We start from the raw sequence: 54,948 nt of genomic DNA, 5'->3' as shown, positions 1-54,948 counted from the left end.
GGCCAGCAGGCCGTTCCACATTTCTGCGTCGTAATCGGGCAGGCCGACTTCAGCAAAGGTGGGCACGTCGGGCAATTGCGGCAGGCGCGATTTGGCGGCCACCACGATCGGGCGCAGACTGCCCGACTGGATGTGCGCCATGGACGACGCCGCCGTATCCCACAGGATGGGCACCTGACCGGCGATCACGTCGTTCAGTGCGGGTCCGGTGCCGCGATACGGCACGTGCATCATGTCCAGGCCGGACAGCGACTTGTAGTATTCCATCGCCATGTGCGTGGCGCCGCCATTGCCCGACGAGGCATAGGAATACTTGCCGGGCGCGCCCTTGATCAAGGCGGTGAACGACGCATAGTCCTTGGCGGGAAAGTTCTTGTTCACCACGATCACGCCCGGCACGCGGATGATCTGCGTGACCGGCGTGAAGTCCTTCACCGCGTCGTAGGGCAGGTTCTTGTACACGGCGGGGTTGGTGCCGTTGGTGCTGGACGTGCCCAGCAGAAGCGTATAACCGTCCGGCGCGGCCGAGGCCACGGCGCGGCTGCCGACGGTGCCGCCCGCGCCACCCCGGTTCTCCACCACGACCGGCTGGCCGATCTGCTTGGCCAGCGCCTCGGCAAAGATGCGGCCGACCACGTCGGACGTGCCGCCGGGCGGGAAGGGCACGATCAGGCGGATGGGGCGGTCGGGGTAGGTGGCCTGCGCCGCGGCGGCGCCCGCCAGCGACAGCGTTGCAGCGGCGGCCGCCAGCTTGATCCAGGTTCTGCGCTTCATGATGGGTTGTCTCCTTGCTTGATTTTGTTGTGTCTTGAACCGGGCGTTGCACGCCGCCGTCAGGCGATGCGGTCACCCGGCTTGATCTTGGCCGCCCGGCTGTCCACGCCCGGCAGCATGTGCGCGGGGTCGCGCGTGACCACCACGTCCAGGATGGTGGGACGGTCCTTGCAGGCATACGCCTCTGCCAGCGCGGCCGGCAGCTCTGCGGGGTCTTCGACGCGGATGCCATGGCAGCCCAGCGCGCGCGCCACATTGGCGTAATTGGTGTCGACCAGGTCCGAAGACTGGTAGCTGCCTTCGCCGTACATCAGATGCTGCAGCGCCTTGATGTACCCGGAGGCCGCGTTGTTGACCACCACGAGCGTAAAGGCGAGCTTCATGCGCACCGCGGTTTCCAGTTCGCCCAGCGACATGTTGCAGCCGCCGTCGCCGGTCAGGCTGACCACCTGGCGTCCCGGCGCCGCCGCGGCTGCGCCGATGGCGCCGGGGATGCCGTAGCCGATAGAAGCAAAGCCGCGATCCGGCACGAAGCCGCGGCCCGCGCGCTTGGTGTCGAACAGCAGGCCGCCCCAGTGCGCCGCGAAGCCGCCGTCCGCGACCAGGATGCCGTCTTCCGGCAGCGAGGCGTTGATCTCGTGCAGCAGCCGCGCCATGCCGACGGGCCGGTCGGCCGACGTCAGCTTGGCGTTCACGGATTCGCGCCATGCGTGCATGGCCTGGCCGACCTCGTCCACGTAGTTTTGGCGTGCGTGCTCGCCGTGGGCGGCCAGGCGCGTGTCCAGATCTTCCAGCGTGGCGCGCACGTCGCCCCACAGCCGCAGGGCAGGCGTGGTGGTGCGGTCGAATTCCTCGGCCACGATGTCCAGATGAATGATCGGCGCGCCGGCGGCCAGCAGGTCGTAGCGGCGCGTCGCCACCTCGCCCAGTTTGCAGCCGACGACGAACAGGCAATCGGACTTGGCGATCAGGTCGTTGGCAATGCGGCTGTAGCGGCCGAACAGCCCCGCGTTCAGCGGGTCGTTGCAGGCGATCGCGCCCTTGCCGCTCATGGTATGGGCGACGGGGATGCCGAACTTGCGGGCGAAGGCCTGGACCGTCTCGGCCGCATCGCTGATGTGTACGCCGCCGCCGCACAGCATCAGCGGGCGGTCGGCGCCGGCCAGCATGCTGGCGGCTTGCGCCACGTCCTCGGCCGATGGCCGGCAGCGCAGCGCGGGCGAGCGCCGGTAGTTGGGGCTGGAATAAAAGTCGTCGGCGTCAAAGGCATGGACGGCGTGTGCGATGTCCTCGGGCACGTCCAGCACCACGGGGCCGGGCCGTCCGCTGGTCGCCACGGCAAACGCGCGCCGCACCAGTTCAGGAATGCGCTCGACCATCTCCACGCGCAGTACGTCTTTCACGACTGGGCGCAGCACTTCCAGTTGCCGGGCTTCCTGCGTCATGTTCTTCCACGCGTGCATCCGGTGCGCGTCGCCGACCAGCGCGACCAGCGCGGTGCCGGCGTTGTAGGCTTCGGCCAGGCCGGTAACCAGATTGGTCGCGCCCGGACCCAGCGTCGCGTCGCACACGCCGGGACGGCCGCTGACCTTGGTATAGGCGTCGGCCGCAAACACCGCGCAGCGCTCGTCGTTGATCAGGTTGTGATTCAGCTTCAGGCGGCGCGCCGCGTCATAGAAAGGCAGCAGTTGAAAGCCGCCCATGCCGAACATCAGGCCGACGTCGTGCGCCGCGAACATGCGGGCGATGGCTTCGCCGCCGGTGATTTCCAGTTTTTCGGACATGCGGGTGATGCTCCTAGTTGGGGTCGCGCCCGGTCAGCAGGGCGTCGATGAAGGTTTTGAGCGGCGTGCCGACGCGGCAGCCCAGGTTTCGGGCGCGGGCGTTGGCAGAAGAAATGGTCCCTTCCTCGTAGCAGGAACGGGCGTCGCCGATGCGGGCGGTTTGCGCGGACACGGTCAAGGCGGCAATGCCGCGTTGGTCCAGCAAAGGCAGGCGGCCGATGCCGGCGCTGTCCTTGCCGATGCCCGCGTCGTTGAACGTGACGAGGCGCGGAGACGCGCGGACACCGTCCGATTGCAGGCCCGCCAGCCGCTCCCCGTGCGAGGCCGTGATGGCGATGAGACCGTCGTCGCGGGAGTCGACCAGCGAGACGGAGTCAGCGCCGATCACCAGCGGAGCGCCGTCCGGGCCTGTCTTGAATACAGTGCGGGATTCCTTGACGTCGGCGGGCGGACGGGCGCTGCGCGACGCGCGCGCCAGCCGCGAGGCGGCCTCGGCCACTGGCATACCCGGTTTGCAGCCCAGGTCTTGCGCCAGCGCGTTCACGAAGCTGAGGACGCCGTGCCGCGCCATGTCCGCGCCATCGCCGATGCGGCAGCTTTGATAGCTTGCGGTGGCGGCGGGCACGCCCCACCGTTGCAGGTCGTCCAGGCCTGCAATGCCGGCACGCATCCAGCCCACGCCGGCGTCGTTCAAGACGACGGCCAGCACGCCACCGCGCGCCGCGCAGTAGGCGGCATAGCTGCCGCCATGCGACCCGGCAATCACGACGCGCCCGGCATCCTGCGGCGTGAGCTTGGTGATGCTGTCCAGCACGCGCGCGTCGCCGGCGCTTGCAGGTTGTTCCATATTATGAATTGTCCCCGTCCTTGAGTATCGCGTTGGCATGGCCGGCGCGATGCCGTCGAATCGTCTGATGTAGTTATTGGCTTGAGACGATTCTAGGGGCGGGGGTTTGGGGAGATCAATGTCATCCCCATAATATGGAAATCAATTTTTGGCGGGCTACTTCTCCCAGCCGCCTCCCAGCGCCAGGAACAAGGCAATCTGGTCGCTGCTCAGATCCGCCTGCGATGCGGCGAGCGCGCTTTCATTGCTGGCCAGCGTGCGCTCGGCGTCCAGCACGGTCAGGTAATCCGTCTTGCCGTACTGGAACAGGCGGCGCGCCTGCGAGGCCGCTTCGGCGCTTTGATCGCGGGCAGCGCGCAGGGCGGTGTCGCGGTCCAGCTGGCGGGCATAGACGACCAGCGCGCTTTCGGTTTCGCGCAAGGCGTTCAGCACGGCCGCGTCGAAACGCGCGGCCGCGGCCTTGGTGTTGGCTTCGGCTTCGGCGATGCGGGCCTGCGCGGCGCCGGTGTTGGGAACGGTCCACGAGATCAGCGGGCCTACGCTCCAGCTGAACGTGCCGCGATCGCCGAACATGGCGGCCGGGCCGCCCGACGCGGCGGACAGGCCCAGCGTGATCTTCGGGTACAGATCGGCCGTGGCCACGCCGATGCGGGCGGTGGAGGCGGCCAGCGTCCGTTCGGCCTGACGGATGTCGGGACGGCGGCGCAGCAGTTCGGCGCCGTCGCCGACGGGGATGGTTTCGGTCAGCTTGGGGGCGCTGGCGCATTGCAGCAGGGCTTGCGGAATCTGGCCCGGCGTCTGGCCGGTCAATGCAGCCAGACGGTACAGCGCGGTGCGTTGCTGCGCCTGGAACGGCGGCAGATTGGCCTGCAATTGTTCGAGCTGGCTGCGCGCCCGTGTGACGTCCAGCGCCGTGCCGCGTCCCGCGCGTTGCAGGCGGCTGACGGCGTCGACCGACTCCTTCTGCACCTGCACGGAATGCTGCGCCGAGGCAAGCTGCATGCCCGCCGCGCACATGTTGGCGTAGGCGCGCGCGGTCTCGGCCGCGACGGTGACGCGGGTGGCGTCATAGGCGGCCTGGGCGGCCTGCGCGTCGCCGGTGGACGCTTCCACGGCGCGGCGGATCTGGCCGAAAAGGTCCAGCTGATACGACACGCTGGCGCCGGTGGAGTACGACCAGCGATTGGGCGGATCGATGCCGGGTTGCAGTTCCTGCAAGCCGGAAACGTGGCCGAACGTGGGCGAAGCATTGACGCCGATCGTCGGCTGTTGTTGCGCCTTCGTTTCCTGCACCGCGGCCTGCGCGCGTTCCAGATTGGCGCTGGCCACGCGCAGGTCGGTGTTTGCGGCCAGGGCCTTTTCCACCAGCCCGTCCAGCACGGGGTCGTTGTACAGGCGCCACCAGTGGCCGGGGACTTCCTCTTGCCGATACACGCCGGCCTGCGCCTCCATAAAGGAGGATTGCGCGCTCGGCCGCTGGGAGACGGCCTCCGGCGGCACCTTGTAGTCGGGGCCCACGGAGGCGCATCCGGCCAGCGCGAGGGCCAGCGTCAGCGGAAGGAGGAGTCTGGTTTTCATGGCAGGTACGGCTTGGCGTCGATAAGAAATTGCGGAGTTTCCGGAGAAAAGTGGTTCTGCGTCCCGTCAGGACGCGTGGGGCGCGGCGGTGGCGGTCTGGGCCGGGCGGTCGTCCACCGAAACCGTGGCGGTCTGGCCGGCGACCAGGCGTACGCCTTCGGGCACCTCGTCGATCTTCACGCGCACCGGGATGCGCTGCGCAAGACGGACCCAGTTGAAGGTCGGGTTCACGTTGGGAAGCAGGTTGGCGCCGGTGCTGCGGTCGCGGTCCGCGATACCCAGAGCGATGCTTTCGACGTGGCCGCGGATGTGACGCGGTTCGCCCATCAGCGTCACGGTGACCGGGTCGCCTTCGTGGATGCCGGGCAGCTTGGTTTCTTCAAAGTAGCCTTCGACGTAGAACGAACCGGCGTCCACCAGCGCCATCACGCCGTGGCCGGCGGTGGCGTAGGAGCCCGCGCGCAGGTCCAGGTTGGTGATGCGGCCATCGCTGGCGGCCACGACGCGGCTGCGTTCCAGATTGAGGCGGGCGGTGTTCAGTTGCACCTGCGCCTGCGCTAGCGCGGCTTCGGTCTGCTGCACCTTGGTCTGGCTCTGTTCCACCGCTTCGGCCGCGACAAGCTGGCCCAGCGAGCGGTTGCGCTTGGCGTCGCGCAGCGCCTGGTCGTGCGCCACCTGCTGCGAACGGACCGAGGCCTGCGCCTGGTCGAACGCCAACTGGAAGCGGGCGCGATCGATTTCGAACAGCAGGTCGCCGGCCTTCACGTCCTGGTTATCGTGCACGGGCACGCTGGTCACCAGGCCGGAGACGTCGGGCGCCACCTGCACGACATAGGCCTTGACGCGGCCATCGCGCGTCCAGGGTTCGACTTCATAGTGATCCCAAAGCTGCCAGCCGGCGTAAACGGCGGCGGCGACGACGACAGCCGTCACAGCGAACTTGCCGATAGCAGCAGGGCGAAGGGCATTGGGGAGTTTCATACCTATCTCTGAAGAAAATAAGGGGAAATGAGGGAGACGCCGTACAGCAGCACCACGAACAGCGCCAGGTCAAACAGCGCGGGGTGCCACACCAGGCGATACAGCCCGGCGCGCGCCAGCACGCGGCGCACGCCCCAGGCCACGGCCAGGGTGACGACGCCCAGCACGAGCAGCCAGGGGAAATAAATGCCGTAGAGATTGAATTCGCCAATCATGATGCTTGGCCCTCCAGGGTCGGATGGGCGGGTTGATAGTCGGGCGCGTCGGGAAAGAAGGCGCGGCGGATGCCGACCAGCGCCACCACGGCGCGGTCGCGCGCATGCGGGCCTTGCGGGGTGGCGGCCACACTGCTCAGCGCGCGATCGATCTGCGCCAGGAACTCCGGCGTCTTGTCCTGCATGCGGCCCGACGAACGGATCTTGAAGAACTGCGCCAGGCTGTTCAGCACCGGCTGGATCGTGGCCTCGGCCATCGGCAGATGGCGGCGGGCCCGCTGCAGCTCGGTGATGTCGCGGCCCACGCGCAGGTCCTTCAACGCATCGGCGGCCACCAGGTCGTCGGGCCGCTTGGCCAGCGCCAGGCGCGGCTGCAACAGGCCGATGCGGTCCAGCATGCGGGCGGTGTAGGTATGGCGCGAAGGCGCGCGGGGCGAGCTGGCCAGCGTCGCCAGTTCCTTCCAGTTGGCGGCCTGGATGCGGCGCGCGCTCCAATCGACGCTGACGGTGCGGAAGATGGCGGCAATGATCGCGGCCGTGGCCACGCCCATGCACTGCGCAACCTGCGTGTCGATGAACGACACGACGTCGGCGGTGTTGGTGTCCTGCAGCGCCATGGTGCCCAGGAACCCGAACAGCATGGCCATGGCCTTGCCGGTGCTGGCCGGGCGGGCAATAAACACGCCCAGCACGAAGGCGGTCGGTAGCATGGACAGCGCCAGCATCTCGAACGAATGGATGGCCGGCATGATGCCGAGCAGATACAGCGCCGACAGCGGAATGGAATACACCGTGTAGGTCAGGAACTGCATGATGCCCGGCACGGGATTGTCCTGCGACGCAAAGAAGCAGCTGAAGATCGCGGCCATCAGCGCGGCGGTGGCGCCGTTGCTCCAGGCCGTGCCGATCCAGAAGAGGCAGCAGACCGAAATCGCCAGCGCCGCGGCCAGCGCCGACAGCAGCGCCATGCCGTGGTCGCGGTGCAGCGCCGAGTTCGGATCGCGTGTCGTGCGCGGGGCGCGAACCGGCGCGCCCTGCAGCCCGGCCCGGATGTCACGGCGCAGCGCCAGGCATTCGTCATAGGTGTCGATCAGTTCGCGCAGGCGCGCCATCAGGCTGGCCAGCAGCGCGTCGCGCCACGTGGAGCGGCTGTCGATGCCGGGCGTCAGCCGCGTCACGGCGGCGCGCAACTGGACGGCGGTTTCGTGCGAGGCCTGCGGGCCGGCGTTGATCCATTCCGAGATATCGGCAAGCAGCGACTGCACGGGTTCGGACAGCGGCTGGCCATTGGCCTGCAAGGCGCGCATGCGGTCTTCGACGGCGGACACGGCCGGCGTCAGCGCCGCGATTTGGTCCTGCATGGCGCGCACGGCGCCCGCGGTCCAGCGCAGGTTGCTGGTGTCGAAGGGAACGTGCGTGGATAAGAGGCGCAGTTGCGTGATGTCGTTGGCCAGCTCGCGGCGGTCCTTGTCGCGCTGTTCGGCCGTCTTGCCGCTGAGCGTGTCGTGCATCCAGTTGCGCGCATCGCGCACGGCTTTGTCCAATTGCAGCGTCAGCGCGGGTGCCAGGCCGCGCGGCAGCACGATGCTGTGGATCAGCGTGGCGCACACGATGCCCAGGCTGATTTCCTCGACACGCGCCAGCGCCGTGTCGAACACCAGGGAAGGGTCGGTGACGCTGGGAAAGCCGATCATCGCGGCGGTGTAGCCGGCCAGCATGAACAGATAGGACCGCGGCGTGCGGTCCAGCACCGACATGTACAGGCAGGCGCCCACCCACAGCACCATCGCGCCGGTCATGACGACGGGCGAGTTCGACAGCCGCGGCACCATGTACACGGTGGCCGCCGACCCGAAGAAGGTGCCGACCAGACGGTACAGCGCCTTGGAACGCACCGCGCCGGACCAGGGCTGCGCCACGACGTAGGCGGTGGTCATGGCCCAGAACGGACGCGGCAAACCAATGCTGTAAGCCAGATAGAGCGCCATGATGGCGCTCAGGTAGCTCTTGAGCGAGAAGATGGTTTCGCGGACGTTGGGCAGTTTCATGGCCGGGCGTCCTCTTGCGCACCGGCGCCGCTGCGGCCCAGCGACACCTTCATGGCGTCGAACACGCGCAGGCAGGCTTGCAGATCGGATTCGCTGACGTCGTGAAAGATGCGGCGGCGCAGTTCAACCAGCACGTCTTCGACCTGCGCGCGCAGCGCGTGGCCGGCTTCGGTCAGGTGCAGGGTGCGTGCGCGGCGATCGTGGGGGTCTTCGCGCCGTTCCATCAGGCCGGCGGCCACCAGTTGATCCAGCACGCGCACAAGGGAGGGGCCTTCGACGCCCAAAGCTTCGGCCAGCGCGCCTTGGCGAACTCCGTCGCCAAGACGGCCGGCCAGAATGACGGGCCACGCAGTCGCTTGAGAAAGGCCGTAGTCGGCGAGCGCTTTATCGGCGGCGCCGCGGTAGGCGCGCGACAGCACCATCAGGTTGGCGGTGGTGGCCATGAGCTGGGAGTCGGATGGAGTAAGCATGAATTCGATTGTATCCTATCTATTAGCTTACTAATGATTGAAAATGGCGACTATCGCGATAGATTCTTTCAATTGGGAAGATGGCGGTGCGGTTTTCCGTGGGTGGAAAACTGAAGGCGGGCCCGAAGCCCGCCTTCATGCGCTATCGGGGATCAACCGTTGCAGTCGGCCCAGCAGTTCGGCGTTTCGTACAGACGCACGCGCGTCAGGCGCAGTTCGGCGCCGTAATGGCCGTGGTATTGCGGCGCCAGCGTCTCGAAAACGATGGTGGCCAGGTTTTCAGCGGTGGGAATCCGGTCCAGCACGACGGTCTTGTGGCCGGGCAGGGTATCCAGAAAGCCGCGCACGGCGTCGTCGCCTTCGTAGACCAGGAACGCATGGTCCCAGACGTCCACGATGTGGGTCTTGGCGATTTGCTTGATCTCGGAGAAGTCCATGACCATGCCGTTGTCGGACTCGCCGGGCGCCTGCACGATGTCACCCGTCAGCGTGATTTCCAGCACATAGCGGTGGCCGTGCAGATTGCGGCACTGGCTGCGGTGGTCGGGGATGCGGTGGCCGGCGTCGAACTCGAGCCTGCGGGTCACGGAAATCATCGCGTGCTCCGCAAGGCGTGGGGGTAAATCATGGAATGCCTATGTATTTGTGGGTTTGCAAGCTGAGCCGCCATTGCGGATGCTGCATGCAGTATTGAACGGCCTGCTCGGTGTTGGCTGCGCGCGCCGGTCCGTCCATGGGTTGCAGGAAGAAATGCTCGAAATCCAGATGTGCGAAAGCGTCGGGCAGGGCGTTGAGCTGCGGATAGACCAGCTTGAGCTCATTGCCGCGTTCGATCACGACCGGGGCCGTACCCTTGGGGCTGACGCAGATCCAGTCGATGCCGGCAGGCGGCTTGATCGTGCCGTTGGTTTCGATGGCGACGGTAAAGCCGCGGGCGTGGATCGCGTCGAGCAGCGGCGCGTCCAGTTGCAGCAGCGGCTCGCCGCCCGTAAAGACTACGTAGCGGTTGCCGGCGTCTGGGCCCCAGGCCTCGGCAATGGCGTCGGCCAGCAATTCGGCCGTGGCGAACTTGCCGCCGCCGTCGCCGTCGGTGCCGATGAAATCGGTGTCACAGAAGGTGCAGGCGGCGCTGGCGCGGTCGCTCTCGCGGCCGGTCCACAGATTACAGCCCGCAAACCGGCAGAATACCGCCGCGCGGCCTGCGTGGGCGCCTTCGCCTTGCAGGGTCTTGAAGATTTCTTTGGCGGAGTAAGTCATAGGAGATGCGGGCGGCAGGGCGCCACGGAATTCGAGCAAAAGCGCACTATTTTACTTGGCGCGGCCGATATCCGCCGAAAGACCCTGCAAGACGGGTCCGCCGCCGGGCGGCGCATGGCCGCTGTGTGGCGCCAAACCGCGGATCCAGCGGTTTCAACCGCCGGGTGCAGGAAGACGGCCGGCCCTGTAGACTTCCCGCCTATGTTTCACGTCCAAGATTCGCTTTTCATCGACGAGCGCGACCTGACCTTCACCATGATTCGCGCCCAGGGCGCGGGCGGGCAGAACGTCAACAAGGTGTCCAGCGCCGTCCACCTGCGCTTCGATGTGCGCGCTTCCCGCCTGCCGCCCGAGGTGCAGGATGCGTTGTGCGCCGTCAACGACCACCGCATCTCGAAAGAGGGCGTGATCGTCATCAAGTCGCAATCCTTCCGCAGCCAGGAAAAGAACCGTGCCGAGGCCATCGAACGGCTGGTGGGCATGGTGCGGTCAGCCATCCAGGTCGACAAGCCGCGCCGCCCCACCAAGCCGACGCGCTCGTCGCAACGCCGCCGCGTGCAGCGCAAGGTGCTGCATGGCGAGGTCAAGCGGCTGCGCGGCCGGGTGCAGGGCGACTAGGACGCACCATGGCCGACGCGCGCCGCCGCTATCTGGTCACGCTGGCCGGCGTGTTTGCCGTCATCTGGGTGGCGCTGGCCATCAATCCGCATGACCGCTCGGCCTGGGCGCTGGAGAACGCGCTGGTGCTGGGATTGGGCGCCGTGCTGTTTGCCACGCGGCGGGCGTTCGTGTTTTCGCGGGTGTCATACACGCTGATCTTTCTGTTCCTGTGCTTGCACACGGTGGGCGCGCACTACACGTATTCGCTCGTGCCGTACGACGACTGGTGGCGCGCCTTGACCGGCCGCACCCTGAACAGCGTGCTCGGGTGGGAACGCAACAATTTCGACCGCGTCGTGCATTTTTCGTATGGGCTGCTGCTGGCCTATCCGATCCGCGAGATCTTCCTGAGGGTGGCCGAGGTGCGCGGCTTTTGGGCGTACTTCCTGCCGATGGACGTGACGCTGTCGACCTCGGCGCTCTACGAACTGATCGAGTGGGGCGCCGCGGAGTTCTTTGGCGGTGACCTGGGGGCGGCCTACCTGGGCACGCAGGGCGACATCTGGGACGCGCAGAAGGACATGGCGCTGGCGGCGCTGGGCGCGGTGATTGCCATGGCCATCACGGCCCTGGTCAACTGGAAGGCGCAGCGCGACCTTGCCCGTGACTGGGCCGATAGCCTGAAGCCGGAGGGCCGCCGGCCAGATAGCCTGCCGCAGGACCGCACGACCGGCGCCCGAAATCCTTGATTGCAACAGGGGCATGACGATATATCGGATAAACCCGATATATGATTCGATAAATTGCGATATACCAATATGACCGCAACTTCCTCACCCTCCGACCAGAACGCCGCGCAACCCGCGATCGACGCCGACGCCATCCTCAAGGCGCTGGCCAATCCGGTTCGCCGCGACATCCTGGCCTGGCTGAAGACGCCGCACGCGTATTTCGAGGAGCGCCCGGGCCACACCTTCGAACACGGGGTGTGCGCGGGCCACATCGATGATCGCTGCGGTCTGTCCCAGTCGACGGTCTCGTCGCATCTGGCCGTGTTGCAGCGCGCCGGCCTGATTTCGGCGACCAAGGTGGGGCAGTGGGTCTTTTTCCGTCGCAATGAACCCGTGATTGCCGCATTTCTGCGGCAATTGAATCTGGATATGTAGCCCGTCTGCCATACCCGCAAGCGCCCCATTGCCGGGACGAAAGGATTTTGCATGAACCCCCTGTTTGAACCGCTGAAAGTCGGCGACCTGACCCTGCGCAACCGCGTCGTGATGGCGCCGCTGACGCGCCAACGCGCCAGCGCCGGCCGCGTGCCGAATGACCTGATGGTCGAGTATTACACCCAGCGTTCGGGCGCCGGCCTGATCCTGACGGAAGCCACGGCGGTCACGCCGCAGGGCGTGGGCTATGCCGACACGCCTGGGCTCTGGTCGCCGGAGCAGGTCAAGGGGTGGCGCAAGGTGGTTGACGCCGTGCACGGCAAGGGCAGCCTGATCGTCGCGCAGCTCTGGCACGTGGGCCGCATTTCCGACCCGATGTTCCTGGACGGCGAACTGCCGGTCGCGCCCAGCGCCATCGCCGCCAAGGGCCACGTCAGCCACGTCCGCCCCAAGCGCGAATACGTGACGCCGCGCGCGCTGGAAACCGAAGAGATCCCCGGCGTGGTCGAAGCCTACCGCCACGGGGCGAAGATGGCGAAGGAAGCGGGTTTTGACGGCGTCGAGGTGCATGCCGCCAACGGCTACCTGCTGGACCAGTTCCTGCAGGACAGCACCAACCACCGCACGGACCAATACGGCGGTTCCATCGAAAACCGCGCGCGGCTGCTGCTGGAAGTGGTCGACGCCTGCGTGGCGGTGTGGGGCGCGGGCCGCGTCGGCGTACATCTGTCGCCGCGCGCCGATGCCCACGACATGGGTGATTCGGATCTGCCGGGTCTGTTCGGCTACGTGGCGCGTGAATTGGGCAAGCGCGGCATCGCCTTCATTTGCGCCCGCGAACACGAAGCGCCCGACAGCCTGGCGCCGATGATCAAGGCCGAGTTCGGCGGCGTTTATATCGGCAACGAAGGCTACACGCGCGACACCGCCGAGGCCGCCATTGCGGCCGGCAAGGTGGACGCCGTGGCGTTTGGCGTGCCGTACATCGCCACGCCCGACCTGGCCGAGCGCCTGGCGCGCAAGGCCCCGCTGAATACGCCGAATCCGGCTACCTTCTACGCCTCGGGACCTGAAGGGTATACGGACTATCCGGCGCTGGCGGCCTGAAGCGGCGGCCTTTCAGAACGCGGCGCGCATCGGATAGGTGAACAATCCGAAGTGCGCCGCGTTCAAGCCCAGATGCGCCAGCACGGCGGCGCCCAAACCGCCGTAACGATAGGCCGCGCCATACGCCGTACCCGCCAGACCAGCCAGCAGCATCCACTGCCAACCGCCCGCGTAATGGGCCAATCCGAACAGCAAGGCCGCCACGGCCATCGCCGCCCACGCGCCCCATGCGCGATGGCGCCACCACTGCGCCAGGCGTTGCTGCACATAACCTCGGAACAGCGCCTCTTCCGCCAGCGTCACCAGCAAGGCGTTGTTGATCAGCCAGATCCAGCCTGACGCCGGCCATTTTGGCGCCCATGCCACCACGCCCAGCGCCAGCGCCAATCCCAGGCAGACCGCCACCGCGGCTGCGCAGGCGAGGATCGCCGCCTGCATGGTCAGACGCGCATGGGCCGCGGCCATGGGCGGCGCCAGCGCCAGCACCACCCAGAAGCCCACGAGCGGTTTGTCCAGATTCAGGTACATGCTGAAAGGAACTGCATCCGGACTGAGCGGCGCGGGATCAATCACGCGCAGGTTGTGAAACCCGGGCAGCAGATGTGCAAAGAGCAGCACGGCCAGGATCACGAAGAGTCCGTGCCCGGCCATGCGCGCGGCCGGCCCCGCGTGGGATCGCACCAGCGCCGCGGCAATCAGCAGCAACGCGGGCCATGCGAGCGCAACGAGGTCGACCGATCCGTCGGCCAATGCCCAGGCCCATGTCACCGCCAGCGGGGCAAGCGCCCAGCGGCGCGTGCAGGGCGGCCATAGCAAGGCGGCGGCCAGGAACAGGGCAAACCAAGGCATGACAGGCGGCATCGACAGGCGGGCGGCAATCGCAAAGGACCGAGTGTAAGCGCGGTCTTCGCCAACCTTGGCGCTTTCGACGCCGGCGAGGTTGATGCGGCCAACGCCAACGCCAACTTCAGCTCCAACGCCGGCGGTGCCACTCGTGCCGCCCGAGCCCCCATAGCGCCTTTGCCTTCCCCCGCTTTTCAGGCGACCATGCGGCAGCGGCGGCACACGCCCCGCGCGTCCGGCGGACATCAAGCCGCCAGCAATGGAGTCAGGAATGAAGACAATCGCGTGGTTGATGTTGGCGGCGGCGCTGCTGCCGTTCGTGTCCACGATCATCGCCAAGGCAGGCGGCAAGAAATTCGACAACAACGATCCGCGGGCCTGGCTGGCCCGGCAGGAGGGGTGGCGCGCGCGGGCCAACGCCGCGCAGGTCAACACCTTCGAGGCGCTGCCGTTCTTCTACGCCGCCGTGCTGTTTGCGCTGTATAACCAGGCGTCCCCCGCGCACGTCGCGACGCTGATGGCGTGCTGGCTGGGCACGCGGCTGGGCTATCTGGCGATGTACCTGGCGAACTGGGGCGCGCTGCGCTCGCTGGTCTGGACGGCGGGCGTGGGCTTTGTCATTGCGATCCTGTTCGCGGGCGTCTGACGCGTCCGGCGCCTTTGAACAGGATAGGGGGCGCGGCCGTATCAGCCGCGCCTCAGCGCCATCACTTCCACTCGAACATGGCGCGCGCGGTGCCCGAGCCTTGCACGGTGACCTCGCGCTCCTGCGCCTTGCCATCAAACGTGGCCGAGATGCGGTAGTTGCCCGCCGGCAGCTTCACCAGCATGTAGGGCCCCTGCGCGGTCGTCTGCAACACGGCCTTGCCCTGCGCATCCCGGATCGCGACGGTCACGTCGGCGACATAATCGGCCTTGCCGCCGCGTTGCGCAGCAAAGGTCAATGCCAGCGGATAACTGCTGGACGCGGCTTTCATGGATTCGGATTCGTCAATGCCGATGCCGCCGCTGACATATTCGATAGCGCCCTGGTGCTGCACGGGCGGCATGGCTGCTTGGGCGGTGGACAGGACACCCGCTAAAGCAAAGGTGCCCAGGGTCATGGCGGCGGCGATCGTGCAGCGTTCAAAACGTTTGTTCATGGAGTTCTCCTGCAGAAAAACCGGCGTGGCAGCGCGTTGTGGCTGCCTCCGCCGGTAGCTTGCAACCATTCGACGTGCGCGCGCAAGGCGAGTTCGCGTCCGTCCGCCTCGGAAATCAACCGTTTGTATCAAGCGCCGCGCATCAAACGCCGCCGCCGACCGTTTGCCAGGAAAACGTCAGGTGGCTGACGCCGCTGACCGAGCCGTCCGGGGCGGACCGCCGTTCCTCCAGTTCGCCGGCGCCGTCGCTGTGCAGCGCCATGACGCTGGAACTGCGCGTGCCATATTCCGGGCTGACAATGAACGGGCTGCTCAAGAGGCGTTCGCGCGCCAAGGGCAGGCCGGTGGCCGGCAGGTCGGCGTCGTCCGCCGGGCTGCGGTCGCCAAGCGCGGTAAACAGCGCGGGCAGGTCGGGCTGCGACGGATGTTCCAGCACGGCCGAGAACGCCGCCTTCGTGCGCGCCAGTTTGGGCCAGGGCGTGTCCAGCAGATGGTTGGACAGGGCGTAGATGCCGGGGTCCAACGCACGCGGTCCGCCGTCGCGATTGCTCAGATACCACGCCTGCCGCGTGTCGCCCACGATCAGATTGAAGCCGTTGTACGCCTGGTCCATGGCGTGCACCGTCTCAAGATAGGCCTGCGGCGTCATTTCGCCGCGCAGAAAGTCCTCGACCAGCGCGCCGCGCGAAGGGGCGTTGTCCAGATGCCGGCCGGGCTCGCGGAAGTTGGTGACCAACGCATAGCGCCCCTGAACGGTTGCGCCCATCCAGGTGCCGCCCGCCTGACCATCGCGCCCGGCGTAGATGGCTGGCGCGTCGGGCCATTGCGCCGCGGGAAGGGTGGGGCGCGCATGAAATTCGTCGCGGTTCGCGGCGATCAGCACAGGGATGCCGGGCAGCGTATGCAGAGCCAGTACGGCAAGACACATGATTCAGACCTGATGAAGGGGGGAAGGGGCGGCGGGGCGGCCGGGCGTTGCCGTGAAGTCGGGGCCGGCCAGCGTGACGCGCAGGGATTCGATTTCGGCGGCGACGTCCCGCAGCGCCGGTGATGGCGCCACGATGGGGGCGGCGGGCACGGGCAGGCCTTGTTCGACGGCGGCCGCAATGCTGTCCAGCGCGGCGGCCAATTGGGCGACCTGCGCGGCGGCGGGCGCGTCCTGTCCGGCGGGCAGCGACCAGGCCGTGTCCGAAATCGCGTTGGCCACGCGTTCCAGTGCGACTTCCACCGGCCACCAGGCCAGTGCGCGGCGGCTGACCAGCCGGGGTTCGGACAGCCCGCGCTGCAGGGCGATGCGCAGGTCCGACAGGCGCGCGTAGGCGCGGGCGCGCAGGTCATGCCGGTTGCCGGGGTCGGTCTGGAAGACGGTGTTCAGGTAGGCCGCCAGCGTGGACGTGGCGGCGGAAACGGCATGGTCCAGGTTGCTGCGTTCGATGCGGATCCACGGCAGGTAGCCCACCAGCAGCACGATGGCCGCCGCAACGCCCACATCGATCAGCCGCGCCAGCGCAATGGCCCAGCTTCCCGGCTGCAGCGCCCCGATCAGCAGCATGAGGATCGGCACCAGAATCGCCGAGAACAGCCCGTAGTTGCGCCGTATCGACCATGGCAGCAATGCGGCCAGCGCAGCAACGGTGAGCAGGCTGGCCAGACCGCCGCGATCCAGCGCAAGCACGGTGGCGCTGATCGCCACGCCGACCACGCTGCCCGCGCAGCTTTGCAGCGCGCGCGCGAACACCGAGCCGAAGTTGGGCTTGAACACCACCACGACGATCAGCGGCACCCAGTAGGACCGCGGCAGCGCGGCCGCCAGGGCGACGGCCTCGGCGGCGACGAGGCACAGGCCCAACCGGACCAGGTAACGGACCGTCGTCGGCCCGGGCCGGTACGTGCGGATCAGCACCCGCCACGGCGTGCGCGCCGGTGCGGGCTGCAGGGTGGCGAAGGCGTCGGCCTCGGTGGCCGGGTTGGCTTCCGTGGCCCCGGCGCCCTGGTTGGCCTGGCTGGCCCGGGCGCCGTGCAGCAGCGGCTGCACCTGTTCCAGCGCCTCGGCCAACTGCGGCATGCCGGCGCGGTGCAGCGCGGCGATGTCGTCGCGGGCGTCCGGTGGCGCGTCGTTTTCGACCCGGTCGGCCAGATGGTTCATGACCCGGGCACATTCGTCCGGCAACACGCGGCCGGCGCGCGCCAGCTCCAGCGCGGCGTTGGTGAGCGGCGTGCAGGCCTGCAACTGTGCGGCCAGCCGCGCCAGTCTGGGCGACGGACCCGCCGACCGGCCCCGCGCGGCCAGGACGGTGTCGTAGGCCGTGGCCATGGCGGCTTCCATGTCGCGGCGCGCGGCCATCACCCGAGACGTGCCGATGGCCGCGAACATCGCCGCCAGCTTGCGATAGGCCTGCGCCACGGCGGCCCGCTCCGGCGCGATCGGGTTGACGACCCAACCGGACAGCGTCAGCGCCAGCCCGAACAGGCCGCCCACGCCCACCAGCACCGGCGGCAGCCAGGGCGGCAGCGTGGGCGTCAAGCTGGAGCCGACGATGACATACGTGGCAAATTGCAGCGTCGCGACCGCGGCGATGTTGTTGAAGGTGCCGACCAGGCTGGCCGCCAGCACCAGCAGCGTCATGCCGGCGGACGTCCACAGGCCGTGGCCGGACATCAGGTTGCCCAGCAGATAACCGAACGCGCCGCCGAACACCGTGGAACCGATGGAAAGCGCGCGGCTGCGGTAGGGGCCGCCGTTGTCGCCCGTGATGGCGGGCAGCGCGCCCAGCGCCACCAGCGCGGCCGCCGCACCCTGGTCCAGCGCCATGCCCACCGCGGTCGGCAGGCCGATGGCCAGGGCGGCGCGCAGCATCACCCAGGGGTTGACCGGCGACGGCTCCATGTGCGCCAGGCTCATCAGCCAGCGCATGTTGGAGGCGCGCGCGCCGTGGGTCATCAAAGGGCGGGACAAGGTGGCCTCATGGGCGGCGCCGGTCAGGCCTTGATCAGCGGCGCCTCGTCGGGCGCGGCCAGGCGGAAGTAGTCGTCGGTGTTCAGCAGGATGGACGCGTCCAGGCGTCCGGCGTTGAACACGATTTCGTCGTGGCGCTCGCGCAGGCTGGGATCCACCAGCAGCGTCAGGTCGGGATTGAAGCTGAAGGGCGGGATGGCGCCGATCTCGCAGCCCGTGAGTTCACGTGCCAGGTCCTGCGAGGCCAGCGACGCCTTCTTGCCGCCCGCCGCCCGCGCGATGGCGTCCAGGTCGGCCTGTTTGTCCGCCGGAAAGACGGCGAGCACGTTCTTGCGCTGGTTGGACGAGATCTTCACGCGGCAGACCAGCGCCTTGGCGCCCTGGCTGACCTCGGTGCCGCGGATGGCGGCGACTTCGACGGACTTGCCGGCGGCAGCGTGTTCGAGCAGGCGGTAGCGCGCCTGATTCTGGATGAGCAGGGCTTGCAGGCGTTCAAAGACTTCCATGGGACGGATGGGGCAGAGGCGGGCCGGGAGTCGGCCCTGTACGCGGAATCATACGCCCGCCGCGCGTCAGATTTCCCCGGTGAACGCGTAGCCCCAGCCCCAGACGGTGCGAATGGGCAGTTCCACGTCGACGTCCTGCGCCTTGCGCCGCAGGCGGCTGACGACGACGTCCGTGCGGCGCATGGATTCGCGGCCGGAATGCGGGTCGATGCCAGGCGGATCGCCGCGCGGCATGCGCTTGTCCGGCGCGCCGGTCAGCTTGAGCAGGAACTCGCGCTCGGCCTGGGTCAGCGCCAGGCGTCTGCCCTGGGGGCTGACCAGCGTCCAGGCGGCGTCCAGGAATTGCCACTTGCCGGTCGGCTCGGCGGACGCCACGGGCGGCGGCGCGGGCCGGGCATCGGCCTCGGCCGCCCCGCGGCGGTTGGCGGTGGTGGGGACCCGGCGCACCAGCGCCTGCAGGGCTGCGGCGATTTCGCCGGTGACGACCTCGGGCGAAAAGCAGGCGTCGGCGCCGCAATGCAGGCCGAGGATGCGGTTCTCAGGGGTATCGAAGGCGGAAATGGCAACGATGCCGGCGGTGGTGTCCATGGCGCGCAGACCTGCGACGGCCATGCAGAGATCGGTGAATTCGGCCTGCATCACGAGCAGCGGGGTGCGGCGGGCCTGAAACAGGCGGAACAGTCCGTTGGAGTCTTCGCAAGGGCGCGGCGAGAACCCCATTTCGGCCAGTTCGTCGCTACGGCGGACGCGCTGGCCGGCGTCGGGCGCGAAGACGATCAGGTCTAATAGGTCATTCATGAAATCGTTGTAAACATCATGCAGCTTGAGCGCTTGCATGATGACGGGATACCGCGCTTTCCCAAGCCCCGCACAACGACACTTTCCTACCCGAATTCTCGAACATGGCCGCGCAGAGCGCGTTTTGCGGGCTTACGGGGCGGGAGCAACCGCCTCATTCCACCAGCCGCCGCCCAGCGCTTGTAACAGCGCCGCCGTGTCGGTGTAGCGCGCGGCATCCGCTTCGATGCGCGAAATCCTGGTCTGCAACACCTGCCGCTGGCTGTCGAGGAGGCTCAGGTGGCTGATGCCGCCGGCCTGGTAGCGGCCCGCCGCGATGCGTTCGGCCTCGTCTGCGCGGCGCCACGCATCGTCGTAGGCCGCGAAGGCGTCACCGTCCGTCTGCAGCGCGCGCAACGCATCGGCCACCTGGCGAAAGCCGTCAAGCACCGTCTGGCGAAATGATGCGGCGGCAGCGTCATACGCCGCTTCCGCCGAGCGTTTGCGGGCCCGCAGCTCGCCACCATGAAAAAGGGGCTGAACCAGCCCGAGTCCCAGGTTCCACACGTTGACGCCGTCTGACAGTTCGTTCACGCCCGTGCGCTGCGACCCGAAACTGGCGGTCAGCGTGAACTGCGGATACAGGTTGGCCGTCGCCACGCCCACGTCGGCCGACGCCTTGCGCCACAGGGCTTCGGCCGCCAGGATGTCGGGCCGCTGGCGCGTCAGCGCCGACGGCACGCCGGTCGGAACGTCGGGCGGCAGCGTCAGGTCCGCCAGGCGCAGCGGCGGCGTTTGCAGGGCGGCGGGCAGCACGCCCAGGTAGGTGGCAAGCTGGTGGGTCACCTGCGCAAGCTGGTATTCCAGCGGCGGGACGGTGGCGCGGGTCTGCGCGACCAGCAGCTCCTGGTTGCGCAGATCGGCCAGGGCAATGCCCCCGGCGTCCAGGCGCTTGCGCATGATGTCCTGCTGGCTGACTTGCGCCGCCAGCAGGTCGCGTGTGGCGGTCAGCCGCTCGGCCAGATCCGCCTGGCGGATCGCGGCGGTGACCACGTTGGCCGCCAGCGACATGCGCGCCGCCTGCAGTTCATGCGCCTGGTAATCCGTTTGCGCGGCCAGGCTTTCCAGCGCGCGGCGGTTGGCGCCGAACACGTCCAGCGTGTAGGACACGTCGATCGAGGCGTTGTACAGCGTGAAGGGCGGGGGCGGCTCGGCCACCGGCACGCCGTAGGCGGCGGGATCGACCTTCTTGCGCGCCGCCGACAGATTGCCGTCAACCGCGGGCAGCATGCGCCCGCCGGTGTCCGCGGCCAGGTCTTCCTGCGCCTGCCGCAAGCGCGCACGCGCTTCTTCCAGCGTGGGGCTGGCGTCCAGCGCCTGCCGCACCAGCCGGTCCAGCGCGTCCGACCGGAACAGTTGCCACCATTGCGCGGGAATGTCGGCGCCCGCTTGCAGCCGCTGCTGGCCCGCGGGCAGCGCGTCCTGCCCGTTTGGCGTATAGGCTGCTACGTCCGGCGCGGCGGGCGTATCGAAGTCGGGGCCGACCGCGCAGGCCGACAGCAGCGCGCACAGCGCCATCGAGACCAGGGGGCGGTAAGCGGGCGTGAAGGGGGGGCGGGACATGGGCTTCAATCCAGGGTGCGCCGGTAGAACTTCACGGCGGCGGTCATGACGATGACGGTGAACAGCATCAGGGGCCAGATGTTGGGCCACAGGTCCCACCAGCCGTTGCCCTTGAGCAGGATGCCGCGGATCAGCCGGTTGAAATACGTCAGCGGCAGCAGGTTGCCCAGGTGCTGCGCCCACATCGGCATGCCCTGGAACGGAAACATGAAGCCGGACAGCAGCATGTTCGGCAGGAAATAGAACATGGTCAGCTGCATCGCCTGCAGCTGGTTCTGCGCCAGCGACGACAGCGTGATGCCGACGGTCAGGTTCGCCGCGACGAACAGCAGCGCGGCCAGGTACACGGACAGCAGGCTGCCCATGATGGGCACGTGGAAGACGAAATGCGCCGCCGCGAGAATGATGCTGGCCTGGATCAACCCGATGGCGATGTACGGCACGATCTTGCCCGTCATCACCTCGATCGGCCGCACCGGCATCGCCAGCAGGTTTTCCATGGTGCCGCGCTCGCGCTCGCGGGTCATCGCCAGCCCGGTCATCATCACCAGCGTCATCGTCAGGATTACGCCCATCAGTCCCGGCACGGTGTTGTATTGCGAGATCTGCTCTTCGTTGTAGAGCTGGTGGATGCGCACGTCGAAAGGCGGCTGGCCGCCCGCCAGGCTGGCAAGCGGTCCGGTCAGATCCTTTTGCGCGACGGCCTGGGTCAGCTGCGTTGCTGCGCCCAGCGCCATCCCGGTCGCCATGGGGTCGGTGGCATCGGCTTCAATCAGCAGCGCCGGGCGTTCGCCGCGCAGCAGGCTGCGCGTGAAATCCGGCGGAATGGTCACGACGAACAGCACGCGGCCCTGAGCCAGCGCGGCGCGGCCCGCTTCCTCGGTGTCCAGTTCCTCGACGATGTGAAAGTAGTCCGACGAGCGCATCGCCGCGATGAAGCTGCGCGTGAACGGGCTGTGGTCCGCCGCGATGATGGCGGTGGGCATCTGGCGTGGATCGGTGTTGATGGCATAACCGAAGAGCGCGAGCTGCATGATCGGCAGGCCCACGATCATGCCGAAGGTAATGCGGTCGCGGCGCAGCTGCAGGAACTCCTTGAGCACCATGCTCCACCAGCGCGACCACGAAAAGCCGTTCAGGCGCGCGGTCATGGCTGGCCCGCGAAGTTGTCGGTGGACCGGTTCATCAGGTAGATGAAGACGTCCTCCAGGCTGGTGTCGATGCGTTCCAGGCGCAGATCCTGGCCTGCGATGGCCGCGCGCAGCGTGCTTTCCAGCGTGGCCGCGTCCCGGCCGCTGACGTGCAGCGCAGATCCGAACGCGACCGTCTGGTCAACGCCAGGCGCACTGCGCAGTTGCTGGCCCAACGGCACCAGGTTGACGCCGTGGATCGCCCAGGTGGTCAGTTGTTGCTCGGCGATGACCTCGTCGGCGGTGCCTTGCGTCAGCAGCTTGCCGTACGAGATGTAGGCCAGCTTGTGGCAGCGTTCGGCCTCGTCCATGTAATGCGTACTGACCAGCACCGAGATACCGCGCGCCGCCAGTTCATGCAGCTGTTCCCAGAAGTCGCGCCGCGCCGTCGGATCCACGCCGGCCGTGGGTTCGTCCAGCAGCAACAGGCGGGGCTGGTGGAGCAGGCAGGCGGCCAGCGCCAGGCGCTGCTTCCACCCGCCGGACAAGGATCCCGTCAACTGCCCGGCGCGCGTTTGCAGCCCGAGGTCCTGCAGGGCGCGGTCCACGGCTTCCTTGCGCTGCGGCATGCCGTACATGCGCGCGACAAAGTCCAGGTTCTCGCGGATGGTCAGGTCCTCCCAGTACGAGAACTTCTGCGTCATGTAGCCGACGTTGCGCTTGATCTCGGCGCTGTCGCGCAGGATGTCGTAGCCCAGGCATGTGCCGCTGCCGGAATCCGGCGTGAGCAGGCCGCACATGAGGCGGATGCACGTCGTTTTGCCGCTGCCGTTGGGCCCCAGGAACCCGAAGATCTCGCCTTCGCGAACCTGCAGCGACACGTCGTTCACGACATGCTTGTTGCCGAAGTGCTTATTCAGGCCGCGTACGTCGATGACGTTGCCGCCGGCGTCGGGCGCGTTCATGGCAGCGTCGCCTCCACCGGTTGACCCGGATGCAGCCGCGCCGCCTGGTCGGCGGCGGGGCGGGCTTCCACCATGTACACCAGCTTGCTGCGGCTTTCGCGGCTGTAGATGACCGGCGGCGTGTATTCGGCCTGGTCCGACACGTAGTCGATGCGCACGGGGATCGGATCGCCGCAGCCGTCGCAGCGCAACGTGGCCTGCTGGCCGATCTTCAGCGATCCGACCACCGTCTCCGGCACGAAGAACCGCACCTTGATGTTGCCGGGTGGCAGCAGGCTCACGACCGGACTGCCTGCCGGCACCCATTCGCCCACGCGGTACATGGTGTCGAAGATCCGCCCGGCGGCCGGCGCGGCCAGCCGCTTCTGGTTCAACGTCCACTCGGCCTGCGCCAGCGCGGCGTCGGCGGCCTCCACCTGGGAGGCCTGCGCGCGCCGGGCCTCGTCGCGGCCGGGCAGCCGGTTTACCTCGACCTGCGCCTGAAGTTCGCGCACGCGCGCCGCGTCCGACTGCGCCTGTTCGCGGCTGTCGTCCAACTGCGAGCGCGCGATGCCGCCTATGCGGAACTGCGCGTTGTCGCGGGCCAGCTGCGCCGCGGACCGGCGGCTGGCGGCCTGCGCCTGCGCCAATTGCGCCAGGCTGACGTCGACCTCCGGCGCCCGCTTGCCGGTGGCGATGTCCTCCAGTTGCGCGCGCGCCGCGGCCGCTTCTGCCTGCGCCTGATCGCGTGCCGCGGCCTCGCGCGTGGCGTCCAGTGCGTACAGCGGCTGGTTGGCGTCGACCTGCTGGCCGCGCCGCACCGCCAGGGTGTCCAGGCGGCCCGGTTCGGACGAGGCGACATACACGTAATCGCCTTCGACATAGCCCTGATAGAACGGCTGGTCGTTATTGCCGCAGCCAAACAGCGGCAGCAAGGCGAGGGGGGCGGACAGGCGGCGTAAGGTGCGCATGGTCAGCGTCCTGGAGTCGGAGAGGGTAGAGACGGCGCGAACAGGCCGCCGGTCAGCATGGCGATGGCGTGGGCCGCAATCGCCTCGTTATCGATCGACTGCGCCACCGGGTCGTCCTGCCAGATGCGGCGCCACAGGTTGGACGTGGCAAGCGGCAACAGGGTCAGGCCCAGGATGGAAAGGAACACGAGGCGCGGTTCCACGCCCGGCGTGATGGCGCCGCGGCGCTGGCATTCGGCGATGAGGCCCGCGAACGCCTGCAGCCGGTCCGACGGCAGATGGCGCAGCACGCGATCTCGCAACTGGCCGCCTTCGTTGACGACCTCGTGCATCCACAACGACGGCAGCCAGGGCTTTTCCGTGGCGCTTTGCACCACGCGGCCGACCACTTCGGTGATGAAACCGCGGGCGGCGGCGGCCGGGTCGGGCGGGGCGCCGAGCCCGGAGGCGGGAGCCCCGTCGATGACGGCCCCACCGCCCTCCAGCGGCACGGGCGCCCACACAAATCCGATCACGGGCACGATCCGTTCCAGCACCACGGCGTCGATCAACTGATCCCGGCTCTTGAAGTAGTAATGCAGCATCGCCGGCGTCACGCCGGCACGCTGCGCAATATTGGCGATGGTGGTGGCGGCGACGCCCTGGGCGGCGAACAACTGCGTGGCCAGATCCAGGAGATTGGCGCGGGCGGCGGCGTTGTCCGGACGGGGCGGGCGGCCGGGCCGGCGGGCGGGAAGGCGAGTGGGGGAAGACATGCGGCCGATTCTAATTAAAGACTTAATTAATTAAAAGAGGGTTCGATCAACAGGGTTTCAAGCCGGCCGCGCGGCCATGGGTGGTGTAATGGGCCGGTTCCCCAACCTGCCGCCCGGGGTTGTCCGCAAGGCCCGGCCGGCGCTACGAAGGAGACCGAACCTCATGCCGCAATCCGCATCCACCAACCGCCGCATCGTGCTGGCCGCCCGGCCGCACGGCGAACCCACCGATGCCGACTTCCGCCTGGAAACCGGCGACATCCCTCAACCGGGACCGGGCCAGGTGCTGCTGCGCACCGTCTATCTGTCGCTCGACCCCTACATGCGCGGCCGCATGAGCGACGCGCCGTCCTATGCCGAGCCGGTGCAGATCGGTGAGCCGATGGTAGGCGGCACGGTCACCCGCGTCCACGCCTCCAACAATCCGCAGTTCCAGGTCGGCGAGTGGGTCCTGGCGCAGACCGGCTGGCAGGATTTCGCGGTGTCCGACGGCGCCGGCCTGTTGCGCCTGGGCGCCAATCCCGAAAACCCGTCGTGGTCGTTGGGCGTCCTGGGCATGCCGGGCTTCACCGGCTACATGGGGCTTCTGGACATCGGCGAGCCCAAGGCCGGTGAAACGGTTGTGGTCGCCGCGGCCAGCGGCGCGGTCGGCGCGGTGGTCGGCCAGATCGCCAAGATCCACGGCTGCAGGGTCGTCGGCATTGCGGGCGGGCCGGACAAGTGCCGCTACGTGGTCGAGGAACTGGGCTTTGACGAATGCGTGGACCACCGTCAGCCGGACCTGCCCGGGCGCCTGGCAAAGGCGGCGCCGCAAGGCATCGACGTGTACTTTGAGAACGTCGGCGGCGCGGTCTTCGATGCCGTGCTGCCCTTGTTGAACCCGCGCGCCCGCATCCCCGTCTGCGGCCTGATCTCGGCCTACAACGCCACCAGCCAGCCCGAGGGCCCGGATCGCCTGGCGCTGCTGATGCGCACCATCCTGACAAAGCGGCTGCGGATGCAGGGCTTCATCATCTTCAACGAATACGCGCATCGCTACGGTGAATTCCGCGAGGCCATGCAGGACCTCATCAAGCAAGGACGCATCAAATACCGTGAAGACGTGGTCGACGGCCTGGAGAACGCCCCGCGCGGGCTGATCGGGCTGCTCAAGGGTGAAAACGCCGGCAAGCGCATTGTGCGCGTCGGCCCTGACGAATGGAGCGCTACATGAACATCCTGATCGTGCTGACTTCCCACGACACGCTGGGCAACACGGGCCGCAAGACGGGCTTCTGGCTGGAAGAGTTTGCGGCGCCGTACTACGCGTTCCTGGACGCGGGCGCGAAGATCACGCTGGCCTCGCCGCTGGGCGGCCAGCCGCCGCTGGATCCCAAGAGCGACGATCCTGACGCGCAGACCGACGACACGCGCCGCTTCCAGAAAGACGCGGACGCGCAGCGCGTTTTGGCGTCCACGCGCCGGCTGTCCGACGTGCAGGCGTCGGATTACGACGCGGTCTTCTACCCGGGCGGTCACGGCCCGCTGTGGGATCTGGCCGAGGACGCCAAATCAGTGGCGCTGATCGAGACCATGCTGGCCGCGGGCAAGCCGGTCTCGGCCGTGTGCCATGCGCCGGGCGTGCTGCGCCATGCCAAGACCGCCGACGGCAAGCCGCTGGTGCAGGGCAGGCAGGTCACGGGCTTTTCCAATGCGGAAGAAGCCGCCGTGCAGTTGACCGATGTGGTGCCGTTCCTGGTGGAAGACGAGCTGAAAAAGCTGGGCGGGCTGTACAGCAGCGGGCCGGACTGGCAGTCGCATGTGGTCAGCGACGGCCTGCTCATCACGGGGCAGAATCCCGGCTCGTCGGTGGGCGTAGCCAAGGCGCTGCTGGAACGCCTGAAGGACTGAACGCCGTCACGGCACAACAGCAGGAAGGCGAAGCCCGGCTCGCGCGCCAGACGCGCGGCGGCCGGACATCGTTGCGAATTGTGTCAGAATTCCGGCTTTCCGATATGCGCGCGCCGCCATGCCATTGCGGCGCGCAGTTTTCCGATGCCCCCCGACGTACCCGACATATCCGCAGGATCCTATGAAGCGGCGCTCTTTGCCGCAATACAGGCGCGTGACCCGGCCACCGGCCGGCATTGCAATAGAGTGGCTGCGCTGAGCGTGGCGCTGGCCGAAGCCTGTGGACTGGCCGAGCACGAGGTGGACGTCATTGCCGTGGCCGCGCGGCTTCACGACGTGGGCAAGATCGCCACGCCCGATCGTGTGCTGCACAGCCCGCACCGGCTGGTATGGGAAGACTGGGAAATCATGAAGGCGCATGCCGCGGCGGGCGCTGCCCTCATCATGCAGACCGCGATGCCGCAGCGCGAAGCCATTGCGCTGGCGGTGCGGCACCATCACGAGCATGTCGATGGCTCCGGTTATCCGGACGGCCTTGCTGGCCACGCCATCCCGCTGCATGCGCGGATCATCTCGGTGGCCGATTCCTATGACGCGCTTGGCGATACGCGGCCCTATCATCCGGCGCGCTCGCACACGCAGATCATGGACATCCTGAACCAGGAGTCGGGATCGAAGTTCGATCCCGACCTGCTGCGCGTGTTCGAATCGATGATCCGCGAAAGCCGCCTGCGCGTGCCGTAGCGGTTTACCGTAGCGAATTACTTCAGGCGATAGGTCGCCGCGACGGTGGCCAGGTCCTGCAATGTGCGCTGCTGCCAGGCCGCGTCGTGGCCCAGTTCCTCGGCCAGGATGCGGGCCACTTCCGGCGCGGCCAGCATCGCGGCCTCGGCATCCAGGAACAGCGCGCGGTTGCGGCGCGCCAACACGTCCTCGGCACTGCGCGCCAGTTCAAAGCGCGCCGCAAAACGCACGTGCGCTTCGGTCAGGCCGCTGGCCTTGACCAGCATGCGCTGCGCGCCGGGCAACGCCTGCAACGTCGCCAGATCGCTGCCGTAGTAGCTGTCCGGCGTGCCGGCGTGTTCCTGCGACGGTGCAAGACCATTGGCGCCATGCAGCGGCAACGATTCGGTGCGGCACGAGGCCTGCGTCAGCAACTGATGCTGGATGGCGGTGTCGACCACATCTTGCGCCATGCGGCGGTACGTCGTCCACTTGCCGCCGGTGACCGTCACGAGGCCGGCCTTGGACACCAGAATCGTGTGCTCGCGCGACAGCTTCTTGGTGGACGCTTCGCCGGTCGCCTTGACCAGCGGACGCAGCCCGGCCCAGACGCTGGTCACGTCGTCGCGCGTCGGCTTGCGGCTGAGATAGCGCGCGGCGGTGCTCAGGATGAAATCCACGTCCTGTGCGCCGGCATCCGGGTCCAGCGGCAGGTCCTGGCGCGGCGTGTCGGTGGTGCCGACGATGGTGTGGCCGTTCCAGGGCACCACGAACAGCACGCGGCCGTCATCGGTCTTGGGAATCAGCACGGCACGCTTGCCGGGCAGGAAATCCTGCGGCAGCGTCAGGTGCACGCCCTGGCTGGGCGCGACCATCGTCTGCGCGTTCTTGTCTTCCATGCGGCGTACGGCGTCCACCCACACGCCGGTGGCGTTGACCACGCAGCGCGCGCGCAGCGTGAACGACGCGCCGCCGATCACGTCCTGTGCGGTCACGCCGTCGACCTTGCCGTTGGTGGTGGTCAGGCCCGTGGCGCGCACGTAGTTGACTGCCGTGCCGCCCAGGTCGAACAGCGTGCGCATCAGGCTCATGGCCAGGCGCGCGTCGTCGAACTGGCCGTCGTAGTACAGCACGCCGCCCTTCAGGCTGCGCCCGCTGACGGTTTCCGCAAGGGTGGGGGCGTTGGCCAGCGTTTCGCGGCGCGACAGCCAGCGGCTGGGCGACAAATTCAGCTTGCCGGCCAGCATGTCGTACATCTTCAGGCCGATGCCGTAGAACGGCTGGTCCAGCATCGTGTAGGCCGGCACCACAAAGCCCAGCGGCCACACCAGGTGCGGCGCGTTGCGGTTGAGCAGGCCGCGTTCATGCAGGGCCTCGCGCACCAGGCTGACGTTGCCTTGCGCCAGATAGCGCACGCCGCCGTGCACCAGCTTGGTGGCCTTGCTGGACGTGCCCTTGGCAAAGTCGGCGCCTTCGATCAGCAGCGTCCGGTAGCCGCGCGCGGCGGCGTCGACCGCCGTGCCCAGGCCGGTTGCGCCGCCGCCGATGACGATGACGTCCCAGGAATGCGTGTTGTCCAGCGTGTTCAGAAGACGGCTGCGGTCGGGCGGGGTGACGGAGGCGAGGGGTTGGTTCATGTTCTTTTAGGGCGGCAGGGCCGCGAGGTAAGTGCGTCGATGTGCTTGCCGGCGGGGCTTGCGCGGACGATGCGTCCGCGGCGGCGCTCGGGTCAGGGTGTAGGTTTGGGGACGTGGGGCGCGGCGGCGACGTCGCAGCGCACGCCGGCGTCCAGCAACACTTGTGCCAGCGGTTCCTGCGGATGCGCGTCGGTGAAGAAGCGGTCGATCTGCGAGATATGCGCCAGTTCCACCATGGCCTGGCGCTTGAACTTGCTGCTGTCGGCGGCCAGCCAGACCTCGCGCGACTGCTCGATGATCGTGCGCGCCACGCGCACTTCGCGGAAGTCGTAGTCGCGCAGGGTGCCGTCGGCCTCGATGCCCGAAATGCCGATCAGGCCGATGTCGACCTTGAACTGGCGGATGAAATCCATCGTGGCTTCGCCGACGATGCCGCGGTCGCGCGAGCGCACCACGCCGCCGGCGACGATGACTTCGCAATCCGGGTTGTCGGACAGGATGTCGGCCACGTGCAGGTTGTTCGTGATGACGCGCAGTCCGCGATGGCGCAGCAGCGCGCGCGCAATGGCCTCGGTGGTGGTGCCGATGTTCAGGATCAGCGAACAGCCGTCCGGCACGGCGCGGGCCACGGCTTCGGCGATGCGCTGCTTGCCCGCGGCGTGCAGCCCTTGGCGCTTGCGGTAGGCGATGTTCTCGATGGTGGAGGCTTCAATGCGCACCCCGCCATGAAAGCGCGACAAGAGGCCGGCTTCCGAAAGGATGTTGACGTCCCGCCGCACGGTCTGCAGCGTGACGTCGAAACGTTTGGCAAGCTCTTCGATCGAGGCCGAGCCCTGGGCCCGCACCATTTCGATCAGCGCGCTCTGTCGTGGATTCAGTGTCATGTTCGAATGATAAAACAACAAAAGCGAAAAATAATGACGCACCGCAAGATTGTTTTTTGTTCGCTTCTTCAGTAAAACGCACAAAAAACGAAAGCCATCTGAAAGAGTATGCTCATCGTGTTGCGCCCGCGCGGGAACGTGGGGGCGCGCAAGCTGGGACGCTGTGCCGAATACCGAAGTCCGTAGAAAACAGGGACGTATAAGTAGGTTGAGGAGACTAGATGCAGCTGACCTTGGACGGGATAGCTTTGCGGGCCGGCTCGCAGACGCACCTGTATCCCATGAGCCTGGCCCCGGTTCCGGGAGCCATGACCGTCCTGCTGGGGGCCACCCTGGCCGGCAAGACCTCGCTGATGCGCATCATGGCCGGGCTGGACCGGCCTTCCGAGGGCCACGTGCGGGTCGACGGCGCCGACGTCACCGGCGTGCCCGTCCGCCAGCGCAACGTGGCGATGGTCTACCAGCAGTTCATCAACTATCCGTCCATGTCGGTCTACGACAACATCGCCTCGCCGCTCAAGCTGCGCGGCGAGCGCGACACGCGTGAAAAAGTCCACGCCATGGCGGCGCGGCTGCACATCGACCATTTGCTGGACCGCTATCCGTCCGAACTGTCGGGCGGGCAGCAGCAGCGGGTGGCGCTGGCGCGGGCGCTGGCCAAGGATGCGCCGCTGATCCTGCTGGACGAACCCCTGGTCAATCTGGACTACAAACTGCGCGAGGAATTGCGCGACGAACTCTCGGAATTGTTCGCGCAGGGGCGGTCGACCGTGGTCTACGCCACCACCGAACCGGGCGAGGCGCTGTTGCTCGGCGGCCACACCGCAGTGCTCGACGCAGGCGAACTGCTGCAATACGGCCCCACGGCCGAGGTTTTTCACCGGCCCAATTCGATCCGCGTGGCCCGCGCCTTCAGCGACCCGCCCATGAACCTGTTCGCCGCCCGCCGCCATAACGGCGGGTTCGTGCTGCAGGGCGGCGTGGCGGTAGATCGCGCGCTGCCGGCGGGCGCGGACGCCGAAATCACGGCCGGTCTGCGCGCCGGCGCGCTGGATGTGGAATCGCGGCCCGGTCACGTCGAGCTGCCCGGTCGGGTCAAGCTGGCCGAGATCTCCGGGTCCGACACCTTCGTGCACGCCGAGACGGCCGCCGGCGACGTGGTCGCCCAACTGCCCGGCGTGCACCGCTACACGCTCGACGAGCACGTGCGGCTGTATTTCGACCCCGCGCAGACCTACGCCTTTGGCCCGGACGGCGCGCTGCTCGTGGCGCCCCGGCAGCCGGCGGGGGCGGGGGAGGTGGCCTGATGGCGCAGATCGAGCTGGACCTGTCCCATTCGTACGTCGCCCATCCCAAGTCCGACGACGACTACGCGCTTTTGCCGTTGCAGTTCACCTTCCGCGACGGCGGGGCCTATGCCTTGCTCGGGCCTTCGGGTTGCGGCAAGACCACGCTGCTCAATTGCGTGTCGGGTCTCTTGCGGCCCTCGCATGGGCGCATCCTGTTCGACGGACAGGACGTCACCGACAAGACCCCGCAGGCGCGCAACATCGCGCAGGTGTTCCAGTTTCCGGTGGTGTACGACACCATGACGGTCGCGGAGAACCTGGCGTTTCCGCTGCGCAACCGGGGCGTTGCGCCCGATCGCATCCGCGAGCGCGTGGGCCGCATCGCCGAAATGCTGGAAATGTCCAACGTTCTGGACCGCCGGGCCAGCGGGCTGACGGCGGATGCCAAGCAGAAGATCTCGCTGGGCCGCGGCCTGGTGCGCAGCGACGTGTCCGCGATTCTCTTTGACGAACCGCTTACCGTGATCGACCCGCAGCTCAAGTGGGAATTGCGCCGCAAGCTCAAGGAGATTCATCACGAATTCAAGCTGACGCTGATCTACGTGACGCATGACCAGACCGAAGCGCTGACCTTCGCAGACCAGGTGATGGTCATGGCGCGCGGCCGCGCCGTGCAGGTGGGCAGCGCGGATGATCTGTTCGAACGGCCCGCGCACACCTTCGTGGGCCATTTCATCGGGTCGCCGGGCATGAACTTCCTGCCGGCGCAGTGGCGCGACGGCGCGCTGAGGGTGGGCCAGCACCGGTTGCAAGGCGTGCCGGCCGAGCTGGCCGTCAAGCTGGAAGGCGCGGGCCCCGTCAAGCTGGGCGTGCGGCCGGAATACCTGCGCGTGACCGATCCCGGGACGGCTGGCGCCGTGCCCATGCGCGTGGAGCGCGTGCAGGACGTGGGCACCTACACGCTGCTGGTGGCTGACTTTGAAGGCACGCCGGTGCGCGCCCGCCTGGGCAGCAACGTCGTGGCCGGCGGCAAGGACGCCACGGTGTGGCTGTCCGTGCTCAACCCGCACACCTGCTTCTACCGCGACGAGGAACTGATCCGATGAAACCCACCGATCACCGGGCCTGGTTCCTGGTCATGCCGGTTGTGCTGTGCGTGGCGTTCTCGGCCATCCTGCCGCTGATGACCATCGTCAATTATTCGGTGCAGGACATCATTTCGCCCGAGCGCCGCGTGTTCGTCGGCACCGAGTGGTTCGCCGCGGTGCTGCAGGACGAGGAACTGCACGGCGCGCTGTTCCGGCAGATCGGGTTTTCGTTTGCGGTGCTGCTGATCCAGATTCCGCTGGGCATCCTGCTGGCGCTGTCGATGCCGGCCAGCGGCTGGCGCGCGTCGGCCGTGCTGGTGATCATCGCGCTGTCGCTGCTGATTCCGTGGAACGTGGTGGGCACCATCTGGCAGGTGTTCGGCCGCACCGACATCGGGCTGCTCGGCGCCACGTTGTCCTGGCTGGGCGTGGACTACAACTACACGGGCAACGACGTCGACGCCTGGGTCACGGTGCTGGTCATGGACGTGTGGCACTGGACGCCGCTGGTTGCGCTGCTGTGCTACGCGGGGCTGCGCGCCATTCCGGATGCGTACTACCAGGCCGCGCGGATCGACGGCGCCTCGCGCTTTGCCGTGTTCCGGTACATCCAGCTGCCCAAGATGCGCGGCGTGCTGATGATTGCGGTGCTGCTGCGGTTCATGGACAGCTTCATGATCTACACCGAGCCGTTCGTGCTGACCGGCGGCGGCCCGGGCAACGCCACGACTTTCCTGTCGCAGTACCTGACGCAAAAGGCGGTGGGGCAGTTCGACCTGGGCCCCGCTGCGGCGTTTTCGATCATCTACTTCCTGATCATCCTGCTGCTCTGCTTCATTCTCTACAACTGGATGCAGCGCGCGGGCACCACGGGCGGTTTCGACGAGGAGCGGGGCAATGCGTGAGAAATCCACCTGGTGGCGCGGCGCCTTCCTGACGCTGTACCTGGTGTTCGCCATCCTGCCGCTGTACTGGATGCTGAACATGTCGTTCAAGTCGAACACCGAGATCGTCAGCACGCTGACGCTCTGGCCGCGCGACTTCACGTTCGAGCACTACCGCACCATCTTCACCGACCCGGCCTGGTATTCCGGCTACATCAATTCGCTGATCTACGTCGTCATCAACACGGTCGTCTCGCTGGCCGTGGCGCTGCCGGCCGCCTATGCGTTCTCGCGTTACCGCTTCATCGGCGACAAGCATGTGTTCTTTTGGCTGCTCACCAACCGCATGACGCCGCCGGCGGTGTTCCTGCTGCCGTTCTTCCAGCTCTATAGCTCGTTCGGCCTGATGGACACGCACCTGGCGGTGGCGCTGGCGCACCTGGTGTTCAACGTGCCGCTGGCGGTGTGGATCCTGGAAGGCTTCATGTCCGGCGTGCCGCGCGAGATCGATGAGACCGCGTATGTGGACGGCTATTCGTTCCCGCGCTTCTTCCTGACGATCTTCCTGCCGCTCATCAAGTCGGGCGTGGGCGTGGCCGCGTTCTTCTGCTTCATGTTCAGCTGGGTGGAGCTGCTGCTGGCGCGCACGCTCACGTCTGTGAACGCCAAGCCCATCGTCGCGACCATGACGCGCACCGTATCGGCATCCGGCATGGATTGGGGGGTGCTGGCGGCCGCGGGCGTGCTGACCATCGTGCCGGGCGGCATCGTCATCTGGTTCGTGCGGCACTACATCGCGAAGGGCTTCGCGATGGGCCGCGTGTAGGCATCGGGACTACAGGAGGGCGTGCCCATGTTCAGCTGGATGGTGTGGACCACCCCGGTTGCCGTGTTCTTCAGCTGCATCGTGCTGATGCTGGTGGGCATGACGATCTGGGAGCTGAAGTCGCCCACGCAGGAGCGCAAGGGATTTCTCCCCTTGCGCACCACGCGCGGCGACCGGCTCTTCATCGGCCTGATGGCCGCAGCCTGGCTCAACCTGGCGTTTCTGGGGTTTGGCCAGAAGGCGGTCGAGTGGTTTTCGCTGGATCAGCCGCCATCGGTGTGGATCAGCTTCGTGCTGTCCATGCTGCTGCTGGCCTTCATCATGAAAAAAGGGTGAGAGAAGGGCGCCAGACCCTTCGTTGGTTTCGGGCAGTCAGGAAAAGGACTATCGGCCAGCGTCTTCCCCGGCCAGCGGTCCGCAGCACGATAGGGGAAGACTTATCGAGGAGACAGGTCATGAAATTGCGCATGCACGCCATGGCGGCCGCTATCGCCCTGATCGGAACGTCAGGGGCTTGGGCCGGCGAGCCGGAGGCAAAGAAGTGGGTCGATTCGGAGTTCCAGCCTTCGTCGCTGTCCAAGGAACAGCAGATGGCCGAAATGAAATGGTTCATCGACGCTGCGGCCAAGCTCAAGGCCAAGGGCGTCAATGAAGTCAGCGTGGTGTCCGAAACCATCACCACGCACGAGTACGAGTCCAAGGTGCTGGCCAAGGCCTTTGCCGAAATCACCGGCATCAAGGTCAATCACGACCTCATCCAGGAAGGCGACGTCGTCGAAAAGCTGCAGACGTCCATGCAGTCCGGCAAGTCCATCTACGACGGCTGGATCTCCGATTCCGACCTGATCGGCACCCACTACCGCTACGGCGCCATCCTGCCGCTGTCCGACTACATGGCCGGGGCCGGCAAGGAATGGACCAACCCCGATCTGGACCTGAAGGACTTCATCGGCACCAAGTTCACCACCGCGCCCGACGGCAAGCTGTATCAGTTGCCCGACCAGCAGTTCGCCAACGTGTACTGGTTCCGCGCCGACTGGTTCGCGCGGCCCGACCTGAAGGAAAAGTTCAAGGCCAAGTACGGTTATGAACTGGGCGTGCCCACCAACTGGTCGGCGTACGAAGACATCGCCACGTTCTTCTCGAACGACGTCAAGGAGATCGACGGCAAGCGCGTCTACGGCCACATGGACTACGGCAAGAAGGATCCGTCGCTGGGCTGGCGCTTCACCGATGCGTGGCTGTCGATGGCGGGCGCGGCCGACAAGGGCCTGCCCAACGGCATGCCCGTGGACGAATGGGGCATTCGCGTGGCTGACGACAAGTGCACGCCGGTCGGCGCGTCCGTGTCGCGCGGCGGGGCCACGAACAGCCCGGCCGCCGTGTACGCGCTGACCAAGTACATCGACTGGATGAAGAAGTTCGCGCCGCAGCAGGCCATGGGCATGACCTTCTCGGAAGCGGGACCCGTGCCCGCGCAGGGCCAGATCGCGCAACAGATCTTCTGGTACACGGCTTTTACCGCCGACATGACCAAGAAGGGGCTGCCGGTCGTGAACGACGACGGCACGCCGAAGTGGCGCATGGCGCCGTCGCCGTACGGCCCGTATTGGAAGGACGGCATGCAGAACGGCTACCAGGACGTGGGCTCGTGGACCTTCTTCAAGTCCACCAACCCCGACAAGATGGCGGCGGCCTGGCTGTATGCGCAGTTCGTCACGTCCAAGTCGGTGTCGCTCAAGAAGTCCATCACCGGCCTGACCTTCATCCGCGACAGCGATATCAACAGCGAGTTCTTCACCAAGAACGCGGCCAACTACGGCGGCCTGATCGAGTTCTACCGCAGTCCCGCGCGCGTGGCATGGACGCCCACCGGCACCAACGTGCCGGACTATCCGAAGCTGGCGCAGCTCTGGTGGAAGAACGTCGCCACCGCGGTCACAGGGGAAAAGACCCCGCAGGCCGCGATGGACAACCTGGCCAACGAAATGGATCAGGTGATGGCGCGGCTTGAACGGGCGGGCATGGCGCAGTGCGCGCCCAAGCTCAACCCCAAGAGCGATCCGAGCAAGTGGCTGTCGGACCAGCACGCGCCGTGGAAGAAGCTGGCCAATGAAAAGCCGAAGGGCGAGACGATTCCCTACGAGCAACTGCTGTCGGCGTGGAAGGCAGGGAAGGTGAGGTAAGCGGCAGGCTCAGGGCGCCGCCAACTTCGCCACCAACGGCGCCGTCAACCGCGCCGCCAGCGCCAAGGATGCGGAGGCGCCGTCCAGGGGACGGCTCTCTGCGGGCAGGGCGCTGGCGGCGTCCGCCATCCACGGATGGGCGAATGCCACCACGTCCGCGCCGCCTTCCTGGGCGTCGCGGGCCGCTTGCGAGACGGCAGCAAGACATGCGGCCGTCTCGCCGCGCTTGAACAGATCCCAGGCAAGGGGCACCAGCCGCACGTCGACCGTTGCGTTGACCGGTCGCGCATGGCGTTCGAACAGCGCGCGATTGGCCGCGAGGGTGGATTCGACGGCGCACAGCACCACGATGCGGGCGCCTGCGCGAGCCGCCGCGTGGGCCAGCGCCTCATCCGCGCGGATGACGGGGGCGCCTATCCCCGTGATGCCGTCAACGACGGGACCGAGCGTGGCGCATGTGACAATCACGGCGTCCGCGCCGGCCGCCAAGTCCTGCAACGCCGCCGTGATGTCGTCCTGCACGCTGCCGGGTATCGCGCTGGCCGTGGCCCGCGCCTGATCAACGGCAATCCTGAACGCCGGCCGCACGGCATGGCGCAGCGCGCCGGCGGCCAATCCCGCGTCGCGGGCCGCCTGCTCGAAAATCGCCGGATTGCTGTCGATGGTGTGCAACAAGGAAATCTGCATGGGGTAAAACCTTGGGGCTTCGTGAATGTCGAAGCGGCATTCTGGCGCAGGCCGAAACCGGCAACAAGACAAGCCCGAATACTGGTATTGCCGATACCCTGCGCGCGACAAATCGATTCAACGCTTTTCCTCAACTTGCCCGTATGACCCACGCCTCGAAATTTCTGCACGTTCTGATTCCTGCCGTCCTGGCGCTTTCTGGCGGTGCGGCGCACGCCGCCGGCTTCCAGCGCCTGAATCTGCCGATGGACCAGAACGGCCCGGGCCTGCAAGGCGCGGTCTGGACACCGTGCGCCGAGCCCGCAGCGGAAATCAAGGTGGGCCGCGTCGCCATCCAAGGGGTGCAGGGCTGCAAGCTACCGGAAGGCCGCTATCCGCTCATCGTCATGTCGCACGGCTCGGCGGGCTCGTATCTCAGCCACCACGACACTGCGGCCGCGCTGGCGGATGCCGGCTTCGTGGTGGCGGCGATCAACCACGTGGGCGACAACGCGCAGGACAAATCGCGGCAGGGATATTTGTCGATCTTTTCCACCCGGCCCCGCGAAATGCGCAGGCTGATCGACTACATGACCGGCGCGTGGCCGGACAAGGCAAGGGTCGATCCCGACAGGATCGGCTTCTTCGGCTTTTCGCGCGGCGGGTATACGGGCCTGGTGCTGGCCGGCGCGGCGCCGGACCTGGCGGCGGGGCTGGCGATCTGCGCTGACCAGCCGTCGCTGCCGATGTGCCGTGACATCGCGGCCGGGAAGGTGCCGCAGCAACCCTATCCGGCGGAGCCACGCATCAAGGCGGCGGTCATTGCCGATCCGCTCAACGTGTTTCCGGGCGATGCGCTCAAGCGCGTGACGCTACCCATTCAGCTATGGGCGTCGGAGCGGGGCGGCGAAGGGGTCAGCCCGGCCAGCGTCGAAGCCGTGCGCCAGGCCCTGGGCGCCACGCCGGATTTTCGGGTGGCTGCGGGCGCGGGGCATTACGCGTTTCTGGCGCCGTGCTCGCCTGAACAGGCCGAGGCGCTGCCCGGCATCTGCCGCGACGAGGCGGGTACTGATCGGCTGGCGTTTCATCGTGAGCTGAACGCCCAGGTGACGGCGTTCTTCAAGGCGCGGCTGCAATAGCCGCGCGTCCGCGTTCCAAAGGAACAGCCGCGCGTCCGCGCTTTCCGGAACGTGCGCGCCGGCGCTTCGACGAATGGTCGCGCGCCGCCGCTTCAACGGTAGATGCGCCGCGCGGTCGATCAGTGAATGACGCGCGCCGCCCGGCGCGCGTGCTTGATTTCATACATGCGGGTATCGGCCAGTCGGACAGCCGCCTCCGCGTCCAGGCCCGCGGGGTCCAGCGCCACGACGCCGGCGCTGGCGCCTTCGTAGGCCACGGTGGCGTCGCCCAGCCGATATCGGCCCATGGAGGCGGCCAGGACGCGTTCTTCCATCGCTCGGGCGGCCTCGTCCGGCTCGGCCTGTTGGCTCACGCCGCCTTCGTCGGCACGTTTGCCTGTCAGCGCGGGGCCGGGCCCGATGAGCACGAATTCGTCGCCGCCCACGCGTCCCAGCATGTCCGACCCGCGCAGCGCCGCCGCCATGCGCCGCGAGACTTCCTGCAGAAAGAGGTCGCCAGCCTGGTGGCCGTACGTGTCGTTGATGCTCTTGAAACCATCCAGATCGATGACGCCGACCAGCACGCTGCCGTTTTCGCGCACGGCGCGCGCCAGCAGCCGGTCCAGCGCCTCGTAGACGGCACGCCGATTGGGCAGTCCCGTCAGGGTGTCGGTCAGCGCATAGGACATGAGCCGGACGTTGGCCGAGTGCAGCTGTTCAACGAGCATTTCGCGTTCGATGAAGCTGGCGATCACGCTGGAAAAAAGCTTCAGCACCGCTTCGGCCTGCGGGCTGATGTCGTGGCGCCGGGCACTGGCGGCGCACAGCGTGCCGTACAGGGCGCCGTCATCGGCGCGCACCGGCGCGCTGACGTAGGTCTGGATGCCCAACTGCCGGGCCGCGTCTGAATCCGGCCAGCATTGCGACACGTCGCTGGTGCACATGCGGCCTTCGTCCAGCGCGCGCTTGCACAGCGTGTCGTCCCAGGGCACGGACAGTCCTTCCGGTATCTGCAGCTGCCCCACGTTGCGCGCGTAGCGCACATGCTGCAGGTCGGCCTTGAGGTCGATGGCGGTGAGGTAGGTGGATTCAAGTCCGGTGACGGCGCCCAGCATGTCCAGCAGCGGGCGGGTCAACTGCTCGACTGACTTGGCAGCGGGCAGGGTGGTGGAAAGTTCGGCGAGGATGGGATCCAGCACGGCTGCTCCTGGATTCGTTGTCGGATGAACTTGCGGCCCGTGCTCCATGCCGGAGGCCGGGCCGCCAATCCCGCCATTATGCACGGCCTGGGGTTCAGGCCAAAGACTGCTTACGCCATGACCAGCGACCGGTGCGCGCAGACGCCGGCCATGACGCCGGAGGCGCTGGCCAGCGTGGCGTTCGACATCGGTGTGGACGCGTCGCCGGCGGCGTACACGCCGGGCACCGTGGTCTGCTTCAGCTCGTCCACGCGGATCACGGGCCCCAGCGGCCCCTCGTCGAACGCGCATCCCAGCTGATCTGCAAGCGGACTGGCCATGTGTGCGCGGCTGGCGACGAACAGCGCGCGCAGCGGCACCTCGCGTCCATCGGCCAGCACAACGCCGTCCAGGGCGGGCGCTGCGCCCAGCAGCGCGACTACCGGCGTGCGCTCGATGTGCACGCCACGCGCGGCGAGACGCTGCGCGTCCTCTGCAGAAGGTTCGAATTGATCTTGCGTGAAATACGTGGTCGGCCCCCAGTCGGGCAGCATCATCGCCTGATGGGCGGACATCGGATGCGCGGCCAGCACGCCCAGCGGATTGCCTGCGACTTCGTAGCCATGGCAGTACGGGCAGTGCAGCACCGTCTGCCCCCAGCGTTCCTCAAGTCCAGGCAGCGGCGGCAACTCGTCGCGCATGCCGGTGGCCAGGATCAGGCGCGCGCCGCGTACCTGCTTGCCGTCCGCCATGACGATGCCGAATCCGCCATCTTGCGGCTGGGCCTGGACCGCCTCGCCGTCCAGGAAGGCAACGGTCGGATAGCGGGCAAGTTGTGCGCGGGCGGTCGCTACGATCTCGTGCGGCGGCACGCCGTCCTGCCCGAGAAAGCCGTGCGCGTGCGCGGCGTAGCGGTTGCGGGGTTTGGCCGCGTCGACCAGCAACACCCGCCGGCGGGCGCGCGCCAGTTGCATGGCAGCGGACAGGCCGGCAAAGCTGCCGCCGATGATGATGACGTCGTAGTGCATGGTGAGACCCTCACGCGGTGGTTACGATACTTGATAAGTTGCATGATAGAAGCGCATGCGATCTTATGCAACCTATGTTGTTGCGTATTGCGTGATCGCGGGCAGGAATGCTGCTTGCAGCAGAGCGCCCCGCCGCATGGAGTCGTCCAGAGAACACTCTGCGCGTAGCGGCATCCTCCCCGCCGCCGGGTTGCGCCGGCCCCCCGGGCGGGACTACCCTGAAAGCCTCTATACCGGCAGCCCGGCCACACGCCGGCCGCCAAGGAGACTGGCATGCAGCACACGACTGACCTGAACGGCCGCGTGGCCGTGGTGACAGGCGCGTCTTCAGGCATTGGGCGCGCCATCGCAATAGGCCTTGCCGAAGCGGGAGCGCGAGTGGTGGTGAACCACCGGGCGGGCGGAGACTCCCAAGCCCGCGGCGCGGCGGTGGTGGAATCGATCCAGCGTAGCGGCGGGACGGCGGTCGCAGCCGCGGCAGACATCAGCCGGGAAGCCGACGTCGACCATCTGTTCGAGCAGGCCGTGCAGCACTTCGGACGGGTGGACATCCTGGTCAACAACGCGGGTGTTGAGCACCCGTCGCCCATTGCCGACATGACGCTCGCGGACTGGCAGCGCGTGATCGACGTGAACCTGACTGGCCACTTTCTGTGCGCCCGCGCGGCGGCCCGAGCCTTCAAGACGCAGCCGCCCGATCCCTCCCGCCAGAACCGCTCGGTGGGCAACATCCTCTTCATCAGCTCGGTGCACGAAGTGATCCCCTGGGCGTTCCAGGTGAACTACGCCGCGTCCAAGGGCGGCATTTCGCTGCTGATGAAATCCCTGGCGCAGGAGCTGGCGCCCGACCGCATCCGGGTCAACTCCATTGCGCCCGGCGCCATCCGCACCGCGATCAACCAGCCAGCGTGGGACACCCCGCAGGCGCTGGCCAAACTGCTGGAACTCATCCCCTACGGCCGGATCGGCGAGCCCGAGGACATCGCACAGGCGGCCGTGTGGCTGGCCAGCGATGCGTCCGACTACGTCACCGGCACCACGCTCTTCGTGGACGGCGGCATGACGCTATACCCCGAATTCCGCGGCGCGGGCTGAGGCGCGCATGTCCAAACCCCTGGAAGACTACGGACTCATCGGCAACATGCTGTCCGCCGCGCTGGTGGCGCGCGACGGCTCGATCGACTGGCTGTGCCTGCCGCATTTCGATTCGCCCGCGTGCTTTGCCGCCTTGCTGGGCGACCAGCGTCACGGGCGCTGGCTGATCGCGCCGCACGGCAAGATCAAGTCGACGTCCCGCCGCTACGTGCCCGACACGGCGGTGCTGGAGACCCGCTTCGAGACCCGTACGGGCTCGGTGCTGGTGTACGACTTCATGCCGCTCAGCGACGACGACGAGCGCGTGGACGTGGTGCGCATCGTGCGCGGCGAGTCCGGCCACGTGCAGATGGACATGGAGCTGATCCTGCGCTTCAACTACGGCCAGAGCGTGCCGTGGGTGCGGCGGCGCGATTATGGCCTGAACGCCATCGCGGGGCCGGACGCGGTCGAGCTGCATACGCCCATCGAGCTCGAAGGCCACGACATGAAGACCACGGCGCGTTTCTCGCTGCATCCGGGCCGCGTCGTGCCGTTCACACTGTCCTATCACCGCTCGCACCGCACGCCCCGGTTCGTGCCGGACCGCGTCGAAAGCATGGACCGCACCGTGTCGTGGTGGCAGGAATGGGCCAAACGCTGCCATTGGGACGGACCGGGCGACGGGCGTCGTGACGCCGTGGTGCGTTCGCTGATCACGCTGAAGCTGCTGACGTTTCAGCCGACGGGCGGGATCATCGCGGCGCCCACCACGTCGCTGCCAGAAGCGCTGGGCGGCAGCCGCAATTGGGACTACCGCCATTGCTGGCTGCGCGACTCGGCGTTGACGCTGTACGCCTTGCTCAACGCCGGCTATCGCGAAGAGGCCGAGGCGTGGCGCCAATGGCTGCTGCGCGCGGTGGCGGGACACCCCGATCAGCTGCAGATCATGTACGGCATCGCGGGCGATCGCTGGCTGCCCGAGCTGGAGATTCCGTGGCTGCCCGGCTACGAAGGCAGCCAGCCGGTGCGCCGGGGCAATGGCGCGGCGGGGCAGAGCCAGCTCGACATCTACGGCGAACTCATTGATACGCTCTACGCCGCCCGCGTCGCGGATCTGGCGCCGCTGGCCGAAGCCTGGCGCCTGCAGAACGTGCTGCTCAAGCCGCTGGAGCAGCGCTGGCGCGAACTGGACCACGGCATCTGGGAAGTCCGGGGCGAACGGCGCGCCTTCACGCATTCGCGCGTGATGTGCTGGGTGGCGTTCGACCGGGCGGTCAAGGCCTGCGAGCGCTGGGGCCTGAAGGGGCCGGTCGATGCCTGGCGCCGGCTGCGCGAACGCATCCACAAGGACATCTGCGAGCACGGCTATGACCGCACCCGGGGCTGCTTCGTGCAGAGTTACGGATCGCCGGCGCTGGACGCGAGCCTGCTGCTGATCCCGCAGGTGGGCTTTCTGCCGGCAAGCGATCCGCGCGTGGCGGGCACTGTGCACGCGATCGAACGGGAACTCATGCACGGCGGCCTGCTGCGCCGCTATTCGGTCGAAGACACCGACGACGGGCTGGAGGGCGAGGAGGGCGTCTTCCTGGCGTGCAGTTTCTGGCTGGCGGACGCCTACGTCATGCAGGGCCGGCTGGGCGATGCGGAGCGGCTTTTCGACCGTCTGCTGTCCCTGCGCAACGACCTGGGGCTGCTGTCGGAAGAGTACGACGTCGTGCGCCGCCGCCTGGTGGGCAACTTTCCGCAGGGTTTTTCGCATATCGGCCTGGTGAACACGGCCTACAACCTGAGCCGCGCCATGGGACCGGCGCAGCAGCGCGCGGAACAGGACGCGCCGCGGGGATAGGGACGGGCCGCGCGGGCTTAAAAGGCGCACCGCGGGCGTTGCACAACGCGCGCCGGCCGGGGCTCGCGCCGGTGTATTCTCGCAATCACACGGCGCCGCCCGCCCGGCGCCGGTCATGCACACCACAAAAAACGCGCGCAGCGGCTCGATCGACGGCCCGCCGCATCAGGAGAGACAAGCATGCTTTTGACCGACGAACAGCAAAGCGTCCAGGAGATGGCGCGCCGGTTTGCGCAGGAGCGCCTGGCGCCCAATGCCGAACGCTGGGATCGCGAACACCACTATCCCGCCGACGCCATCGCCGAAATGGCGCAGCTGGGCTTTTTCGGCATGCTGGTGCCCGAAGCGTGGGATGGCAACGACAGCGGCTATATCTCGTACGCGGTGGCGCTGGAAGAAATCGCCGCGGGCAGCGGCGCCTGCTCCACCATCATGAGCGTGCACAACTCGGTCGGCTGCATGCCCATCCTGAAGTTCGGCAACGACGACCAGAAGGCGCAGTTCCTGCGGCCGCTGGCGCGTGGCGAACACATCGGCGCATTCGCGCTGACCGAACCGCAGGCCGGCTCCGACGCGAGCAGCCTGCATACCCGCGCGCGGCGCGACGGCGACCACTACATCCTCAATGGCGCCAAGCAGTTCATCACGTCCGGGCGCAACGGGCAGACGGTCATCGTGTTCGCGGTCACCGACCCCGACGCGGGCAAGCGCGGCATCTCGGCGTTCATCGTCCCCACCGATACGCCGGGCTACAAGGTGCTGCGCGTGGAAGACAAGCTCGGTCAGCACGCGTCCGACACCTGCCAGATTGCATTTGAAGACATGCGCATCCCGGCAGCATGGCGGCTGGGCGAAGAAGGCGAAGGCTACAAGATCGCCTTGTCCAACCTGGAAGGCGGGCGCATCGGCATTGCGTCGCAGTCGGTGGGCATGGCGCGGGCTGCCTTCGAATGCGCGCGCGACTACGCCCGCGATCGACTAGCCTTCGGCAAACCCATCATCGAACACCAGGCCGTGTCGTTCCGCCTGGCGGACATGGCGACGCAGATCCACGCGGCCCGCCAGATGGTGCTGCACGCCGCGGCCTTGCGCGACGCGGGCAGGCCGGCATTGACCGAGGCGTCCATGGCCAAGCTGTTTGCGTCCGAGATGGCTGAAAAGGTCTGCTCGGCGGCGATTCAGACGCTGGGCGGTTATGGCTACCTGAAGGATTTTCCGGTCGAGCGCATTTATCGCGATGTGCGCGTCTGCCAGATCTACGAGGGCACCAGCGACATCCAGCGCCTGGTGATCGCGCGCAGCCTGTAGCGGCGCGGGGCAGGGGTGGGGCGGTTCGCGTTGTTCAGGAGCGGCCCTGTACGGACTGCCGCGCTTGGGCAGCAGCCGCAGCCGCGCGGCGCACATCGGCCCGGCGGCGCGCCCACACGGTATAGACGACGATGTTGCCCACGATCAGCACCGCCGCCAGCAGCATCTGCGTCGCCCGCGTGATGCCCTCGGGGTAGATGATGCCCAGCACGTAGTGCTCGATGAAGCCGCCCGCGTAGCCTTCCTGCCCCGCGCGTTCGCGCAGCGACACTTCCAGCGGCGTCAGCGGACAGATCCAGCCCATGCCGATCACCATCGCACCCCACGCCAGCGCCGGCAGGTGCCAGAACGCCATGCGCGGTTTCCACAGCGCCAGCAGGCCGCCGAACACCACGAACGCGACAAACAGGCCATGTATGACCAGCACGAGGTCGGCAAGGATGCGATAGGTCATCTTTGAAATGGGTAAATGGCGGGGCGCCGCAAACCGGCGGGAGGTGCATTAAAGCGTATGCCCGCACGTGGCGTGCGCGGCATTGGCAACAAGGCGAGACGGCTGATGACCGAATAGAATGCGGGCGTGTTCAATCCAAGATACTCCCGGAACCCACGCCATGCACGCTTCGATCACCGCCGCCATACAGGACGCCGAGGAACGGCTGCGCCAGGCCATGCTGTCCTCGGACATCGCCGCGCTGGAAGCGCTGCTGCATCCGGACCTGCTGTTCGTCAATCACATGGGCTGGACCGTCACGCGCGAGGATGACCTGGATGCGCACCGCGGCGGATTGCTGAAGATCCACGCGCTGGACCTGTCCGAACAGTGCATCCTGCCGCGCGCGGATTGCGCGGTGGTGTCGGTGCTGGCCCGCATCGCGGGCAGCTACAACGGCGTGCCGGCCAACGGCACGTTCCGGTTCATGCGAACCTGGGCGCCGGATTCGGGGGCGGGCGCTGCGGCGGGTGAGGGGGCAGGTGAGGCGGCCCGCGCGACGCCTGGTGCCACGGCAGGGGCGTGGCGCGTCATCGCGGCCAGTTCGGTGATGGTGGTCTGAAACCGCAGGGGCTATCAGACCTTCAGGTCGCGCAGCAGCTTGGTCAGTTCCGGCGCGGTCATCAGGGAGACGCCCTGCGCCTTGGCGTATTGCAAGGCGTTGTCGGACACGTCGCCCAGCGCGATGTAGATGGCTTCGCGGGCGCCGCGCTTTTCGCGCACGGCCTGCAGTTCGCGCAGCGGTTCCACGCCGTTTCTGGCGGCTTTCCAACGCTTGGCGCTGACGATGGCCACGTGGCCGTCCTTGCTCAGCGCGAAATCGGCGCCGGGCGCCTGCAGGCGCTCGACCTCACAGCCGTCGCGGCGGAAACCGGCTTCGACGGTCTTTGAAAAGTCTGCCCACGACATGGCGGCAACGGTTTCGGTCACCGCCTGCACGCGGGCGCCGGACGGCGCGCGCAGCTGCTTGTAGGCGGCCATGATCGAAATCACGGCAAACGGCACCGCAGCAAAGACGCCCATCGCGGCATACTCCAGCGGCAGCGCGGCAAAGCCGCCTGCGCTCAGCAGCACGGCCACGCCGGCGCTCATCCACCACGGCGAGCGCAGCAGCACGGCAAAGATGGAGTTCTGGGACATCTTGAATTTCATGGCAGCTCGCGGCGTGGTGGGATCAATAGGGAAGTCAGGCGCTGTCGCCGTGGTCGTCGTGGCCGCCGGCAAAGGCGCGGACCACGATGCGCACGCCGCCGCAGGTGACGATCTGACCATCGCGGATCTTGGCCGTCTTGCGCGTTTCGACTACGCCGCCGACGCTGACCTGGCCGTCGGCCACCAGCATCTTGCCGGCGCCGCCGCTGTCGACGACGCCGGTCGCTTTCAGCAGCTGATTGATTTCAATGTAGGGGCTGCCTTCGGCAAGCGTGAATTCGATGATGGACATGGAAGTGCTTCGGTAAATCGAGGTCAGGCGGGGCCGTTGCCGGGGGTGCGCGGATTGGCCGGGTTGGCCGGGTTGCCCGCAGCGGCGGGCTGGTCTGCGGACGGCGCGACGGACGGGGAGACGGCCGGGATGGCGGCCGGGGAAACGGACGAGCCGGCGGTTTGGCCCGCGGGCTGGGCGACCGGCGGCGTGACCGGCTGAGCCACGGACTTATCCGCGCCCGCGTCCGGGCTGGCCGTCGGCACGGGGCGGATGCCGCCGGTTTCTGCCCGCGCCATCCAGGCGATCAGCGACGAGCGCATGGCTTCCTCGACCGACATCTGGATGGGCTGCACCCATTCCTGCGGCACGAACACCGTATAGCCGCCAATCATGTAGCCCATCGGCAGGTAGACGGCGACACGATCGCCCTGGGTGAATCCCTCGGGCAGGCCGTCGGTGCCGCGGCGCGTCACCAGGCCCACCAGCTCAAGCTGCTGGCCCGGGATGCGCAGGACAACGACCTGCTGGGCGGTGTTCTTGGAACTGGGCGAGAAGTAATCCGCAAAGCTCTTGAGCGACGAATAGATGCTCTTGACCACCGGCAAGTTGGTGAAGGGCATCTCGACCAGGGTCAGGAACCGCTGCACGCGCTGCTTGGACACCAGGTAGCCGATGGCCAGAATGCCCAGGATGCCCAGCGCCAGGCCCATGCCCGGCACATAGAAGCCGCCGATGAAGGGGCGCAGGAACGTCAGCGCCACGCCTTCCGTCCAGGCCAGAAAGAGGTACAGCAGGTAGATCGTCAGCGCCAGCGGCAGGACGGTGATCAGGCCGCGGAAGAAGTATTTATAAAGACGGGTCATGGGCAAGAGCAAAAATTAGGGTCGGACGAGCGCATCGGCTCGCCGGGGAGGGCCGCAGCATAGCAGCCGCCGCAGGATTTATCGGTAACAAGGCGGACGCTTCTGGCCGGGGGCCCCAGGCCGGGCGCCCCTGGCCGGGCGCGGCGCATCCCTTCTTTTAGTGTGAACAGGCCCTAGCGGTCCACCGGCAGGAAGAGCGTCTCCTTGATCTCCTCCATCACGATGTAGCTGTGAGACTCGGCGGACGCGGGCAGCCGCTTCAGGATTTCGCCCAGAAGACGGCGGTATTCATTCATTTCAGACAGGCGCGCCTTGACCAGGTAGTCGAATTCGCCCGACACCAGGTGGCATTCCATGACCTCGGGCACGTACAGCAGTTCCTGCTTGACCTTGTCGAAGACGTCGCCCGACTTGGCCGACAGCTTGATCTCCAGGAAGACAAGCAGATTCTTGCCGAGCGCCGCCGGGTTGACGCGCGCATGGTAACCCGTGATGACGCCTTCGCGCTCCATGCGCTTGACGCGGTCGGAGCAGGGGGTGGCCGACAGGCTCACGCGCTCGGCCAATTCCGTGACCGAAATCCGGCCTTCGCGCTGCAGGATGTCGAGGATTTTGAGGTCAATTCGGTCGAGGTCGCGCATTTCACTAACGCCGGTCGAAAAACAAGGTTGGCCCGAGAAAAACCACTGCCCAAGGAAAATCTTCAGTGTTTTTCACTGCTGAAGGGGTCATAGACTACCGAAATTCCCAGACAAATCCAAATACCGGAAAGAATCATGCATGTGATCGTCCTCGGCAGCGGCGTCATCGGCACCACCACCGCCTATTACCTGGCCCGGCAGGGCGCCAAAGTGACCGTGCTGGACCGCCAGCCCGCCGCGGCGCAGGAGACCAGCTACGCCAATGCCGGACAGGTGTCGCCGGGCTATTCCACGCCCTGGGCCGCGCCCGGCATTCCGCTCAAGGCGATCAAATGGCTCTTCAAGAAACATGCGCCGCTGGCGATCCGCCTGGACTGCAGCCTGTTCCAGCTCAAATGGATGGCCGCCATGCTGGCCAACTGCTCGGCCGACCGCTATGCCGTCAACAAGGAACGCATGCTGCGCCTGTCCGAGTACAGCCGCGACTGCCTGCGTGAATTGCGCGCCGCCACCGGCATCCACTACGAAGAGCGCGCCCGCGGCACGCTCCAGTTGTTCCGCACCGAAGCCCAGATGGAAGCCGCGCGCCGCGACATCGCGGTGCTCGAAGAGGTGGGCGTTCCCTACGAATTGCTGGACCGCCACCGTCTCGTCACGGCCGAGCCCGCGCTCGCCAACTCCGCGCACAAGCTCACCGGCGGCCTGCGCCTGCCCAATGATGAAACCGGTGACTGCCAGCTTTTCACCCGCCGCCTGGCGGACATGGCGGCCGCACTGGGCGTTGAATTCCGTTTTGGCCAAAGCGTCACGGGCCTAAACACCGCCGGCGGCCAGATCACCGGCGTGCGCGTCGGCAACGAAGTCCTCACGGCCGACCGCTATGTGGCCGCCTTCGGCAGCTACACCCGCGGTTTTCTCGAGCCCCTCGGCCTGGACCTGCCGGTGTATCCGGTGAAGGGCTACTCCCTGACCATTCCCATGAAGGACGAGGCCGCCGCGCCGGTGTCGACGGTGCTGGACGAAACCTACAAGGTCGCCGTCACGCGCTTTGACCAGCGGATCCGCGTGGGCGGCATGGCCGAATTGTCCGGCTTCGACCTGCGCCTGAAGGACGCCCGCCGCAAGACGCTGGAGCTGGTGGTCAACGATCTGTTCCCCGGCAGCGGCCACGTGGCCCAGGCCGAGTTCTGGACCGGCCTGCGTCCCATGACGCCGGACAGCACGCCGGTCGTCGGCGCCACGCGCTACAACAACCTCTACCTGAATACCGGCCACGGCACGCTGGGCTGGACCATGGCTTGCGGTTCCGGCAAGCTGGTCGCGGATCTCGTCATGGGCCAGCGCCCCGCCATCAGCACCGACGGGCTCGGGTTGTCGCGCTACGATCGCAGCGCGGCGTCCCGCCAGCAACTGGTGCTGGACGGCAAGGGCGCTTGAGCAGGACTTAAGCTGCACCTCGAGGCGTGCTTGGGTTGCGTGATCCGCGCCTCGAATCGCGTCTGAACTGCGACTCACCGGCCTGCGCCTGATCTGGCGCTTGCACGGCCAGTAGGACGCACACCCGCCGGGCCGCTTCGATGCGGCCCGCGATGTTTTTGAGTGCGCTGAATTGCGCACGCTGTGCGCGAAACGGCTCGTTGCTTTATGCCAAAATCGCCGCATGACCCATTTCCTGCACACTGCCGACTGGCAGATCGGCCGCCAATACGGCCAGTTTGAAACCGACGATGCCGCCATGCTCGCCGAGGCCCGTTTCGAGGTCGTCGCGCGCATCGCCATGCTGGCCGCCGAGCGCCGCGTGGATGCCGTGCTGGTCGCCGGAGACGTCTTCGACACGCAGGCCGTGTCCGATCGCAGCATCCGCCGCCTCTTTGCCGCCATGGCCGGCTACACGGGGCCCTGGGTAATGATCGCCGGCAACCACGACGCGGCCCTTGCCGACAGCGTCTGGAGCCGCGCCATGCAACTGGGCTGCATCCCCGCCAACGTGCATGTGCCGCTTACGACAGGCGTGGTGGACCTGCCGGACGCCAACCTCGCTGTGCTTGCCGCGCCGCTTACGCAACGCCACACCTACGACGACGTCACCCAGGCTTTCGACACGCTCGAAATGCCACCCGGACGCATCCGCGTGGGCCTCGCCCATGGCAGCGTTGCCGGCCGCCTGCCCGACACGATCGACGCCACCAATCCCATTGCGCCCGACCGCGCGGATCGCGCCAGTCTTGACTATCTGGCGCTGGGCGATTGGCACGGCTGTCTGTCCATTGACACACGCACCTGGTATGCCGGCACGCCGGAACAGGACCGCTTTCGCGGCAACGAGCCCGGTTATGTCCTGGACGTGCGCATCGACGCGCCGGGCGCCGCGCCCGTGGTCGAACGCATTGCAACCGGCAAGTACCGCTGGTCCGCCTGGACCGAAACCCTTAGCCTGCCCACCGATGCCCAGGCGCTGGCCGAACGCATGGCGGCGTTGCGGTCAGACGACGTGCTGCGCCTGGACGTGCAGGGGCACGTCAACCTTGAAACCTGGGATGCGCTGCAAAAGGCCGTGGCCGAGGCCGCCGCGCAGGTGCGGGCCTTGCTGCCGGACTTGTCCGGCGTGCGCCTGGAACCCGACGAAGCTGACCTGGCCGAATTGCGCGCCAGCGGCTACGTGGGCGAGGTCGCCGCACAACTGCAGGCGTTGCAGGCGGACGAAGACCAGTCCGCCGTGGCCAGCGAGGCCTTGCGCCTGCTGCTGCGGTTCCAGCGCGAAACCGCCACGCCGGGAGCCGCCAAATGAAGATCTCCCGCATCGCCCTCGAAGAATTCCGCAAGTTCCGCCAGCCGCTATCGCTGGACGGACTGCAAGACGGCCTGAACCTCTTTGTCGGCCCCAACGAGGCCGGCAAAAGCACGGTCGCGGCCGCCATCCGAGCCGCCTTCCTTGAACGCTACAGCACCAGCAAGGTCGCCGACCTGGCGCCGCGCGGCGAATCCGGCGCGCGCCCCAGCGTTGAAGTGGCCTTCACGCACGCGGATCACGCCTACGTCCTGAAAAAGCAGTTCCTGTCCAAGGCCCGCTGCGAGCTCGTGGTGGACGACGGCGCGCAGCGGCTGGACGGCGAAGAAGCCGAAAACGCGCTGGCCGGTTTGCTGGGCTTTGAAATGCCCGGGCGCGGCCAAAGCAAACCTGACCTGGCTGGCGTACCGGGCCTGCTATGGATCCGCCAGGGCGACGGCCAGAACCTGCACGAAGCCGCCGGCTTTGCGGGCTCGCATCTGCGCGATGCGCTGACGCAGCTCTCCGGCGAGCTGGCCTCCGGAGACGGCGACCGGCTGTTCGATCGCGTGTCGGCCGAGCGCGCCGCGCTGCTGGACGCCCGCAACGGCCGTCCCAAGGGCAGCTACAAAGACGCCGAAGACGCGCTCGCGCGCGCCTTGTCCGAACGCGACGAATGCGGGCAGGCCATGGCCCAGCTCAATGCCGACGTCGATCGCCTGGCCGAACTGCGGCGCGAACATGAACGCGCCCAGGCCGCGCAACCCTGGAAGGATTTCGAGGCCAAGGCTGTCCAGGCCCGCGCGCGCCTTGCCGCACTGGCCAAGGAGCGTGAAGCCTTCGACGGACTGCAACGCGAACAGGCGCAGGCCGCCCAGACCCTTGCACTGCTGCAGGATCAGGTCCGCCGCGATCAACAGGACGAAGCCGATTACCAGGCGCTGCTTCGGGATGCGCGCGCGGCGCACGCCCATGTGCAGGCGATGCAGGAACCGCTGGCGCGCGCGTTGCAGCAGCGGCAATCGCATGCCGCCGCAGTCGAGGCCGCGCGCCGGCGCGTGACGCGGCTTCAGGCGCTGGCGGACCGCCGCGACCTGGACCGGCAGCTTGCGCAGCTCACCCCCGAAATCGAACGCCTGGACGGCGCCCTGGTCGCAGCCACCCACCTGATCCAGCAAGGTTCGGCGTTGCGCACAGAAGCCGTCCAACTCGAAATATCCGATGCTGAAATCGAGGCGCTGCGCAAGGCCGGCCGCGAACTTGGAAATCTGCAGTTGCAACAACAGGCGGTCGCGACGCGCTTGCGGTATCGGCTCGATGCCGGCGCGCAGGCGCTGCTGGACGGCAAGGCCGTCAGCGGCGCGGGCGAAGTCCTGCTTACGGCCGCAGCCGAACTCGATCTGCCCGGTGTGGGGCGCCTGCAAATCGAGCCGGGCGGACAAGACCTGCCGGCCTTGCAGCGCGAACTGGCGCGCGCGGAGTCGGCAAGCGCCGCGTTGCTCAAGCGGGCGGGCGTCGACACCCTGGCCGATGCCGAACAGCGTCACGCGCGCTACAACGCGCTGCAGCGCGAACTCGAAGGCATGCGCAAGACGCTGAGCATTCATGCGCCCCGCGGCGTGGATGCGCTGCGCACCCAGCGCGACGAGGCACTGGCGCGGCTGGCGCAGTTGCAGGGAAGGCTGTCCAAGCTGCCGCCTGTGCAGGAAACCGAAGACGGCATTCGGGTTGCTGACGCAGATGCCCACACAAGCGATGACGATCTGCCCGACGCCGTGCAGGCCCTGCGCGAGGCCGAAGCCGTTGCGGCGCAGGCGGAAAAGGCAGTCGCCGATGCGCAGCGCGCGCTGGACGCCGATACGGCCCGTGCGCAGTTGCTGGAAGGGCAGGCTGCCGCCCGGGGCGCAGAACTGCAATCCGACGAACGCACGGCGCAACGCCACGCCCGCGCCGGCCGCCTCGCCGAAGTGCGCAGCGCCCACGACCAGCTCGAGCTGCGCGTACGCGAGGCCCGGGCCTCGCTGGCTGAACATCGGCCCGAACTCGCGGAGCAGGACGTGCAGCGGTTTGAAAAATCCGCCGCCATCGAACGCGACGCCCAGCACAAGCGGCACGGCGACATCCTGCAATTGCAGGGCAAGCTGGACCAGGCCGGTGCGCAAGGCCTGGGCGAACGCCTGTCCGAAGCGCAGGCAGCCTGCGAGCGTCTGCAACGACGCCGCGACGAATTCGCACGGCGCGCCGCCGCGCTGGACCTGCTGCAAAAGCTCTTGGCCGACAAACGCGCCGCCGCCACGCAACGCCTGCAAGCGCCGCTCGCCCGCCGCCTCAACCACTATCTGGCGCTGCTCTTTCCCGACGCGGCGCTGCGCCTGGACGATGCGCTGCTGCCCACGGCGCTGCGCCGGGGCGACGGCGAAGACGCGCTGGACGCCCTCAGCTTCGGTACGCGGGAACAGCTCGGCATCCTGGCGCGGTTCGCCTACGCCGATCTGCTGCGCGAGGCCGGCCGGCCCACCTTGCTGCTGCTGGACGACGCGCTGGTCCACACCGACGACGCCCGGCGCGACTTCATGAAGCGCGCGCTGTTCGACGCCGCGACCCGCCATCAGATCCTGATGTTTACGTGCCACGGCGAGGCATGGCGCGACATGGGGGTGGAGCAGCGCAGGATTGGTTAGCGCACCGGCCCGGTTCCGGCGCCTCGGTGCCGGGAAGCAGCGCGGCCACAACCGCCGATGCTTGACGCTGCGGCCCGGCGCCGGTAGTCTGTGCGGATGCCTGCTTACACGCCTTTCGCCATGCTTGCCCGCGCCGTCCGCGCGGGTCTCGCGTGCGCGCGTGTATCGGCGTCCTTCTCCGCCGGCGCTCCGCCGGCTGTGTCTCCTGTCAAGAACGCGGCGCCGCCGCCCGCATCGCCGCCCCGCGGCGTCGTGTCGGGCGCGCATCCGCCTGTGTCAGCCGTCCTAGGCTGACCCGCCGCATCTCCGTCTCCCGCCTGAACCCCAGCGCCGCGCCGCGAACAGCATGACGCCTTGGCGTCGCCTGCCGCGCTGGCGCACGGGTGCGTTTTCGCGCCCCGGGCGGGAGTCTGTACCTCATTCAGACAGGTGATACCTCATGTCCATCATCCGACACGCGTGGACTGCCCACGCGTCCACCACCTTGTTCGTGCTGCTGTGGAGCGGCGGCGCGATCTTTGCCAAGTGGGGGCTGTCGCATGCCTCCGCCTTCGGCTTTCTCTTGTTCCGCTTCCTGCTTGCGCTGGCGGTGCTGCTGCTGATCTGCGCGAGGCGGGGACGTTGGTTGCCGCAGACCGGCACCCGCATGCAGGTCGCGGCCACGGGTGCGCTGCTGATCGGCAGCTATTCCATCTGCTATCTGCTCGCGCTGGACCACGGCGTGACGCCTGGCGTGCTGGCGACGTTGCTCGGCGCGCAGCCCATCCTGACGCTGGCGCTGACGGAGCGCCGCTTTGCGCCGGCGCGTCTGGCGGGACTCTTCCTGGCGCTCGCCGGGCTGGTGCTGGTCGTCTATCAGAGCATCGCGCTGACGCGCTTGTCCGTCGCGGGCATCGCGTACGCCTGCGCGGCGCTGGCCAGCATGACGGGAGGCGCCTTGCTGCAAAAGCGCGTCCAGCAACCGCCGATGGACGTGATGCCGTTGCAGTACGCGATCAGTCTGGTGCTCTGCCTGCTGTTCGCACCATTCCAGCCGCTACACGCCGACTGGAGCGTCGGCTTCATCGTGCCGTTGGTCTGGATGGGCCTCGCGATTTCAGTCGGCGCCACGCTGCTGTTCTACCGCATGATCCAGTCGGGCAACCTCGTCAACGTGACCAGCCTGTTCTATCTGGTGCCGGTGGGCACGGCGGCGCTGGACTACCTGATTCTGGGCAATCGCTTGCCGGCGCTCAGCCTGGCTGGCATGGCCGCGATCCTGACAGGGTTGATGCTGGTGTTACGCCATCCCGCGACGCCCCGACATCCATCCACCCGTTCCACGGCTGGTCGGGGGGCGTGGAGCCGGCGCTCGTCGCGCCGTCCGGTCCCGCCCAATGCCCGCTGACCAACTGTGCCGGGCGGGATTGGGCGACCACCCGCGCACACAGATCCCACGCGTCCAGCCGCACGCTCAATCCGGCGTAGACGCCGTGTCCCGCGCCCGCCTCGATGACGCCGGCCGCCTGCGCGCCTTCGCCCGCGCGGATGGCGCCCTCGGCGCGGATGTCCTCGCCGGCGATCAAGCCCCACCCGCAGGCGAGGTGTTCGCCCGACTGAATGGACCCGCCCGCCTGAATACCGCAACCGGCATTGATTTCCTGCTCCGCGGTCACGCCGCCGCCTGCCTTGATGCCTTGACCGCACTTGATGGCGCCTTGCGTGTTGATGTCCTGGCCGGCATGCAGGTGGCCGGTCACGGCCAGGTCCTGTCCGGCGCAGATGTCCCACTTGGCGCGCACATTGCCGCCGCAATCCAGGCGCGTCCCAATCTCGATCCCCCAGTCGGCCGCCACGTCGCCGCCGGCGCGCAGGTTGCCGCCGCTGGCAATGTTGCCGCCGGCGGTGATGTTTTCACCCGCCACGATCGACTCGCCAGCGCGAATGCCGCCGCCCGTGATAAGGCTGCGTCCCGCGCGCACCACCGTGTCCACAT

General features: G+C 67.5%; 53 protein-coding genes and 2 pseudogenes (2 of these 55 only partly in view). 23 read left to right on the top strand and 32 right to left on the bottom strand.

What is annotated here, in order from left to right:
- The 10 genes from MHZ91_RS16155 to queE form a co-directional block, all read right to left on the bottom strand.
- Positions 1-774 carry the 5' portion of a tripartite tricarboxylate transporter substrate binding protein gene (locus MHZ91_RS16155; RefSeq protein WP_175121780.1) on the bottom strand. 204 nt of this gene lie to the left of the window's left edge, so 774 of the gene's 978 nt are visible here — the first part of the coding sequence; its start codon is at positions 772-774; its stop codon lies off the left edge, out of view.
- A gap of 59 nt (positions 775-833) precedes the next feature.
- Positions 834-2,558, bottom strand: a complete 1,725-nt coding sequence (locus tag MHZ91_RS16150) for a thiamine pyrophosphate-binding protein (RefSeq protein WP_239214574.1) — start codon at positions 2,556-2,558, stop codon at positions 834-836.
- A 13-nt stretch (positions 2,559-2,571) separates the two neighbouring features.
- A complete protein-coding gene (locus tag MHZ91_RS16145; RefSeq protein WP_239214573.1) occupies positions 2,572-3,405 on the bottom strand; it encodes a hypothetical protein in 834 nt (277 codons plus the stop codon).
- A gap of 156 nt (positions 3,406-3,561) precedes the next feature.
- The gene (locus tag MHZ91_RS16140; RefSeq protein WP_239214570.1) at positions 3,562-4,983 is read right to left on the bottom strand and encodes an efflux transporter outer membrane subunit; all 1,422 of its coding nucleotides are present in this window, start codon (positions 4,981-4,983) and stop codon (positions 3,562-3,564) included.
- A 66-nt stretch (positions 4,984-5,049) separates the two neighbouring features.
- Positions 5,050-5,964 (bottom strand): HlyD family secretion protein, encoded by a 915-nt coding sequence (locus tag MHZ91_RS16135; RefSeq protein ID WP_239214567.1) that lies wholly within the window; start codon positions 5,962-5,964, stop codon positions 5,050-5,052.
- 2 nt (positions 5,965-5,966) lie between these two features.
- On the bottom strand, positions 5,967-6,179 hold the full coding sequence (locus tag MHZ91_RS16130) for a DUF1656 domain-containing protein (RefSeq protein ID WP_175121775.1): 213 nt from the start codon (positions 6,177-6,179) through the stop codon (positions 5,967-5,969).
- Positions 6,176-8,227, bottom strand: coding sequence for an FUSC family protein (locus tag MHZ91_RS16125; protein ID WP_239214565.1), 2,052 nt, complete (start codon positions 8,225-8,227; stop codon positions 6,176-6,178). Before MHZ91_RS16125 ends, MHZ91_RS16130 begins: the two co-directional genes overlap by 4 nt.
- Entirely contained in the window at positions 8,224-8,697 is a 474-nt protein-coding gene (locus tag MHZ91_RS16120; protein ID WP_175121773.1) for a MarR family winged helix-turn-helix transcriptional regulator, read from the bottom strand. Before MHZ91_RS16120 ends, MHZ91_RS16125 begins: the two co-directional genes overlap by 4 nt.
- A gap of 152 nt (positions 8,698-8,849) precedes the next feature.
- Positions 8,850-9,293: a 6-carboxytetrahydropterin synthase QueD gene (gene queD / locus MHZ91_RS16115; protein ID WP_175121772.1), complete on the bottom strand. Its 444-nt coding sequence runs from the start codon at positions 9,291-9,293 to the stop codon at positions 8,850-8,852.
- 28 nt (positions 9,294-9,321) lie between these two features.
- Positions 9,322-9,954, bottom strand: a complete 633-nt coding sequence (gene queE, locus MHZ91_RS16110) for a 7-carboxy-7-deazaguanine synthase (protein WP_239214562.1) — start codon at positions 9,952-9,954, stop codon at positions 9,322-9,324.
- Positions 9,955-10,155: 201 nt separating this feature from the next.
- Here queE and arfB point away from each other — a divergent pair, with 201 nt between their 5' ends.
- The 4 genes from arfB (at position 10,156) to MHZ91_RS16090 (ending at position 12,827) form a co-directional block, all read left to right on the top strand.
- On the top strand, positions 10,156-10,572 hold the full coding sequence (arfB, locus tag MHZ91_RS16105; protein ID WP_175121770.1) for an alternative ribosome rescue aminoacyl-tRNA hydrolase ArfB: 417 nt from the start codon (positions 10,156-10,158) through the stop codon (positions 10,570-10,572).
- A gap of 8 nt (positions 10,573-10,580) precedes the next feature.
- Entirely contained in the window at positions 10,581-11,303 is a 723-nt protein-coding gene (locus MHZ91_RS16100; RefSeq protein ID WP_239214560.1) for a DUF2238 domain-containing protein, read from the top strand.
- A 69-nt stretch (positions 11,304-11,372) separates the two neighbouring features.
- Positions 11,373-11,720 carry a helix-turn-helix transcriptional regulator gene (locus MHZ91_RS16095; protein ID WP_056560656.1) on the top strand — a complete coding sequence of 116 codons (348 nt, stop codon included), beginning with the start codon at positions 11,373-11,375 and terminating at the stop codon, positions 11,718-11,720.
- A gap of 51 nt (positions 11,721-11,771) precedes the next feature.
- A complete protein-coding gene (locus MHZ91_RS16090; protein WP_175121768.1) occupies positions 11,772-12,827 on the top strand; it encodes an alkene reductase in 1,056 nt (351 codons plus the stop codon).
- A gap of 12 nt (positions 12,828-12,839) precedes the next feature.
- On the opposite strand, the gene MHZ91_RS16085 is transcribed toward MHZ91_RS16090, so the two are convergent.
- The gene (locus MHZ91_RS16085) at positions 12,840-13,676 is read right to left on the bottom strand and encodes a CPBP family intramembrane glutamic endopeptidase (protein ID WP_239214558.1); all 837 of its coding nucleotides are present in this window, start codon (positions 13,674-13,676) and stop codon (positions 12,840-12,842) included.
- 265 nt (positions 13,677-13,941) lie between these two features.
- On the opposite strand from MHZ91_RS16085, the gene MHZ91_RS16080 reads away from it, so the two are divergent.
- On the top strand, positions 13,942-14,316 hold the full coding sequence (locus tag MHZ91_RS16080; RefSeq protein ID WP_056560668.1) for an MAPEG family protein: 375 nt from the start codon (positions 13,942-13,944) through the stop codon (positions 14,314-14,316).
- Between the two features lie 61 nt (positions 14,317-14,377).
- On the opposite strand, the gene MHZ91_RS16075 is transcribed toward MHZ91_RS16080, so the two are convergent.
- From MHZ91_RS16075 to MHZ91_RS16030, 10 genes are all read right to left on the bottom strand, one after another.
- Positions 14,378-14,812 (bottom strand): carboxypeptidase-like regulatory domain-containing protein, encoded by a 435-nt coding sequence (locus MHZ91_RS16075; protein ID WP_175121766.1) that lies wholly within the window; start codon positions 14,810-14,812, stop codon positions 14,378-14,380.
- Between the two features lie 142 nt (positions 14,813-14,954).
- A complete protein-coding gene (locus tag MHZ91_RS16070; protein ID WP_239214556.1) occupies positions 14,955-15,740 on the bottom strand; it encodes an NRDE family protein in 786 nt (261 codons plus the stop codon).
- A gap of 3 nt (positions 15,741-15,743) precedes the next feature.
- Positions 15,744-17,768, bottom strand: a complete 2,025-nt coding sequence (locus MHZ91_RS16065) for an FUSC family protein (RefSeq protein WP_239214554.1) — start codon at positions 17,766-17,768, stop codon at positions 15,744-15,746.
- Positions 17,769-17,791: 23 nt separating this feature from the next.
- Positions 17,792-18,274, bottom strand: coding sequence for a YbaK/prolyl-tRNA synthetase associated domain-containing protein (locus tag MHZ91_RS16060; protein ID WP_175185394.1), 483 nt, complete (start codon positions 18,272-18,274; stop codon positions 17,792-17,794).
- A 66-nt stretch (positions 18,275-18,340) separates the two neighbouring features.
- Positions 18,341-19,072 carry a response regulator transcription factor gene (locus MHZ91_RS16055; RefSeq protein ID WP_175185393.1) on the bottom strand — a complete coding sequence of 244 codons (732 nt, stop codon included), beginning with the start codon at positions 19,070-19,072 and terminating at the stop codon, positions 18,341-18,343.
- Between the two features lie 132 nt (positions 19,073-19,204).
- Positions 19,205-20,674, bottom strand: coding sequence for an efflux transporter outer membrane subunit (locus MHZ91_RS16050; RefSeq protein WP_239214552.1), 1,470 nt, complete (start codon positions 20,672-20,674; stop codon positions 19,205-19,207).
- Between the two features lie 5 nt (positions 20,675-20,679).
- The gene (locus MHZ91_RS16045; protein WP_175121761.1) at positions 20,680-21,825 is read right to left on the bottom strand and encodes an ABC transporter permease; all 1,146 of its coding nucleotides are present in this window, start codon (positions 21,823-21,825) and stop codon (positions 20,680-20,682) included.
- Entirely contained in the window at positions 21,822-22,769 is a 948-nt protein-coding gene (locus MHZ91_RS16040) for an ABC transporter ATP-binding protein (RefSeq protein WP_175136667.1), read from the bottom strand. The genes MHZ91_RS16045 and MHZ91_RS16040 overlap by 4 nt, the downstream gene beginning before the upstream one ends.
- Positions 22,766-23,719 carry an HlyD family secretion protein gene (locus MHZ91_RS16035; RefSeq protein WP_175185390.1) on the bottom strand — a complete coding sequence of 318 codons (954 nt, stop codon included), beginning with the start codon at positions 23,717-23,719 and terminating at the stop codon, positions 22,766-22,768. The genes MHZ91_RS16040 and MHZ91_RS16035 overlap by 4 nt, the downstream gene beginning before the upstream one ends.
- A 2-nt stretch (positions 23,720-23,721) precedes the next feature.
- On the bottom strand, positions 23,722-24,474 hold the full coding sequence (locus tag MHZ91_RS16030; protein ID WP_239214550.1) for a TetR/AcrR family transcriptional regulator: 753 nt from the start codon (positions 24,472-24,474) through the stop codon (positions 23,722-23,724).
- Positions 24,475-24,637: 163 nt separating this feature from the next.
- Here MHZ91_RS16030 and MHZ91_RS16025 point away from each other — a divergent pair, with 163 nt between their 5' ends.
- From MHZ91_RS16025 to MHZ91_RS16015, 3 genes are all read left to right on the top strand, one after another.
- Positions 24,638-25,687, top strand: coding sequence for an NADP-dependent oxidoreductase (locus MHZ91_RS16025; RefSeq protein ID WP_175121757.1), 1,050 nt, complete (start codon positions 24,638-24,640; stop codon positions 25,685-25,687).
- Positions 25,684-26,364, top strand: a complete 681-nt coding sequence (locus MHZ91_RS16020) for a type 1 glutamine amidotransferase domain-containing protein (RefSeq protein WP_175121756.1) — start codon at positions 25,684-25,686, stop codon at positions 26,362-26,364. The genes MHZ91_RS16025 and MHZ91_RS16020 overlap by 4 nt, the downstream gene beginning before the upstream one ends.
- A gap of 144 nt (positions 26,365-26,508) precedes the next feature.
- Positions 26,509-27,108 carry an HD-GYP domain-containing protein gene (locus MHZ91_RS16015; RefSeq protein ID WP_239214548.1) on the top strand — a complete coding sequence of 200 codons (600 nt, stop codon included), beginning with the start codon at positions 26,509-26,511 and terminating at the stop codon, positions 27,106-27,108.
- Between the two features lie 17 nt (positions 27,109-27,125).
- On the opposite strand, the gene MHZ91_RS16010 is transcribed toward MHZ91_RS16015, so the two are convergent.
- Both MHZ91_RS16010 and MHZ91_RS16005 read right to left on the bottom strand, forming a co-directional pair.
- Positions 27,126-28,724, bottom strand: coding sequence for a glycerol-3-phosphate dehydrogenase/oxidase (locus MHZ91_RS16010; protein ID WP_175121754.1), 1,599 nt, complete (start codon positions 28,722-28,724; stop codon positions 27,126-27,128).
- 92 nt (positions 28,725-28,816) lie between these two features.
- Positions 28,817-29,608, bottom strand: coding sequence for a DeoR/GlpR family DNA-binding transcription regulator (locus tag MHZ91_RS16005; RefSeq protein WP_224776955.1), 792 nt, complete (start codon positions 29,606-29,608; stop codon positions 28,817-28,819).
- Positions 29,609-29,829: 221 nt separating this feature from the next.
- Here MHZ91_RS16005 and MHZ91_RS16000 point away from each other — a divergent pair, with 221 nt between their 5' ends.
- From MHZ91_RS16000 to MHZ91_RS15975, 6 genes are all read left to right on the top strand, one after another.
- Positions 29,830-30,915 (top strand): ABC transporter ATP-binding protein, encoded by a 1,086-nt coding sequence (locus MHZ91_RS16000; RefSeq protein WP_239214545.1) that lies wholly within the window; start codon positions 29,830-29,832, stop codon positions 30,913-30,915.
- Positions 30,915-32,003 carry an ABC transporter ATP-binding protein gene (locus MHZ91_RS15995; RefSeq protein ID WP_239214542.1) on the top strand — a complete coding sequence of 363 codons (1,089 nt, stop codon included), beginning with the start codon at positions 30,915-30,917 and terminating at the stop codon, positions 32,001-32,003. The genes MHZ91_RS16000 and MHZ91_RS15995 overlap by 1 nt, the downstream gene beginning before the upstream one ends.
- Positions 32,000-32,890: a carbohydrate ABC transporter permease gene (locus MHZ91_RS15990; protein ID WP_175121750.1), complete on the top strand. Its 891-nt coding sequence runs from the start codon at positions 32,000-32,002 to the stop codon at positions 32,888-32,890. Before MHZ91_RS15995 ends, MHZ91_RS15990 begins: the two co-directional genes overlap by 4 nt.
- Complete coding sequence (locus MHZ91_RS15985; protein WP_175136658.1) at positions 32,883-33,695, top strand: carbohydrate ABC transporter permease; 813 nt, start codon at positions 32,883-32,885, stop codon at positions 33,693-33,695. Before MHZ91_RS15990 ends, MHZ91_RS15985 begins: the two co-directional genes overlap by 8 nt.
- A 27-nt stretch (positions 33,696-33,722) precedes the next feature.
- Complete coding sequence (locus tag MHZ91_RS15980) at positions 33,723-34,031, top strand: DUF2160 domain-containing protein (RefSeq protein ID WP_056317261.1); 309 nt, start codon at positions 33,723-33,725, stop codon at positions 34,029-34,031.
- A gap of 119 nt (positions 34,032-34,150) precedes the next feature.
- Entirely contained in the window at positions 34,151-35,881 is a 1,731-nt protein-coding gene (locus MHZ91_RS15975; protein ID WP_175136656.1) for an ABC transporter substrate-binding protein, read from the top strand.
- Between the two features lie 9 nt (positions 35,882-35,890).
- Here the strand turns inward: MHZ91_RS15975 and MHZ91_RS15970 are convergent, their stop codons facing one another.
- Positions 35,891-36,568, bottom strand: coding sequence for an aspartate/glutamate racemase family protein (locus MHZ91_RS15970; protein ID WP_239214539.1), 678 nt, complete (start codon positions 36,566-36,568; stop codon positions 35,891-35,893).
- Between the two features lie 143 nt (positions 36,569-36,711).
- Between MHZ91_RS15970 and MHZ91_RS15965 the strand changes: the two genes are divergently transcribed.
- On the top strand, positions 36,712-37,686 hold the full coding sequence (locus tag MHZ91_RS15965; RefSeq protein ID WP_239214536.1) for a serine aminopeptidase domain-containing protein: 975 nt from the start codon (positions 36,712-36,714) through the stop codon (positions 37,684-37,686).
- Between the two features lie 119 nt (positions 37,687-37,805).
- Here the strand turns inward: MHZ91_RS15965 and MHZ91_RS15960 are convergent, their stop codons facing one another.
- Both MHZ91_RS15960 and MHZ91_RS15955 read right to left on the bottom strand, forming a co-directional pair.
- The gene (locus MHZ91_RS15960) at positions 37,806-38,861 is read right to left on the bottom strand and encodes a sensor domain-containing diguanylate cyclase (RefSeq protein ID WP_239214583.1); all 1,056 of its coding nucleotides are present in this window, start codon (positions 38,859-38,861) and stop codon (positions 37,806-37,808) included.
- Positions 38,862-38,974: 113 nt separating this feature from the next.
- On the bottom strand, positions 38,975-39,871 hold the full coding sequence (locus MHZ91_RS15955) for an NAD(P)/FAD-dependent oxidoreductase (RefSeq protein ID WP_239214533.1): 897 nt from the start codon (positions 39,869-39,871) through the stop codon (positions 38,975-38,977).
- 273 nt (positions 39,872-40,144) lie between these two features.
- Here MHZ91_RS15955 and MHZ91_RS15950 point away from each other — a divergent pair, with 273 nt between their 5' ends.
- The 3 genes from MHZ91_RS15950 to MHZ91_RS15940 all read left to right on the top strand — a co-directional run bounded on the left by MHZ91_RS15950 (position 40,145) and on the right by MHZ91_RS15940 (position 44,102).
- The gene (locus tag MHZ91_RS15950) at positions 40,145-40,966 is read left to right on the top strand and encodes an SDR family oxidoreductase (RefSeq protein ID WP_175121743.1); all 822 of its coding nucleotides are present in this window, start codon (positions 40,145-40,147) and stop codon (positions 40,964-40,966) included.
- A gap of 7 nt (positions 40,967-40,973) precedes the next feature.
- The gene (locus MHZ91_RS15945; RefSeq protein WP_239214530.1) at positions 40,974-42,794 is read left to right on the top strand and encodes a glycoside hydrolase family 15 protein; all 1,821 of its coding nucleotides are present in this window, start codon (positions 40,974-40,976) and stop codon (positions 42,792-42,794) included.
- A 180-nt stretch (positions 42,795-42,974) separates the two neighbouring features.
- Complete coding sequence (locus MHZ91_RS15940) at positions 42,975-44,102, top strand: acyl-CoA dehydrogenase family protein (protein WP_218343674.1); 1,128 nt, start codon at positions 42,975-42,977, stop codon at positions 44,100-44,102.
- Between the two features lie 34 nt (positions 44,103-44,136).
- Here the strand turns inward: MHZ91_RS15940 and MHZ91_RS15935 are convergent, their stop codons facing one another.
- A complete protein-coding gene (locus tag MHZ91_RS15935) occupies positions 44,137-44,556 on the bottom strand; it encodes a DUF2784 domain-containing protein (RefSeq protein ID WP_175121740.1) in 420 nt (139 codons plus the stop codon).
- A gap of 160 nt (positions 44,557-44,716) precedes the next feature.
- Between MHZ91_RS15935 and MHZ91_RS15930 the strand changes: the two genes are divergently transcribed.
- Positions 44,717-45,157 carry a nuclear transport factor 2 family protein gene (locus MHZ91_RS15930; protein WP_239214526.1) on the top strand — a complete coding sequence of 147 codons (441 nt, stop codon included), beginning with the start codon at positions 44,717-44,719 and terminating at the stop codon, positions 45,155-45,157.
- A gap of 14 nt (positions 45,158-45,171) precedes the next feature.
- On the opposite strand, the gene MHZ91_RS15925 is transcribed toward MHZ91_RS15930, so the two are convergent.
- The 4 genes and pseudogenes from MHZ91_RS15925 to MHZ91_RS15910 form a co-directional block, all read right to left on the bottom strand.
- Positions 45,172-45,747: a restriction endonuclease gene (locus MHZ91_RS15925; RefSeq protein ID WP_175121738.1), complete on the bottom strand. Its 576-nt coding sequence runs from the start codon at positions 45,745-45,747 to the stop codon at positions 45,172-45,174.
- A gap of 34 nt (positions 45,748-45,781) precedes the next feature.
- Positions 45,782-46,039, bottom strand: coding sequence for an RNA-binding S4 domain-containing protein (locus MHZ91_RS15920; protein ID WP_175136648.1), 258 nt, complete (start codon positions 46,037-46,039; stop codon positions 45,782-45,784).
- A gap of 206 nt (positions 46,040-46,245) precedes the next feature.
- Positions 46,246-46,884 (bottom strand): annotated as a pseudogene (locus tag MHZ91_RS15915) (DUF502 domain-containing protein); the annotation flags it as partial.
- Positions 46,885-47,057: 173 nt separating this feature from the next.
- Entirely contained in the window at positions 47,058-47,525 is a 468-nt protein-coding gene (locus MHZ91_RS15910) for a winged helix-turn-helix transcriptional regulator (protein WP_175121736.1), read from the bottom strand.
- Positions 47,526-47,660: 135 nt separating this feature from the next.
- On the opposite strand from MHZ91_RS15910, the gene MHZ91_RS15905 reads away from it, so the two are divergent.
- The 4 genes from MHZ91_RS15905 to MHZ91_RS15890 all read left to right on the top strand — a co-directional run bounded on the left by MHZ91_RS15905 (position 47,661) and on the right by MHZ91_RS15890 (position 54,360).
- A complete protein-coding gene (locus tag MHZ91_RS15905; protein WP_239214523.1) occupies positions 47,661-48,962 on the top strand; it encodes a D-amino acid dehydrogenase in 1,302 nt (433 codons plus the stop codon).
- A gap of 223 nt (positions 48,963-49,185) precedes the next feature.
- Positions 49,186-50,313 carry a DNA repair exonuclease gene (locus MHZ91_RS15900; RefSeq protein WP_239214520.1) on the top strand — a complete coding sequence of 376 codons (1,128 nt, stop codon included), beginning with the start codon at positions 49,186-49,188 and terminating at the stop codon, positions 50,311-50,313.
- Positions 50,310-52,973, top strand: a complete 2,664-nt coding sequence (locus MHZ91_RS15895) for an AAA family ATPase (RefSeq protein ID WP_239214517.1) — start codon at positions 50,310-50,312, stop codon at positions 52,971-52,973. Before MHZ91_RS15900 ends, MHZ91_RS15895 begins: the two co-directional genes overlap by 4 nt.
- 439 nt (positions 52,974-53,412) lie before the next feature.
- Complete coding sequence (locus MHZ91_RS15890; RefSeq protein WP_370647825.1) at positions 53,413-54,360, top strand: DMT family transporter; 948 nt, start codon at positions 53,413-53,415, stop codon at positions 54,358-54,360.
- Here MHZ91_RS15890 and MHZ91_RS15885 read toward each other — a convergent pair.
- Positions 54,341-54,948, bottom strand: a pseudogene (locus MHZ91_RS15885) (hypothetical protein) (its annotated part continues 250 nt past the right edge of the window); the annotation flags it as partial. The gene MHZ91_RS15890 and the pseudogene MHZ91_RS15885 sit on opposite strands and share 20 nt — an antisense overlap.

The organism is Achromobacter sp. ACRQX, assembly GCF_022346505.1.
Classification (GTDB): domain Bacteria; phylum Pseudomonadota; class Gammaproteobacteria; order Burkholderiales; family Burkholderiaceae_B; genus Achromobacter; species Achromobacter animicus.
The sequence above is the reverse complement of the archived record's forward strand: the minus strand, read 5'-3'. Positions and strand labels throughout refer to the sequence as shown.

Excerpts from the sequence above, each read along its gene's own strand:
- MHZ91_RS16150 (WP_239214574.1), bottom strand. The coding sequence starts at position 2,558 with ATGTCCGAAAAACTGGAAATCACCGGCGGCGAAGCCATCGCCCGCATG.
- MHZ91_RS16145 (WP_239214573.1), bottom strand. The coding sequence starts at position 3,405 with ATGGAACAACCTGCAAGCGCCGGCGACGCGCGCGTGCTGGACAGCATC.
- MHZ91_RS16140 (WP_239214570.1), bottom strand. The coding sequence starts at position 4,983 with ATGAAAACCAGACTCCTCCTTCCGCTGACGCTGGCCCTCGCGCTGGCC.
- MHZ91_RS16135 (WP_239214567.1), bottom strand. The coding sequence starts at position 5,964 with ATGAAACTCCCCAATGCCCTTCGCCCTGCTGCTATCGGCAAGTTCGCT.
- MHZ91_RS16130 (WP_175121775.1), bottom strand. The coding sequence starts at position 6,179 with ATGATTGGCGAATTCAATCTCTACGGCATTTATTTCCCCTGGCTGCTC.
- MHZ91_RS16125 (WP_239214565.1), bottom strand. The coding sequence starts at position 8,227 with ATGAAACTGCCCAACGTCCGCGAAACCATCTTCTCGCTCAAGAGCTAC.
- MHZ91_RS16120 (WP_175121773.1), bottom strand. The coding sequence starts at position 8,697 with ATGCTTACTCCATCCGACTCCCAGCTCATGGCCACCACCGCCAACCTG.
- queD (WP_175121772.1), bottom strand. The coding sequence starts at position 9,293 with ATGATTTCCGTGACCCGCAGGCTCGAGTTCGACGCCGGCCACCGCATC.
- queE (WP_239214562.1), bottom strand. The coding sequence starts at position 9,954 with ATGACTTACTCCGCCAAAGAAATCTTCAAGACCCTGCAAGGCGAAGGC.
- arfB (WP_175121770.1), top strand. The coding sequence starts at position 10,156 with ATGTTTCACGTCCAAGATTCGCTTTTCATCGACGAGCGCGACCTGACC.
- MHZ91_RS16100 (WP_239214560.1), top strand. The coding sequence starts at position 10,581 with ATGGCCGACGCGCGCCGCCGCTATCTGGTCACGCTGGCCGGCGTGTTT.
- MHZ91_RS16095 (WP_056560656.1), top strand. The coding sequence starts at position 11,373 with ATGACCGCAACTTCCTCACCCTCCGACCAGAACGCCGCGCAACCCGCG.
- MHZ91_RS16090 (WP_175121768.1), top strand. The coding sequence starts at position 11,772 with ATGAACCCCCTGTTTGAACCGCTGAAAGTCGGCGACCTGACCCTGCGC.
- MHZ91_RS16085 (WP_239214558.1), bottom strand. The coding sequence starts at position 13,676 with ATGCCTTGGTTTGCCCTGTTCCTGGCCGCCGCCTTGCTATGGCCGCCC.
- MHZ91_RS16080 (WP_056560668.1), top strand. The coding sequence starts at position 13,942 with ATGAAGACAATCGCGTGGTTGATGTTGGCGGCGGCGCTGCTGCCGTTC.
- MHZ91_RS16075 (WP_175121766.1), bottom strand. The coding sequence starts at position 14,812 with ATGAACAAACGTTTTGAACGCTGCACGATCGCCGCCGCCATGACCCTG.
- MHZ91_RS16070 (WP_239214556.1), bottom strand. The coding sequence starts at position 15,740 with ATGTGTCTTGCCGTACTGGCTCTGCATACGCTGCCCGGCATCCCTGTG.
- MHZ91_RS16060 (WP_175185394.1), bottom strand. The coding sequence starts at position 18,274 with ATGGAAGTCTTTGAACGCCTGCAAGCCCTGCTCATCCAGAATCAGGCG.
- MHZ91_RS16055 (WP_175185393.1), bottom strand. The coding sequence starts at position 19,072 with ATGAATGACCTATTAGACCTGATCGTCTTCGCGCCCGACGCCGGCCAG.
- MHZ91_RS16050 (WP_239214552.1), bottom strand. The coding sequence starts at position 20,674 with ATGTCCCGCCCCCCCTTCACGCCCGCTTACCGCCCCCTGGTCTCGATG.
- MHZ91_RS16045 (WP_175121761.1), bottom strand. The coding sequence starts at position 21,825 with ATGACCGCGCGCCTGAACGGCTTTTCGTGGTCGCGCTGGTGGAGCATG.
- MHZ91_RS16040 (WP_175136667.1), bottom strand. The coding sequence starts at position 22,769 with ATGAACGCGCCCGACGCCGGCGGCAACGTCATCGACGTACGCGGCCTG.
- MHZ91_RS16035 (WP_175185390.1), bottom strand. The coding sequence starts at position 23,719 with ATGCGCACCTTACGCCGCCTGTCCGCCCCCCTCGCCTTGCTGCCGCTG.
- MHZ91_RS16030 (WP_239214550.1), bottom strand. The coding sequence starts at position 24,474 with ATGTCTTCCCCCACTCGCCTTCCCGCCCGCCGGCCCGGCCGCCCGCCC.
- MHZ91_RS16025 (WP_175121757.1), top strand. The coding sequence starts at position 24,638 with ATGCCGCAATCCGCATCCACCAACCGCCGCATCGTGCTGGCCGCCCGG.
- MHZ91_RS16020 (WP_175121756.1), top strand. The coding sequence starts at position 25,684 with ATGAACATCCTGATCGTGCTGACTTCCCACGACACGCTGGGCAACACG.
- MHZ91_RS16015 (WP_239214548.1), top strand. The coding sequence starts at position 26,509 with ATGCCCCCCGACGTACCCGACATATCCGCAGGATCCTATGAAGCGGCG.
- MHZ91_RS16010 (WP_175121754.1), bottom strand. The coding sequence starts at position 28,724 with ATGAACCAACCCCTCGCCTCCGTCACCCCGCCCGACCGCAGCCGTCTT.
- MHZ91_RS16005 (WP_224776955.1), bottom strand. The coding sequence starts at position 29,608 with ATGACACTGAATCCACGACAGAGCGCGCTGATCGAAATGGTGCGGGCC.
- MHZ91_RS16000 (WP_239214545.1), top strand. The coding sequence starts at position 29,830 with ATGCAGCTGACCTTGGACGGGATAGCTTTGCGGGCCGGCTCGCAGACG.
- MHZ91_RS15995 (WP_239214542.1), top strand. The coding sequence starts at position 30,915 with ATGGCGCAGATCGAGCTGGACCTGTCCCATTCGTACGTCGCCCATCCC.
- MHZ91_RS15990 (WP_175121750.1), top strand. The coding sequence starts at position 32,000 with ATGAAACCCACCGATCACCGGGCCTGGTTCCTGGTCATGCCGGTTGTG.
- MHZ91_RS15985 (WP_175136658.1), top strand. The coding sequence starts at position 32,883 with ATGCGTGAGAAATCCACCTGGTGGCGCGGCGCCTTCCTGACGCTGTAC.
- MHZ91_RS15980 (WP_056317261.1), top strand. The coding sequence starts at position 33,723 with ATGTTCAGCTGGATGGTGTGGACCACCCCGGTTGCCGTGTTCTTCAGC.
- MHZ91_RS15975 (WP_175136656.1), top strand. The coding sequence starts at position 34,151 with ATGAAATTGCGCATGCACGCCATGGCGGCCGCTATCGCCCTGATCGGA.
- MHZ91_RS15970 (WP_239214539.1), bottom strand. The coding sequence starts at position 36,568 with ATGCAGATTTCCTTGTTGCACACCATCGACAGCAATCCGGCGATTTTC.
- MHZ91_RS15965 (WP_239214536.1), top strand. The coding sequence starts at position 36,712 with ATGACCCACGCCTCGAAATTTCTGCACGTTCTGATTCCTGCCGTCCTG.
- MHZ91_RS15955 (WP_239214533.1), bottom strand. The coding sequence starts at position 39,871 with ATGCACTACGACGTCATCATCATCGGCGGCAGCTTTGCCGGCCTGTCC.
- MHZ91_RS15950 (WP_175121743.1), top strand. The coding sequence starts at position 40,145 with ATGCAGCACACGACTGACCTGAACGGCCGCGTGGCCGTGGTGACAGGC.
- MHZ91_RS15945 (WP_239214530.1), top strand. The coding sequence starts at position 40,974 with ATGTCCAAACCCCTGGAAGACTACGGACTCATCGGCAACATGCTGTCC.
- MHZ91_RS15940 (WP_218343674.1), top strand. The coding sequence starts at position 42,975 with ATGCTTTTGACCGACGAACAGCAAAGCGTCCAGGAGATGGCGCGCCGG.
- MHZ91_RS15935 (WP_175121740.1), bottom strand. The coding sequence starts at position 44,556 with ATGACCTATCGCATCCTTGCCGACCTCGTGCTGGTCATACATGGCCTG.
- MHZ91_RS15930 (WP_239214526.1), top strand. The coding sequence starts at position 44,717 with ATGCACGCTTCGATCACCGCCGCCATACAGGACGCCGAGGAACGGCTG.
- MHZ91_RS15925 (WP_175121738.1), bottom strand. The coding sequence starts at position 45,747 with ATGAAATTCAAGATGTCCCAGAACTCCATCTTTGCCGTGCTGCTGCGC.
- MHZ91_RS15920 (WP_175136648.1), bottom strand. The coding sequence starts at position 46,039 with ATGTCCATCATCGAATTCACGCTTGCCGAAGGCAGCCCCTACATTGAA.
- MHZ91_RS15910 (WP_175121736.1), bottom strand. The coding sequence starts at position 47,525 with ATGCGCGACCTCGACCGAATTGACCTCAAAATCCTCGACATCCTGCAG.
- MHZ91_RS15905 (WP_239214523.1), top strand. The coding sequence starts at position 47,661 with ATGCATGTGATCGTCCTCGGCAGCGGCGTCATCGGCACCACCACCGCC.
- MHZ91_RS15900 (WP_239214520.1), top strand. The coding sequence starts at position 49,186 with ATGACCCATTTCCTGCACACTGCCGACTGGCAGATCGGCCGCCAATAC.
- MHZ91_RS15895 (WP_239214517.1), top strand. The coding sequence starts at position 50,310 with ATGAAGATCTCCCGCATCGCCCTCGAAGAATTCCGCAAGTTCCGCCAG.
- MHZ91_RS15890 (WP_370647825.1), top strand. The coding sequence starts at position 53,413 with ATGTCCATCATCCGACACGCGTGGACTGCCCACGCGTCCACCACCTTG.